The 55,496-nt window shown below is 67.4% G+C and carries 58 protein-coding genes (2 of these 58 running past the window's edge); 35 read left to right on the forward strand and 23 right to left on the reverse strand.

The window, feature by feature from the left end; translation table 11 throughout:
* The 9 genes from A5759_RS06820 to A5759_RS06860 all read left to right on the forward strand — a co-directional run.
* On the forward strand, positions 1-559 hold the 3' portion of the coding sequence (locus A5759_RS06820) for a virulence factor Mce family protein (protein ID WP_066847593.1). The gene continues 473 nt to the left of window position 1, outside the view; 559 of the gene's 1,032 nt are visible here — the last part of the coding sequence; the start codon falls outside the window, past its left edge; its stop codon occupies positions 557-559.
* On the forward strand, positions 556-1,908 hold the full coding sequence (locus tag A5759_RS06825; protein WP_068195664.1) for an MCE family protein: 1,353 nt from the start codon (positions 556-558) through the stop codon (positions 1,906-1,908). The genes A5759_RS06820 and A5759_RS06825 overlap by 4 nt, the downstream gene beginning before the upstream one ends.
* A complete protein-coding gene (locus A5759_RS06830; protein WP_068195446.1) occupies positions 1,905-3,230 on the forward strand; it encodes a virulence factor Mce family protein in 1,326 nt (441 codons plus the stop codon). Before A5759_RS06825 ends, A5759_RS06830 begins: the two co-directional genes overlap by 4 nt.
* Positions 3,230-4,381 (forward strand): MCE family protein, encoded by a 1,152-nt coding sequence (locus A5759_RS06835; protein ID WP_156616846.1) that lies wholly within the window; start codon positions 3,230-3,232, stop codon positions 4,379-4,381. The genes A5759_RS06830 and A5759_RS06835 overlap by 1 nt, the downstream gene beginning before the upstream one ends.
* 1 nt (position 4,382) lies before the next feature.
* Entirely contained in the window at positions 4,383-5,882 is a 1,500-nt protein-coding gene (locus A5759_RS06840; protein ID WP_068195451.1) for an MCE family protein, read from the forward strand.
* A gap of 143 nt (positions 5,883-6,025) precedes the next feature.
* Positions 6,026-6,748: an Mce protein gene (locus A5759_RS06845; RefSeq protein WP_068195455.1), complete on the forward strand. Its 723-nt coding sequence runs from the start codon at positions 6,026-6,028 to the stop codon at positions 6,746-6,748.
* Complete coding sequence (locus A5759_RS06850; protein ID WP_068195458.1) at positions 6,745-7,527, forward strand: hypothetical protein; 783 nt, start codon at positions 6,745-6,747, stop codon at positions 7,525-7,527. The genes A5759_RS06845 and A5759_RS06850 overlap by 4 nt, the downstream gene beginning before the upstream one ends.
* A gap of 7 nt (positions 7,528-7,534) precedes the next feature.
* Positions 7,535-8,443 carry an alpha/beta fold hydrolase gene (locus A5759_RS06855; RefSeq protein ID WP_068195462.1) on the forward strand — a complete coding sequence of 303 codons (909 nt, stop codon included), beginning with the start codon at positions 7,535-7,537 and terminating at the stop codon, positions 8,441-8,443.
* A 10-nt stretch (positions 8,444-8,453) separates the two neighbouring features.
* On the forward strand, positions 8,454-9,722 hold the full coding sequence (locus A5759_RS06860) for a WS/DGAT domain-containing protein (protein WP_068195464.1): 1,269 nt from the start codon (positions 8,454-8,456) through the stop codon (positions 9,720-9,722).
* Here A5759_RS06860 and A5759_RS06865 read toward each other — a convergent pair.
* Positions 9,719-11,218, reverse strand: coding sequence for an HNH endonuclease signature motif containing protein (locus A5759_RS06865; protein WP_068195468.1), 1,500 nt, complete (start codon positions 11,216-11,218; stop codon positions 9,719-9,721). The genes A5759_RS06860 and A5759_RS06865 overlap by 4 nt on opposite strands.
* A 251-nt stretch (positions 11,219-11,469) precedes the next feature.
* Here A5759_RS06865 and A5759_RS06870 point away from each other — a divergent pair, with 251 nt between their 5' ends.
* Together A5759_RS06870 and A5759_RS06875 are read left to right on the forward strand one after the other, a co-directional pair.
* Entirely contained in the window at positions 11,470-11,991 is a 522-nt protein-coding gene (locus tag A5759_RS06870; protein ID WP_064397629.1) for a DoxX family protein, read from the forward strand.
* A gap of 58 nt (positions 11,992-12,049) precedes the next feature.
* Positions 12,050-13,792 carry a DUF3556 domain-containing protein gene (locus A5759_RS06875; RefSeq protein ID WP_068195472.1) on the forward strand — a complete coding sequence of 581 codons (1,743 nt, stop codon included), beginning with the start codon at positions 12,050-12,052 and terminating at the stop codon, positions 13,790-13,792.
* On the opposite strand, the gene A5759_RS06880 is transcribed toward A5759_RS06875, so the two are convergent.
* Positions 13,789-14,580 (reverse strand): FadR/GntR family transcriptional regulator, encoded by a 792-nt coding sequence (locus tag A5759_RS06880; RefSeq protein WP_064397634.1) that lies wholly within the window; start codon positions 14,578-14,580, stop codon positions 13,789-13,791. The two genes, A5759_RS06875 and A5759_RS06880, sit on opposite strands and share 4 nt — an antisense overlap.
* 315 nt (positions 14,581-14,895) lie before the next feature.
* On the opposite strand from A5759_RS06880, the gene A5759_RS06885 reads away from it, so the two are divergent.
* Genes A5759_RS06885 through A5759_RS06895 form a run of 3 tightly spaced genes read left to right on the forward strand, consistent with a single transcriptional unit; the run spans position 14,896 to position 18,028 of the window.
* Positions 14,896-16,053 (forward strand): thiolase family protein, encoded by a 1,158-nt coding sequence (locus A5759_RS06885; RefSeq protein WP_066847446.1) that lies wholly within the window; start codon positions 14,896-14,898, stop codon positions 16,051-16,053.
* Positions 16,050-16,847, forward strand: a complete 798-nt coding sequence (locus tag A5759_RS06890; RefSeq protein ID WP_068195474.1) for a crotonase/enoyl-CoA hydratase family protein — start codon at positions 16,050-16,052, stop codon at positions 16,845-16,847. The genes A5759_RS06885 and A5759_RS06890 overlap by 4 nt, the downstream gene beginning before the upstream one ends.
* 38 nt (positions 16,848-16,885) lie before the next feature.
* Positions 16,886-18,028, forward strand: coding sequence for an acyl-CoA dehydrogenase family protein (locus A5759_RS06895; RefSeq protein ID WP_064397639.1), 1,143 nt, complete (start codon positions 16,886-16,888; stop codon positions 18,026-18,028).
* Positions 18,029-18,154: 126 nt separating this feature from the next.
* On the opposite strand, the gene A5759_RS06900 is transcribed toward A5759_RS06895, so the two are convergent.
* Positions 18,155-18,916, reverse strand: coding sequence for a fasciclin domain-containing protein (locus tag A5759_RS06900; RefSeq protein WP_066847453.1), 762 nt, complete (start codon positions 18,914-18,916; stop codon positions 18,155-18,157).
* Positions 18,917-19,088: 172 nt separating this feature from the next.
* Here A5759_RS06900 and A5759_RS06905 point away from each other — a divergent pair, with 172 nt between their 5' ends.
* The 3 genes from A5759_RS06905 to A5759_RS06915 are packed head-to-tail and all read left to right on the forward strand — an operon-like array spanning position 19,089 to position 21,527.
* Positions 19,089-19,613, forward strand: coding sequence for a gamma carbonic anhydrase family protein (locus A5759_RS06905; protein ID WP_066847455.1), 525 nt, complete (start codon positions 19,089-19,091; stop codon positions 19,611-19,613).
* A gap of 46 nt (positions 19,614-19,659) precedes the next feature.
* Positions 19,660-20,808, forward strand: a complete 1,149-nt coding sequence (locus A5759_RS06910; protein WP_068195478.1) for an NAD(P)H-binding protein — start codon at positions 19,660-19,662, stop codon at positions 20,806-20,808.
* Positions 20,809-20,834: 26 nt separating this feature from the next.
* Positions 20,835-21,527: a lysostaphin resistance A-like protein gene (locus A5759_RS06915; RefSeq protein ID WP_369816173.1), complete on the forward strand. Its 693-nt coding sequence runs from the start codon at positions 20,835-20,837 to the stop codon at positions 21,525-21,527.
* 1 nt (position 21,528) lies between these two features.
* Here A5759_RS06915 and tet(V) read toward each other — a convergent pair whose 3' ends face one another.
* Positions 21,529-22,776, reverse strand: coding sequence for a tetracycline efflux MFS transporter Tet(V) (gene tet(V) / locus A5759_RS06920; protein ID WP_197505980.1), 1,248 nt, complete (start codon positions 22,774-22,776; stop codon positions 21,529-21,531).
* 156 nt (positions 22,777-22,932) lie between these two features.
* On the reverse strand, positions 22,933-23,751 hold the full coding sequence (locus tag A5759_RS06925) for an enoyl-CoA hydratase (RefSeq protein WP_068195485.1): 819 nt from the start codon (positions 23,749-23,751) through the stop codon (positions 22,933-22,935).
* 88 nt (positions 23,752-23,839) lie between these two features.
* Here A5759_RS06925 and A5759_RS06930 point away from each other — a divergent pair, with 88 nt between their 5' ends.
* The 3 genes from A5759_RS06930 to A5759_RS06940 are packed head-to-tail and all read left to right on the forward strand — an operon-like array spanning position 23,840 to position 26,701.
* Complete coding sequence (locus tag A5759_RS06930) at positions 23,840-24,931, forward strand: CaiB/BaiF CoA-transferase family protein (protein ID WP_068195488.1); 1,092 nt, start codon at positions 23,840-23,842, stop codon at positions 24,929-24,931.
* A 19-nt stretch (positions 24,932-24,950) separates the two neighbouring features.
* Positions 24,951-25,703, forward strand: a complete 753-nt coding sequence (locus A5759_RS06935) for a 3-hydroxyacyl-CoA dehydrogenase (RefSeq protein ID WP_064397653.1) — start codon at positions 24,951-24,953, stop codon at positions 25,701-25,703.
* Positions 25,703-26,701, forward strand: a complete 999-nt coding sequence (locus tag A5759_RS06940) for a nitronate monooxygenase family protein (RefSeq protein WP_068195492.1) — start codon at positions 25,703-25,705, stop codon at positions 26,699-26,701. Before A5759_RS06935 ends, A5759_RS06940 begins: the two co-directional genes overlap by 1 nt.
* Positions 26,702-26,815: 114 nt before the next feature.
* Here A5759_RS06940 and A5759_RS26460 read toward each other — a convergent pair whose 3' ends face one another.
* Together A5759_RS26460 and A5759_RS06945 are read right to left on the reverse strand one after the other, a co-directional pair.
* Entirely contained in the window at positions 26,816-26,947 is a 132-nt protein-coding gene (locus A5759_RS26460; RefSeq protein WP_090346444.1) for a hypothetical protein, read from the reverse strand.
* Positions 26,948-27,065: 118 nt separating this feature from the next.
* On the reverse strand, positions 27,066-27,608 hold the full coding sequence (locus tag A5759_RS06945) for a DoxX family protein (protein WP_066847472.1): 543 nt from the start codon (positions 27,606-27,608) through the stop codon (positions 27,066-27,068).
* A 152-nt stretch (positions 27,609-27,760) separates the two neighbouring features.
* On the opposite strand from A5759_RS06945, the gene A5759_RS06950 reads away from it, so the two are divergent.
* Genes A5759_RS06950 through A5759_RS06960 form a run of 3 tightly spaced genes read left to right on the forward strand, consistent with a single transcriptional unit; the run spans position 27,761 to position 31,339 of the window.
* On the forward strand, positions 27,761-30,043 hold the full coding sequence (locus tag A5759_RS06950) for an MMPL family transporter (RefSeq protein WP_068195495.1): 2,283 nt from the start codon (positions 27,761-27,763) through the stop codon (positions 30,041-30,043).
* A complete protein-coding gene (locus A5759_RS06955; RefSeq protein ID WP_068195498.1) occupies positions 30,040-30,720 on the forward strand; it encodes a TetR/AcrR family transcriptional regulator in 681 nt (226 codons plus the stop codon). Before A5759_RS06950 ends, A5759_RS06955 begins: the two co-directional genes overlap by 4 nt.
* Positions 30,701-31,339 carry a bifunctional 2-polyprenyl-6-hydroxyphenol methylase/3-demethylubiquinol 3-O-methyltransferase UbiG gene (locus A5759_RS06960; RefSeq protein ID WP_068195500.1) on the forward strand — a complete coding sequence of 213 codons (639 nt, stop codon included), beginning with the start codon at positions 30,701-30,703 and terminating at the stop codon, positions 31,337-31,339. The genes A5759_RS06955 and A5759_RS06960 overlap by 20 nt, the downstream gene beginning before the upstream one ends.
* 26 nt (positions 31,340-31,365) lie before the next feature.
* On the opposite strand, the gene A5759_RS06965 is transcribed toward A5759_RS06960, so the two are convergent.
* Complete coding sequence (locus tag A5759_RS06965) at positions 31,366-32,079, reverse strand: NAD-dependent deacylase (protein ID WP_068195503.1); 714 nt, start codon at positions 32,077-32,079, stop codon at positions 31,366-31,368.
* 36 nt (positions 32,080-32,115) lie between these two features.
* Here A5759_RS06965 and A5759_RS06970 point away from each other — a divergent pair, with 36 nt between their 5' ends.
* Positions 32,116-32,481, forward strand: a complete 366-nt coding sequence (locus A5759_RS06970) for a GntR family transcriptional regulator (RefSeq protein WP_066847485.1) — start codon at positions 32,116-32,118, stop codon at positions 32,479-32,481.
* Between the two features lie 10 nt (positions 32,482-32,491).
* Here A5759_RS06970 and A5759_RS06975 read toward each other — a convergent pair whose 3' ends face one another.
* From A5759_RS06975 to A5759_RS06985, 3 genes are all read right to left on the reverse strand, one after another.
* Positions 32,492-33,268 (reverse strand): class I SAM-dependent methyltransferase, encoded by a 777-nt coding sequence (locus tag A5759_RS06975; RefSeq protein WP_082961790.1) that lies wholly within the window; start codon positions 33,266-33,268, stop codon positions 32,492-32,494.
* A gap of 89 nt (positions 33,269-33,357) precedes the next feature.
* A complete protein-coding gene (locus A5759_RS06980) occupies positions 33,358-33,879 on the reverse strand; it encodes a DUF1697 domain-containing protein (RefSeq protein WP_068195509.1) in 522 nt (173 codons plus the stop codon).
* Entirely contained in the window at positions 33,879-34,715 is an 837-nt protein-coding gene (locus A5759_RS06985) for a class I SAM-dependent methyltransferase (RefSeq protein ID WP_068195511.1), read from the reverse strand. The genes A5759_RS06980 and A5759_RS06985 overlap by 1 nt, the downstream gene beginning before the upstream one ends.
* A 30-nt stretch (positions 34,716-34,745) precedes the next feature.
* Between A5759_RS06985 and A5759_RS06990 the strand changes: the two genes are divergently transcribed.
* Positions 34,746-35,189 (forward strand): PPOX class F420-dependent oxidoreductase, encoded by a 444-nt coding sequence (locus A5759_RS06990; RefSeq protein WP_068195514.1) that lies wholly within the window; start codon positions 34,746-34,748, stop codon positions 35,187-35,189.
* A 42-nt stretch (positions 35,190-35,231) separates the two neighbouring features.
* Positions 35,232-35,399, forward strand: coding sequence for a DUF5302 domain-containing protein (locus A5759_RS25895; protein WP_094289178.1), 168 nt, complete (start codon positions 35,232-35,234; stop codon positions 35,397-35,399).
* On the opposite strand, the gene A5759_RS06995 is transcribed toward A5759_RS25895, so the two are convergent.
* From A5759_RS06995 to A5759_RS07005, 3 genes are all read right to left on the reverse strand, one after another.
* Positions 35,396-36,565 carry an MFS transporter gene (locus A5759_RS06995; protein WP_369816171.1) on the reverse strand — a complete coding sequence of 390 codons (1,170 nt, stop codon included), beginning with the start codon at positions 36,563-36,565 and terminating at the stop codon, positions 35,396-35,398. The genes A5759_RS25895 and A5759_RS06995 overlap by 4 nt on opposite strands.
* 111 nt (positions 36,566-36,676) lie before the next feature.
* Positions 36,677-38,308, reverse strand: coding sequence for a cation acetate symporter (locus A5759_RS07000; RefSeq protein ID WP_068195520.1), 1,632 nt, complete (start codon positions 38,306-38,308; stop codon positions 36,677-36,679).
* Entirely contained in the window at positions 38,305-38,655 is a 351-nt protein-coding gene (locus A5759_RS07005; protein ID WP_068195522.1) for a DUF485 domain-containing protein, read from the reverse strand. Before A5759_RS07005 ends, A5759_RS07000 begins: the two co-directional genes overlap by 4 nt.
* Before the next feature lie 111 nt (positions 38,656-38,766).
* On the opposite strand from A5759_RS07005, the gene A5759_RS07010 reads away from it, so the two are divergent.
* Positions 38,767-39,345 (forward strand): HhH-GPD-type base excision DNA repair protein, encoded by a 579-nt coding sequence (locus tag A5759_RS07010; RefSeq protein WP_068195525.1) that lies wholly within the window; start codon positions 38,767-38,769, stop codon positions 39,343-39,345.
* On the opposite strand, the gene A5759_RS07015 is transcribed toward A5759_RS07010, so the two are convergent.
* Both A5759_RS07015 and A5759_RS07020 read right to left on the reverse strand, forming a co-directional pair.
* Positions 39,342-39,722, reverse strand: coding sequence for a recombinase family protein (locus tag A5759_RS07015; RefSeq protein ID WP_064397985.1), 381 nt, complete (start codon positions 39,720-39,722; stop codon positions 39,342-39,344). The two genes, A5759_RS07010 and A5759_RS07015, sit on opposite strands and share 4 nt — an antisense overlap.
* 92 nt (positions 39,723-39,814) lie before the next feature.
* The gene (locus tag A5759_RS07020) at positions 39,815-40,474 is read right to left on the reverse strand and encodes a nitroreductase family protein (protein WP_068195528.1); all 660 of its coding nucleotides are present in this window, start codon (positions 40,472-40,474) and stop codon (positions 39,815-39,817) included.
* 47 nt (positions 40,475-40,521) lie between these two features.
* On the opposite strand from A5759_RS07020, the gene A5759_RS07025 reads away from it, so the two are divergent.
* On the forward strand, positions 40,522-40,668 hold the full coding sequence (locus tag A5759_RS07025; protein WP_066808023.1) for a DUF1059 domain-containing protein: 147 nt from the start codon (positions 40,522-40,524) through the stop codon (positions 40,666-40,668).
* Positions 40,669-40,847: 179 nt separating this feature from the next.
* Here A5759_RS07025 and A5759_RS07030 read toward each other — a convergent pair whose 3' ends face one another.
* Both A5759_RS07030 and A5759_RS07035 read right to left on the reverse strand, forming a co-directional pair.
* Positions 40,848-41,858: a hypothetical protein gene (locus A5759_RS07030; protein ID WP_068195531.1), complete on the reverse strand. Its 1,011-nt coding sequence runs from the start codon at positions 41,856-41,858 to the stop codon at positions 40,848-40,850.
* A 66-nt stretch (positions 41,859-41,924) separates the two neighbouring features.
* The gene (locus tag A5759_RS07035) at positions 41,925-42,497 is read right to left on the reverse strand and encodes a hypothetical protein (RefSeq protein WP_068195533.1); all 573 of its coding nucleotides are present in this window, start codon (positions 42,495-42,497) and stop codon (positions 41,925-41,927) included.
* 178 nt (positions 42,498-42,675) lie between these two features.
* Here A5759_RS07035 and A5759_RS07040 point away from each other — a divergent pair, with 178 nt between their 5' ends.
* On the forward strand, positions 42,676-43,836 hold the full coding sequence (locus A5759_RS07040; protein WP_068195535.1) for a mannosyltransferase: 1,161 nt from the start codon (positions 42,676-42,678) through the stop codon (positions 43,834-43,836).
* Here A5759_RS07040 and A5759_RS07045 read toward each other — a convergent pair.
* A complete protein-coding gene (locus A5759_RS07045) occupies positions 43,814-44,098 on the reverse strand; it encodes a 4a-hydroxytetrahydrobiopterin dehydratase (protein ID WP_068195538.1) in 285 nt (94 codons plus the stop codon). The two genes, A5759_RS07040 and A5759_RS07045, sit on opposite strands and share 23 nt — an antisense overlap.
* 27 nt (positions 44,099-44,125) lie before the next feature.
* On the opposite strand from A5759_RS07045, the gene A5759_RS07050 reads away from it, so the two are divergent.
* A complete protein-coding gene (locus A5759_RS07050) occupies positions 44,126-44,518 on the forward strand; it encodes a (deoxy)nucleoside triphosphate pyrophosphohydrolase (protein WP_068195541.1) in 393 nt (130 codons plus the stop codon).
* On the opposite strand, the gene A5759_RS07055 is transcribed toward A5759_RS07050, so the two are convergent.
* Complete coding sequence (locus tag A5759_RS07055; protein WP_068195547.1) at positions 44,512-44,775, reverse strand: hypothetical protein; 264 nt, start codon at positions 44,773-44,775, stop codon at positions 44,512-44,514. The genes A5759_RS07050 and A5759_RS07055 overlap by 7 nt on opposite strands.
* Before the next feature lie 73 nt (positions 44,776-44,848).
* Positions 44,849-45,019: a hypothetical protein gene (locus A5759_RS25900; RefSeq protein WP_094292898.1), complete on the reverse strand. Its 171-nt coding sequence runs from the start codon at positions 45,017-45,019 to the stop codon at positions 44,849-44,851.
* A gap of 55 nt (positions 45,020-45,074) precedes the next feature.
* Here A5759_RS25900 and typA point away from each other — a divergent pair, with 55 nt between their 5' ends.
* Complete coding sequence (typA, locus tag A5759_RS07060; protein WP_156616840.1) at positions 45,075-46,964, forward strand: translational GTPase TypA; 1,890 nt, start codon at positions 45,075-45,077, stop codon at positions 46,962-46,964.
* A 50-nt stretch (positions 46,965-47,014) separates the two neighbouring features.
* Complete coding sequence (locus tag A5759_RS07065) at positions 47,015-48,877, forward strand: ABC transporter family substrate-binding protein (RefSeq protein WP_197505981.1); 1,863 nt, start codon at positions 47,015-47,017, stop codon at positions 48,875-48,877.
* A 4-nt stretch (positions 48,878-48,881) separates the two neighbouring features.
* Here A5759_RS07065 and A5759_RS07070 read toward each other — a convergent pair whose 3' ends face one another.
* The gene (locus tag A5759_RS07070; RefSeq protein ID WP_068195557.1) at positions 48,882-50,114 is read right to left on the reverse strand and encodes a chloride channel protein; all 1,233 of its coding nucleotides are present in this window, start codon (positions 50,112-50,114) and stop codon (positions 48,882-48,884) included.
* A gap of 39 nt (positions 50,115-50,153) precedes the next feature.
* Between A5759_RS07070 and mshB the strand changes: the two genes are divergently transcribed.
* Together mshB and A5759_RS07080 are read left to right on the forward strand one after the other, a co-directional pair.
* The gene (mshB, locus tag A5759_RS07075) at positions 50,154-51,044 is read left to right on the forward strand and encodes an N-acetyl-1-D-myo-inositol-2-amino-2-deoxy-alpha-D-glucopyranoside deacetylase (protein ID WP_068195559.1); all 891 of its coding nucleotides are present in this window, start codon (positions 50,154-50,156) and stop codon (positions 51,042-51,044) included.
* A gap of 116 nt (positions 51,045-51,160) precedes the next feature.
* A complete protein-coding gene (locus A5759_RS07080; RefSeq protein ID WP_369816172.1) occupies positions 51,161-51,592 on the forward strand; it encodes a hypothetical protein in 432 nt (143 codons plus the stop codon).
* 2 nt (positions 51,593-51,594) lie between these two features.
* On the opposite strand, the gene A5759_RS07085 is transcribed toward A5759_RS07080, so the two are convergent.
* On the reverse strand, positions 51,595-52,788 hold the full coding sequence (locus tag A5759_RS07085; protein WP_156616841.1) for a hypothetical protein: 1,194 nt from the start codon (positions 52,786-52,788) through the stop codon (positions 51,595-51,597).
* 214 nt (positions 52,789-53,002) lie between these two features.
* Here A5759_RS07085 and A5759_RS07090 point away from each other — a divergent pair, with 214 nt between their 5' ends.
* Positions 53,003-55,496 carry the 5' portion of a bifunctional FO biosynthesis protein CofGH gene (locus tag A5759_RS07090; protein ID WP_068195572.1) on the forward strand. Its footprint extends 86 nt past the window's final position, so only the first 2,494 of its 2,580 coding nucleotides appear in the window; it begins with the start codon at positions 53,003-53,005; the stop codon falls past the right edge of the window.

Consider the following 55,496-nt stretch of genomic DNA (forward strand, 5'->3'; position numbering starts at 1 on the left):
CAACGCGCTGTCGAGTCAGCTGATCCACGCGCTACAGGGGCAGGGCGCGACCATCAACTCGTTCCTGTCCCAGACCGCAGCGCTGACAACGACTTTGGCGGACCGGGACCGGCTGATCGGGGACGTCATCGTCAACCTCAACGTGGTGCTGGGGTCGCTCGGCGACCAGAACGACCAGTTCGCGAAGGCCGTCGACGCGCTCAGCGAACTGGTCGGGACGCTCGCGGAACGCAGAGCGGACATCAGCAACGGGCTGGCGTACACCAACGAAGCGGCCGGAACCGTCGCGGACCTGTTGGACCAGGCCCGGCCACCGTTGCGCAAGGCGGTCCAGGAAACGGACCGTGCTGCGGGGATCGTGGTGGCTGACCACGAGTACTTCGACAACCTGCTGAACACCCTGCCGGATGCCCATCAAGCGCTGGCGCGGCAAGGGCTTTACGGCGATTTCTTCAACTTCTATCTCTGCGACATCGTGCTCAAACTCAATGGCAAGGGCGGCCAGCCGGTGTACGTGAAAGTCGCCGGGCAGTCCACCGGGAGGTGTGCGCCGCGATGAGGTCCTTCTCGGAACGGAATCAGACCGTCATCGGAGCTATCGGGCTCGCGTTGACGATCGGCATCGTGCTCGGGGCGCTGAACTACGACCGGCTGCCGTTCTTGCAGGGCAGCGAGTACTCGGCCTACTTCGCCGAGGTGGGCGGGCTGCAAGCCGGTAAGGCCGTGCGTGTTTCGGGATTCGAGGTCGGCCGGGTCAAATCGATCGAGCTCGACGGACCGCGCGCCCTGGTGACGTTCACCGTCGACAGCGACATCCGGCTGGGTGATCGCACCGAGGCGGCGATCAAGACCGAGGGGCTGCTGGGCACGAAGATCCTCGAGGTCACCTCCCGCGGCGACGGCCGGCAGGAGGGCACGATCCCGCTCGACCGCACGAGGTCGCCCTATGAGCTGCCAGATGCGCTGGGCGAGTTGGCCACGGCGATCAGCGGTTTGAACACCGACCAGTTGTCCGAATCGCTGCGGGTGTTGTCGGCCACGTTCTCCGACACTCCACCGGAGTTGAAGATCGCGATCGAGGGCGTGGCGCGGTTCTCCGACACGCTGAACGAACGTGACGCGCAGTTGCGGGGCCTGCTCGGCAACGCCGACAAGGCCACCAAGGTGCTGGCCGAGCGCAGCAACCAGATCGTGAGTCTGGTGACCGATACCAACGCGCTGCTGGCTGAGCTGCAAAACCAAAGCGCCGCACTCGATGAGATATCGGGCAACATCTCGGCGCTCAGTGGGCAGCTGCAGGGGTTCATCGGCGAGAACCGCGAAACCCTTCGGCCCGCTTTGGACAAGCTCAACGGCGTGCTGACGATCATCGACAATCGCAAGGAACGCGTGCAGAAGTCGCTCTCGTTGCTGACCGACTATGTGATGTCGCTGGGTGAATCGGTGTCGGGCGGTCCGTTCTTCAAGAACTACGTCGCTAACCTGTTGCCCGGCCAGTTCCTTCAGCCGTTCATCGATGCCGCGTTCTCCGACCTCGGCCTGGATCCCAATGTGAAGCTGCCGTCCGAGCTGTCCGACCCGCAGGTCGGTCAGCCGGGGACACCGGCGCTGCCGGTGCCCTTCCCGCGGACAGGTCAAGGCGGTGAACCGCGGCTGACGGTCCCCGACGCCATCACCGGCAATCCCGGCGATCAGGCGTGTGGGCCGCCCGGGCTGCCGTTGCCGGGGCCCGGCTGCTATCCATACCGCGAGCCGCTGCCGGCACCGCCCCCAGGCGGACCGCCGCCGGGACCGCCCGCCGAGGCGCCGCCGGCCATGCGCTCGACCGCGGACCCGACACCATCTCCGGTCGCGGTGCCCGCTCCCGGTGGGCAGGCCCACCTTTCATCGCCGGAGGCCGGACGATGACGCGGGGTGCGCGCAACATGTTGGCCGTTGCGCTGGTCGTGATACTCGCCGCCGGCGCAGTCGTGTTGCTGCGCAACACCGGAGCGATCAACCGCACACACGTCGTCGCCTACTTCGACAACGCCAACGGCATCTACCCCGGCGACGACGTCAACATCGTCGGCGTCCCCGTCGGCAAGATCGAATCCATCGAACCGCAGCCCGACCGGGTCAAGATCTCGTTCTGGTACGACAGCAAGCACAAGGTGCCTGCCGATGCCAAGGCCGCGATCCTGTCGCCGACATTGGTGACAGCGCGCGCCATCCAACTGACCCCGCCCTACACCGGCGGACCGGTGATGGGCGACGACACTGTGATCCCGCAGTCGCGCACCGCCGTTCCGGTGGAGTGGGACGAGGTCCGGCAACAGTTGCAGAAGCTCGCCGAGACGCTGCAGCCCACCGAGCCCGGCGATGTCAGCCCGTTGGGATCGGTCATCAACACCACCGCCGACAACCTGCGCGGTGAAGGCGCCAACATCCGCGACACCGTCGTCAAGCTGTCGCAGGCCGTGACCGCGCTTGGCGATCACAGCACCGACATCTTCTCCACGGTCAAGAACCTGGCGACCCTGGTCTCGGCACTGCAGGACAGCACCGACGTGATGCGTCAGCTCAACCAGAACCTCGCGTCCGTGACCGGACTGCTGGCCAACGATCCCGGCGAGGTCGCCGACGCGCTGCGCGACCTCAACAACGTCGTCGGGGAAGTGCAGACCTTCGTCGCCGACAACCGTGAAGCGCTGGGCACCACGTCGGACAAGCTGGCGGGGGTGACCCAGGCGCTGACCGACAGCCTCGGCGAGCTCAAGCAGTTCCTGCACGTGGCCCCCAACACGCTTCAGAACTACGTCAACATCTGGCAGCCCGCCCAGGGGGCGGTGAGCAGCTTGCCGATGCTCAACAACTTCGCCAACCCGATTTCGTTCCTGTGCGGCGGAATTCAGGCCGCATCCCGGCTGAATGCCGAGCAGTCGGCGAAGCTGTGCGTGCAGTACATGGCGCCGATCCTGAAGAACCGCCAGTACAACTTCCTGCCCATCATGCAGAACGTCTTCTCCGGTGCCACGACGCGGCCCAATGAGCTGACCTACAGCGAGGACTGGCTGCGGCCGGATTACATTCCGCCGCAACCTGTCCCACCCGCAGCATCGCCGCCTCCGTCGGCGCAGGCGGCACCACCCGCACCGGCCGGCCCGCCGCTGGCGGCCGAGGCGCCGGTCTCGACGAACCCGGCCGACGGTCTGCACGGCATGATGGTGCCCCAGGGGGTCGGCCCATGATGCGGCGCAAGATTTTTCGTCCAGTAGCGGTGGTGGCCGTGTCGGCGGCGCTGCTGTCGGGCTGTTCCGACTGGCAGGGGCTGAACTCGCTTCCGTTGCCGGGCGTCGAGGGCACCGGCCCGGGTGCGTTCACGATTCAGGCGCAGATGCCCGACGTGGACAACATCGAGCCGAATTCCCGTGTCCGGGTTGCCGATGTGAATGTCGGCACCGTGCGCAGGATCGAGCGTCAGGGCTGGCATGCGCTGGTGACGATGGAACTCAACGGTGACGTCGAACTGCCCGCCAATGCGACGGCCAAGCTGGGGCTGACAAGCCTGTTGGGGTCGTTGCACATCGAGTTGGCCCCGCCGACCGACGCGCCCCCGACGGGCAAGCTGAAAGAGGGCTCGCTGATTCCGCTCGAGTCGTCGAGTGCCTACCCGAGCACCGAACAGGCGCTGGCCGCAGTGGCGCTGCTGCTCAACGGCGGTGGGATTGGCAATATCTACGACATCACCGAAGCGCTCAGTGTCGCGTTCACCGGCCGCGAGAACGACTTACGCAGCCTCATTGAGCAGCTCGACATCGCGATCGGGCACCTCGATGACCAGAAGCAGGACATCATCGAGGCCACCGAGAGCCTGAACAATCTGATGGGTCAGATCGCCGAGCAGAAGCCGGTGGTGGACAAGGCCTTACGAACCATTCCCGATGCCCTGGCCGTGCTCAGGGATCAGCGGCAGAACCTGGCTGAGGTGCTGACCCAGCTGGGTAGGTTCAGCGCGTTGGCCGCCGACTCGATCAACCAGACCAAAGACGCTCTGGTACAAGAGCTCAAGGACCTGGGCGTGGTGCTGGAGGAGTTGGCCGATGCCGGTCCCGCGTTGACCCGCGCGCTGAGCTTCCTGCCGACTTTCCCGTTCCCGAAGGAGACATTGCTCAATTGGATGCGCGGCGACTACGCGAACCTGACGTTGGTCGTCGACCTGACATTGAGCAGAATCGACTCGAGCTTCTTCACCGGAACGCGGTTCGAGTGCAACCTGACCTGGCTGGAGCTGCAGTGGGGCCGCACCATCGGCCAGTTCCCGAGCCCGTGCAACCACCATGTGCCGCCACCGGGCGGCAACCCGTTGGTCGCTCCGTATCGCTGGGATCAGGGGCCGTAGCATGCGAATGACCCGTCAGATCCTCATTCAGATGGCCATCTTCTCGGCCATCGCGATCATTGCGTTGAGCGTCATGATCTTTGGGTACATGCGGTTGCCGACCCTCCTCGGCGTGGGGCAGTACCGTGTCACGCTCGAATTGCCGGAGACCGGCGGGCTGTATCCGCGGGGCAACGTCACCTACCGCGGTGTGCAGGTCGGTGAGGTGAAAAGCGTCGATCTCACCGACAGGGGAGTCGAGGCGGTGCTGTCGCTGGACTCCGACGTCAGCATCCCCGCCGACCTCGAAGCCGAGGTGCACAGCGTGTCCGCCGTCGGCGAGCAGTACGTCCAGCTGCTCCCCCGTAGCGGCGATGGTCCGGAGTTGAGGGACGGCGATGTGATCCCGTTGGACCGCACCAGGGTTCCGACGGATATCAATACGGTGCTCGACGATACGGCCCGGGGACTGCAGGCGATTCCGCAAGAGAACTTGAGGACCGTCGTCGACGAGGCCTATACCGCGGTGGGCGGGCTCGGCCCCGAACTGCGCCGGCTGGTCCAGGGGAGCGCCACGCTGGCCATTGATGCCCGCAAGAACCTCGACCCGCTGCTCACACTGATCGACGAGTCCAAGCCGATACTTGACACCCAGACCGAGACTTCCGGCTCCATTCAGGCGTGGGCGGCGAACCTGGCGAGCATCAGCGGTCAACTGCAGAGCCAGGATCCGGCGGTGTCGGGGATCCTGGCCAAGGGGCCGGGGGCCGCCGACGAGGTGCGCGCCCTGTTCGAACGACTGCAGCCGACCCTGCCGATCGTGTTGGCCAACCTGGTCAGCATCGGAGAGGTGGCACTCGCTTACCAGCCGAGCCTCGAGCAGCTGCTGGTGTTGTTGCCGCAGGGCACCGCGGTCACACAGGCGGTGGGCGTGCACAAGCGCAATACCAAGCAGGACTACATGGGCGACTCGCTCATCTTCAACCTCAATGCGATCCTGCCCGCGCTGCCCGCGCCGCTGCCGCTGCCGCCGCAGAACCTGCCGCCGCCGTGTACGACGGGGTTCCTGCCCGCGCAGCAGCAGCGCGTGCCGGTCTTCGAGGACTACCCCGACCGGCCGGTCGGCGACCTGTATTGCCGGACGCCGCAGGATGCGCCGTTCAATGTCCGTGGCGCGCGCAACCTGCCGTGTATCACGGTGCCGGGCAAGCGGGCTCCGACGTGGCAGATGTGCGAGAGCAACGAGCAGTACGTGCCGCTCAACGACGGCTACAACTGGAAGGGTGATCCGAACGCGACCCTCTCGGGGCAGCCGATCCCGCATGTGCCCCCGGATGTGCCCGTCGCCATCACGCCGCCTCCGCCGGGTACGCCGCCGCTGCCCGTCGCGGCCGCCGAATATGACCCCGCTTCCGGCGAATACGTGGGACCGGACGGCAAGGTGTACACCCAGTCAAACCTGGCAAACGGTGCGGCCGGCGAGCGGCCGTGGCAGTCGATGCTCGTCCCGCCGGGGAGCTGACGCTGAACTTTGCAGCATCGATACCGGCGCGGACGTGGTGCCGTTTCGCGGGCAGGTTCCGACGCTATGGTGTCGGACACGTAAGTTGTAGCCGACCTGTCTACCCGACCCCGACCTGGCCCGTGGGCCGCAGAGGAACTTAGATGGCAGACGAGACCACACCCGGCAAGGACGCCGCGGCCGAAGGTCCCGAGTCCACGACACCTGCCGAGACGGCACCGGCTGCTTCGGTGACACCCGCTGCTTCGACAACACCGACTGCGTCGACAACAGAGGCCGCCGAGACGACAGAGGCTGCCGGAGGCGTCGAGGCTGCCGGAGGCGCCGAGGATTACGACGCCGCCGAGGATGAAGCGGAGCCCGCCCCGCCCAAGGCGCCGATGTCGCACGTCCGGTTGGCGACGATCGTCGGCCTGGTGGTCGTGGTAGCCCTCGCGGCGCTGACGGGCTGGCTCGGATACCGGGCGTACGAGTCGCGGCAGGCCGAGGATCTGCGCAACCTCTTCCTGCAGGTCGGGCGGCAGGGCGCGCTGAACCTCACGACGATCAGTCACGAGCACGCCGAGCAGGATGTGCAACGCGTCCTGGACTCGTCGACCGGAACGTTCTACGACGATTTCCAGGCCCGCGCGCAACCGTTCGTCGAGGTCGTCAAGCAGGCGCAGTCGAAGTCGGAGGGCGAGATCGCCGAGGCGGGGATCGAGTCGTTGAGCGACAACGAGGCCAAGGTGCTGGTCGCGGTGACCGTCAACACGACCAATGCCGGGGCGCCCGAGCAGGCGCCGCGGTCCTGGCGGATGAGGATCTCGGTGCAGAAGACCGGCGAGGATGAGGCCAAGATCTCGAATGTGGAGTTCGTACCGTGAGCAATAGACATCGACTTCCGCGGCGCAAGCGAGACAACGACGCCACCGACGAGGCCGCCGAGAAGGGCACGACGCCGGCATCCGAGGCGGTCGAGCTGACGGAATCGACGGCCGAGACGACGGCCGCGCCTGCGGAGAAGACCGAGGCAGTGGAGAAGACCACGGCCGCGGAGGACACCCCGGCGGCCGAAACGACCGAGTCAGCGGAGACGACCGAGCCCGCCACGAGCGAGCCGGCCACGACCGAGCCGACCACGACCGAGCCCGCCACGACCGAGCCCGCCGGCAAGGGAGGCATCAACTGGGCCCGCGTCTTCGCCTTCGGCGTGCTGCCCGCCCTCGCGCTGCTGCTGGCAGGCGGAGCCGGTTATCTGAAGTGGGTCGACAACTCCGTGCGCAACGCGGACGCGGCGCGCGCCGAATCGGTCCAGGCCGCCAAAGACAGCACGGTGGCGATGCTGTCGTACAAGCCGGACACCGTCGAACAGCAGCTCAACGATGCACGCTCCCTGTTGACAGGCGAGTTCGAGGAGTCCTACACCGGGCTCATCAACGACGTGGTGATCCCCGGCGCACAGCAGAAGCAGATCTCCGCAGTGGCTTCCGTTCCGGCGGCCGCATCCGTGTCGGCCGACTCCGAGGAGGCCGTGGTCCTGGTGTTCGTCAACCAGACCGTGGTCATGGGGCAGGACGCGCCGACGGATACCGCCTCCAGTGTGCGGGTGACGTTGGAGAAGATCGACGGCGACTGGCTCATCTCGAAGTTCGAGCCGGTGTAGGGGCGTAGTGGCCGATCCCGAACTCATCGATGTCGATGCGCCGGGCGTACGGCTGCGCGCCCTCAGCTGGGGCACCGTCGGTGCGCCGATTGCACTGTGCCTGCACGGTTTTCCCGACACCGCGCACGGATGGCGCAACATCGCACCGCTACTCGTCGACGCGGGATGGCGGGTGGTGGCGCCGTTCATGCGAGGCTACGCACCGTCGTCGACCGCATCCGACGGCAGCTACCACGTCGGCGCGTTGATGGACGATGCGCTGCGGGTGCTCGACGCGGCCGGACCGACCGGCCGCGACGTGCTGATCGGGCATGACTGGGGAGCGATCGCCGGTGCCGGGCTCGCCGCGATGCCCGACAGCCCGTTCTCGAAGGCCGTCATCATGTCGGTGCCGTTTGCCGCGGCGTTCCGACCCCTTGGCAAGACGCCGGATGCGGGCCGGCTCGCCGCACAGTTGCCCCGCCAGTTACTCCGCAGCTGGTACATCATGTACTTCCAATTACCCGGCCTTCCCGAGCGATCCGCGTCGTGGGTGGTGCCCCGGTTGTGGCGCCAGTGGTCGCCGGGTTACGACGCCACCGAGGACGTCGCCCACGTTCTCGACGCGATCGGTGCGCCCGAGAACTGGCGTGCCGCGCTCGGGTACTACCGGGCCACCGTGCGCAACAGCAAGCCGCCCGCGCAGTACGCCGAACTGCACCGGCATTGGCTCTCGGCGCCGCAGCTTCCGACTCTGTACCTGCATGGCACCGACGATGGTTGTGCCTCAGCGGATTACACCCGGTGGGTCCGGCGGGTTCTGCCGGAAGCTAGCGAGGTCGCCACCGTCGAGCGGGCCGGTCACTTCCTGCAGCTGGAACAGCCGGATGCCGTCGCGGGGCACATCGTCGACTTCATCGGCTCGACGCGCGCTTAGCCTGGGGGACATGGGGCGACGACTGGCTGCGGTGGATGCGCAGACGTATTGGATGTCGGCGAAGATTCCCAGCGATCAGTTTCTGCTCTACGGTTTCGCGGGGGACGTTGCCGATGTCGAGTCGGCCCTAGCGCGAATCCGTGACCGGGCGCGGGGCTGTACTGAGCTACGCCTACGGGTGCGTGACGGCAATCCGCTGACATATCCGCGGTGGGTGCCCGCGGACGTCTCGCCGAACCAGTTCGTGATGCATGCCGCGGGGGCCAGTTGGGCGGGCTGTCTGGCGATCGTGGCGGGGTTGTTGAGCTCGGACCAACTCGATCCGCGGATCATGGCATGGCGAATCCACGTCTTCCCGGCTGTCGAGGATGTTCCGGGAGCGGGACTCGGAACGGTAGCGGCGGTGCAGGTGGCGCACGCGCTCGGGGACGGTGTGCGGTCATCGGAGTTGGCTGCGTGGCTGTTCGGGAGACGAGAGATCGTGCCGAATGTTGCGGCGCCAGAGCGGTTTCTAGGGTCGAGGCTGCCGTGGCGCGGTTGTGCTGCCGCGCGGGCTCACCGTGGGTTGGTGCGAGATACGTCGGCGGGATTGGTTCCGCCGCAGGCGGATTCGCGTCCAGCGTTGCGGAGCAATGCGCGACCGGAAGGCTTGCGCAGCATCCGGACCGTGGTGATGCGGCGTTCACAGATGCCAGGGCCCACGGTGACGACTGGCGCATTGGCCGCGGTGTCCGAGGCGTTGGCCGCGCACTTGCGGGAGTTCGGTGATGACACAGCGCTGCTGGGCGCCGAGGTGCCGATGGCGAAGACGGGCGAGCGGCGCGCCCACAATCACTTCGGCAATGTGAGTGTGGACCTGTATCCGGATCTGCCATTCCATGAACGTGCTGCGCGCATTGCCGAGGACCTGGAGCAACGCCGGCGCAGGGCCGCCCATCCGGCGATGGTTGCGTCTGGTAGGGCGTCCGCTGCGGTGCCGGCACCGTTACTGCGTTATGGCATAGAAAAACTCGACATGACACTGCGCTCCCCGACGGTCACCGGGAACACCGTCGTCTCCAGCGTGAACCGTGGACCTGCCGATTTGCAGTTTGGAAGTTCGCCCGTCGTCCTGACGGCCGGATTTCCGGGGCTGTCTCCGATGATGGGCGTGACGCACGGCGTACACGGCATCGGAGACACCATCGCCGTCAGCGTGCATGCGGCCGAGTCCGCGATCGGCGACATCGACTCTTACGCCGAGAGATTGGAGGCGGCCTTGACCGCCGAACACCCCTAGAAGGGTGGGGGTTTGTTGCGTTCGGCTAGGAGGTGGTCGACGATGGTTTGGTTGTGGCGGCGTTCGTCGGTGATGGCTTGTTGGCGGGCTTGGGTGCGGGTTTGTTTGCGGCGCGGCATTTTCAGGGTGCGCGCCTGGCTGGCGTCGCCGTCGCTGTCGGTGTCGGCTGTGTGGTCGATGACGGCGGGGGCGGTGGGGCGGCACAGTTGGGGAAACAGCATTCGGCTACCGGGGTGGGTGGTGTAGGTCTGGCCCTCGCGGGAGGTCCATTCGACTCTGCCGTCGGGGTATTGCTTGTCGCGCCAGCCTGCGAAGGTTTTCAACAGATGATGTTGGCGGCATAAGCATTTGAGGTTGGCGGCTTGGGTGGGCCCGGCGGGGTAGGCGATGGTGTGGTCGAGATCGCAGTCGGTGGCGGACACGTCACAGCCGGGGAACCGACACGTCATATCGCGGCAGCGCACGAACCACGCCAGCGTGGCTGAGGGCCGGTAGCGCGGTTCGGGCCCGGCCTGCCCGGGATGGATGAGGGGTTGGTGGGTGGCGGTGGCGGCCAGCTTGCCGGCCAGCAGTGGGGCCGGCAGCAGCCCCTTGCCCATCAGGTAGCCCGGGTCGGTGGCGGCCGGCCCGGCGGGTTCGGGTTCTTGGCTGTAGGACACGTGCCCGTCCAACTGCGCGGGGGTGTCATCGCTCAGTGAGTCTTCGCGCGCAATCACATGGATCACGACCGTGCTGGGGGTGGCTGCGGCGGCCTGGCAGTCGCGGCGCCCGCACGCGCAGGCCAGGCGGTCAGCACCGTGGCCGATGGCGCCCAGGGCATCAGAGCGGCGTTGTTCGGCGGTGCGCGGGTCGTGGGCGCAGACCGCGGCGGCCATGGCGTCTAGGCGGGCATCGAGGGCGTCGGCGTCGGTGGCCACCAGTGTGCCTTCGATGGTGGCGGTGCCTGATCCGTCGGCGGGGTTGTGGATGTCGATGTGGCGTCCGCGCGCGGCGTATTCGGTGCGCCGCACGGCGGCGGGGTCGTAGCGGTCCACGCAGGTGTCGATGGCGGTGTGCAGCTTCTCGGTGGACAGGGTGGCCCATCCGCTGAGTTGGGTGGCCAGCTCGGTGTCGAGTTTGCTCAGCGCGCCCGCATCGCGCACCAGGCGGCTGCGGTGGGCCACTGCGGCCACGGTGCGGTAGGTGAGGGCCCCGGTGGCAAACACCCCAGCGACCTGGGGTAGGCGCCGGCGTAGGTCGTCGGCGAGCAGTAGTTGGTGAGAGGCCACTCCCAGGGAGACGCCTTGGGCGGCGGCGACCTCGGCGGCGGCGATGGTCCAGTTGTCGATGCACCACTGTTCGCGGTCGACGGCCCCGGCTTCGGCGATCAAACGTTCCAGTACGTCGGCGGCCGCGGCCAGTCGGCGCGCGCAGGCGGCGTTTTCCACCCGCGCCCACGCCCCGATCGCACCCGCACCCCGGGCGTCTTCGGCGGCGGCCACCAACTCTTCGAACATGTGATCGAATCTATCGATCCAGACGTCGCGCAACCAGCGGCTACGCGCATCTGGGGATGAACCCCGACTTGGGGATAACCCGCGTGCGGGCGGATGCCGAGAGTTGGGGATACCTGGTTCACGCGACGGGGGCCAACAAGGTCGGCTGGAACGCGGAGGGCTGGGCACGCACGCACGGCGTGGGGGTAATGACCACTCGATCATGCGAGGGGGCTGGGCAGCGGCTTAACACATGGCCTAGATTTTGTTGCATGACTGCCTACGACGTCGGAGTGCTGATCCTGCGCGTGGTTCTGGGCCTGACCATGGCCGCCCACGGCTACAACAAGTTCTTCGGACCGGGAGGCCTCAGCGGCACTGCCGGGTGGTTCGACAGCATGGGGATGAAGCCGGGCAAGTTCCACGCCCGAGTCGCCGCGACGACCGAGATGGCGGCCGGCATCGGTCTCGCGCTCGGCCTGCTCACCCCGATACCGGCCGCGGGCTTCGTGGCGCTCATGCTCGTTGCCGCGTGGACCGTGCACCGGGCCAACGGCTTCTTCATCGTCAAGGAAGGTTGGGAGTACAACCTCGTGCTCGCCGCTGCCGCCGTCGGCATCGCGACGATCGGCGCGGGCAAGCTCAGCCTCGACCACCTGCTGTTCAGCTCGACGAGCTTCTATGACCTGCTGCACGGCTGGTGGGGTCTGGTCATCTCGCTGGGTCTCGGCCTGCTCGGCGGCATCGGTCAGCTGGCGATCTTCTACCGGCCGCCCGCCAAGACCGACGCCTGACGACAGCCCGGCGCATACCGCACCTACATAGCTAGAACACGTTCTAGTCTGTGTTCCCATGGGGTTCTTGAAACAGGACGCGCCTGTCGTCGATTACGAGGAGTGGAGTAAGGGCAGCCGCGCCGAGAAGATCGTGCCCATGGCCCGGCACTGGGCCGAGGTGGGATTCGGGACGCCGGTGGTCCTGCACCTGTTCTACGTCGTCAAGATCCTGCTCTACATCCTCGGCGCATGGCTGATCGCGATCAGCACCACGGGGATCGATGGGTTCACCAACGTTGCCTCCTGGTACAACGAGCCGATCGTGTTCGAGAAGGTCGTGCTGTACACGATGCTGTTCGAGGTCGTCGGCCTCGGCTGCGGCTTCGGACCACTCAACAACCGGTTCTTCCCGCCGATGGGATCGATTCTGTACTGGTTGCGGCCGAACACGATTCGGCTGCCTCCGTGGCCGACCCGGATCCCGTTGACCAAAGGCGACACCCGCACACCGTTCGACGCGTTGCTCTACGCCGCCCTGCTGGTGCTGCTCGTCGTGGCGCTTTTCTCCGACGGGACCGGACCGATACCCGAACTGGGGACGACGGTCGGCGTGTTGCCGGTGTGGCAGATCGCTGCCATCCTCGGCGTTCTGGCCGTGCTGGGCCTGCGCGACAAGGTGATCTTCCTGGCTGCCCGCGGCGAGGTGTACGCCTCGCTCGCGGTCTGCTTCCTGTTCGCCGGGCCCGACATCATCATCGCCGCCAAACTGGTCTGCCTGACGATCTGGCTCGGCGCAGCGACGTCGAAGCTCAACAAACACTTCCCGTTCGTCATCTCCACGATGATGAGTAACAACCCGGTGTTCCGGCCCAAGTGGATCAAACGCAAGTTCTTCGAACGCTTTCCGGACGACCTGCGACCCGGGCGCGCATCACGGTGGCTGGCACATTTCAGCACGGCGATCGAAGGCCTCGTCCCGCTGGTGCTGTTCTTCTCCCATGGAGGCTGGCCGACCTACATCGCCGCGTTCGTGATGTTGGTCTTCCACTTCGGCATCCTGTCCTCGATTCCGATGGGCGTGCCGCTGGAGTGGAACGTCTTCATGATGTTCGCGGTCCTGGCGCTCTTCGTGGGACATCCGGGCATCGGCCTCGGCGACCTACAGAGTCCATGGCCGATCGTCTTGTTCGCCGTCGTCGCGAGCACCGTGATTCTGGGAAACCTGTTCCCGCGCAAGGTGTCCTTCCTGCCGGGTATGCGCTACTACGCGGGCAACTGGGACACCGGGCTGTGGTGTGTGAAACCGTCAGCCTCGGCGAAGATCGAGGAGAACGTCGTATCGATCGCGAGCATGCCGCAGGCGCAGATGGAGCGGTACTACGGCAGCCCCGAGACCGCTCAGATGTATCTCTACATGGGATACGCCTTCCGCGCGTTCAACTCTCACGGTCGCGCTATGTTCACCCTCGCCCACCGGGCGATGGCCGGACACAACGAGGACGACTATGTGCTGACCGACGGTGAGCGTATCTGCAGCACCGCGATCGGCTGGAACTTCGGCGACGGCCATATGCACAACGAACAACTCATCGAGGCCCTGCAGAAGCGCTGCAATTTCGAGCCGGGAGAAATCATCGTCGTGCTGATCGACGGGCAGCCGATCCATCGGCAGACCCAGCAGTATCGGTTGGTCGACGCCGCGACAGGGGAATTCGAGCGGGGCTACATCCGCGTCGCCGATATGGTGACACGCCAGCCGTGGGACGACACGGTGCCGGTCCACGTCACGTGGCAGAAGGACAGCGCCGACGCTCCCTAGCCCATGACGTCGCGGACCTGGACATCCTCGAGTCCCTGCAAGAGCAGTTCCCGCGCGGTGTCGAGGTGCTTGCGCCAATGCGCTTCAGCGGCCGCGCCGTCGCCGGACCTCAACAGCTGCATCAACTTCCGGTACGAACGCATCAACTTGTCGAAGTCGGCACGGGAGACCGGCCGACGTTCCTTGAACAGGAATGCGTTGTGGCGCACCGTGATCTCGTGCAGCATGCCGGCGATGATGGACAGGGTCGCGTTGCCCGACAACTCGACGACGCGCCTGTGGAAGTCGCCCGTCGTCTCGGCCAGGGTGTCGTTCTGCCAGCCGGAGGGCACGTGCTCTTCGAGCAGGCCGTCGAGCTCGTCGAACGCCTCGGCCGAACCGGACTCGGCCAGAAGCCGCACCGCCATCGGTTCGATTCCGGCGCGCGCCGTCATCAGGTCGGCGATCGTCGCGCCGGACAACTCGAGCAGCAAGCCGGCGGGGCGGGCGACGATCTCGGGGCCGGGCACGCGAACGCGGGCGCCGGTGCGCGACCCGCGCCGCACCTCGACGAGGCGTTCGGACTCCAGGACCCGGACGGCCTCCCGCAAGGTCGGCCGGCTCACCCCGAAGTGGGCCATCAGCTCCGCTTCGTTGGGGAGGAAGTCGCCGTCCTTGAGTTGGCCGTCGACCACCATGCGGCGCAGCGTTCCGGCGACGAGTTCGGCGGTCTTCGGTGACCGCACCGTCGTTCCGGCGCCGACGCCGTCCGGGCCGATCATCGGCGCCAGCGGTGTACTTCGAGCCACTCCCACTCCCACGTTGCGGCTGACCGAGCGGCCAGCTGTACAACTCAGTAAACCATGTGTAGTGGATACTTCGAGCAATGCGACTTGCGGCGGCGCCGTCACGGTCGCGGCCGGGACGGATGTGAACCTTATCCCGAATGGCCAGGCAGGCCGAACCTTCGCGACGTCCGCGCACTCGCAGAATCGCCCCGTCGGCCATCTGCCCCCACCATGCCCACCAACCAGTAGGTTGACCTAGTAAACCTTGTTCGTTTACGTTCGGGGGTGGACCCCTGCGTGTGTGGGTCAATCATCGAACTTCGAAGGAGAAGCGTCATGGCTGAAGCCGTCATCGTCGAGGCAGTACGGTCGCCCGTCGGCAAGCGCAACGGCGGGCTGTCGGGGGTCCACCCCGGTGACCTGTCGGCCCAGGTGCTCAACGGCCTCGTCGAGCGCGCCGGCGTGGATCCCGCCCTGGTCGACGACGTGATCTGGGGCTGTGTCATGCAGGCAGGCGAGCAGGCGCTCGACATCGCCCGCACTGCCGTGCTGGCGGCCGGCTGGCCCGAGACCGTGCCCGGTGTGACCGTCGACCGCCAGTGCGGTTCGAGCCAGCAGTCGGTGCACTTCGCCGCCGCGGGCGTGGTCGCCGGTCACTACGACGTCGTCGTCGCCGGTGGCGTCGAGGTGATGTCGCGTGTTCCGATGGGCTCGTCGCTGGCCAACGGCGGTCATCCCTACCCCGAGGCGTTCCGCAACCGCTACAGCCAGACCCCGAACCAGGGCATCGGCGCCGAGATGATCGCCGAGCAGTGGGGCTTCGACCGCACCACGCTCGACCAGTTCTCCCTGGACTCGCACGAGAAGGCTGCCGCTGCCCAGGATTCCGGTGCGTTCGACGACCAGATCGTCGGCATCAAGGCCAAGGACGAGGACGGCAATGAGAGCGTCGTACTCAAGGACGAGGGCATCCGCCGCGGCACACCGATCGAGAAGATGGCTCAGTTGAAGCCGGCGTTCAAGGAGGACGGCGTCATCCACGCCGGTAACTCCAGCCAGATCTCAGACGGTTCGGCGGCGCTGCTGTTCATGAGTGCGGAGAAAGCGAAGTCGTTGGGCCTCAAGCCGATCGCCAAGGTGCACACCGCGGTGCTGGCCGGATCCGATCCGGTCATCATGCTGACCGCGCCGATCCCCGCCACTCAGAAGGCGCTGAAGAAGTCGGGCCTGCAGCTGTCGGACATCGGTGTGTTCGAGGTCAACGAGGCGTTCGCGCCCGTGCCGATGGCGTGGTTGAAGGACATCGGCGCCGACGAGAAGAAGCTCAACCCCAACGGTGGTGCGATCGCGCTCGGCCACCCGCTGGGCGGCTCCGGTGCGCGCATCATGACCACGATGCTCTACCACATGCGGGACAACGGTATTCAGTACGGTCTGCAGACCATGTGCGAGGGTGGCGGGCAGGCCAACGCCACCATCCTCGAGCTGCTGTGACGGAAGCTGTGACGGCACCCGCGGCGCTGACCGAGCGCCGCGGGAACGTCATGCTCATCACGATCAATCGGCCCGAGGCGCGCAACGCCATCAACAGCGCGGTCAGCACAGCGGTCGGCGATGCGCTGCAGCAGGCGCAGGACGACCCCGAGGTGCGCGCGGTGGTGATCACCGGGGCCGGGGAATCCTTCTGTGCCGGAGCCGATCTCAAGGCCATCTCACGGCGGGAGAACCTGTTCCACCCGGAACACGCCGAGTGGGGCTTCGCCGGTTACGTGCGGCACTACATCGACAAGCCGACCATCGCCGCGGTCAACGGCACCGCGCTGGGCGGAGGCACCGAACTCGCGCTCGCGAGCGATCTGGTGATCGCCGAAGAGCGCGCCAAATTCGGTCTGCCCGAAGTCAAGCGGGGCCTCATCGCCGCCGCGGGCGGGGTGTTCCGCATCGTCGACCACCTGCCGCGCAAGGTCGCGATGGAGCTGCTGTTCACGGGTGAGCCGATGTCGTCGGCCGATGCCCTGAAGTGGGGTCTGATCAACCGGGTGGTCTCCGACGGCACCGCGGTCGAGGCCGCATTCGAGCTCGCCGAACGCATCACCAGCAATGCGCCGCTTGCGGTTTGGGCGAGCAAGCGGGTCGCGATGGGTGTCGACGACGGCGTCATCACCGGTGACGAGGGCGGATGGTCGAGGACCATGCGTGAGATCTCGACGGTGCTCCGCTCAGAGGACGCCAAAGAAGGACCGCTGGCATTCGCCGAGAAGCGCCAGCCTGTTTGGAAGGCCAAGTAAGCACGCTGACGAGCGCTTGCGCGAGGAAGAGAAAGCATATGAAGAGAACGATTTACGACGCCGAACACGAGGCGTTCCGCGAGACCGTCAGGGAGTACATCGAGCGCGAGCTCGTACCCAACCAGGAGAAGTGGGAGACCGAGCGCATCGTCGACCGGTCGGCGTACACCGCGGCAGGCAAGTACGGCCTCATCGGGTTCAACATGCCCGAGGAATACGGCGGCGGCGGCTCAGATGACTTCCGGTTCAACGCGATCATCGATGAGGAGACCGCCAGGTCCGGCGTGCATGGACCGGCGCTGAGCCTGCACAACGACGTCGTGGGCCCGTATTTCAAGGAGCTGGCCAACGACGAGCAGAAGAAGCGCTGGTTGCCGGGCATCACCAGCGGTGAGCTGATTATCGCGATCGCGATGACCGAGCCGGGCGCCGGTAGCGATCTGGCCGGCATCCGCACCTCGGCGGTGCGCGACGGTGACGATTGGATCATCAACGGCTCCAAGACATTCATCTCGTCGGGCATCAATTGCGACCTGTGTGTGGTCGTCGCGCGCACCGATCCCGAGGCCGGCCACAAGGGCTTCTCGTTGTTCGTGGTGGAGCGCGACATGGAGGGCTTCACCAGGGGCCGCAAGCTCGACAAGATGGGCCTGCACAGCCAGGACACCTCCGAGCTGCACTTCGAGAACGTGCGGGTGCCCAACGCCAACCTGCTTGGCAAGGAGGGTCGCGGCTTCTACCACCTGATGACCAACCTGCCCTCAGAGCGGTTGGGCATCGCGATCTCGGCCATCGCCGGAGCCCGCGGGGTCTTCGACGAGACGCTGCAATACGCCAAGGACCGCAAGGCATTCGGCCAGCCGATCGGCAGCTTCCAGCACAATCGCTTCCTACTCGCCGAGATGGAGACCGAGCTGGAGGTCACCGAAAACTACATCGACCGCTGCCTACAGGGTGTGGTCGACGGTGAGCTGACCGCGGTCGAGGCGGCCAAGGCCAAGTGGTGGGCCACCGAGGTGGCAAAGAAGGTCGTCGACCAGTGCGTACAGCTGCACGGCGGATACGGCTACATGATGGAGTACCGCGTCGCGCGCGCTTACGTCGACGGGCGGATCCAGACGATCTTCGGTGGCACCACCGAGATCATGAAGGAGATCATCGGCCGCGACTTGGGTGTCTAGCCGGCCCGCCGGCGTGGCGTCTAGTCCGGCTCGCCGGCGTGGCGTCTAGCCGGCTCTAGCGCCGCCCCCAACGCCAAAGCCCCCGAAACAACGGAGTTTCGGGGGCTTTCGCGCGTGCGGGCGAGATCAGCCGATCGGAGCGTCGCCTGCTGGCATCGGCTCCACCGGCGGGGCCGGCTCGGTGGTCTCGGTCGTCGTCGTGGTGGTCGTCGTCTCGCTGGTCGACGTCGCGGACGGCGTCACGGCCGCCGGCGCGTTGGCCGGATCGAGCACCGCGTCGATCAAGTAGATCCGGGCGTTCGCCGCCTGAATGCCACCGCAGACCACCTTGGCGGTTTCGTTGATCGTCACGTCGGCGTTCTCACCGGTCACCTTGATCTCGGCACCCTGCTGGGTGGGCCGCTGACCCTTGACGTCCTTGGGTCCGAGCAACCCGAGGAACACGTGGTAGTAGTCGAAGTCCGTCAGCGCGGCGGGGTCGGCCTTCAACGCGTCCAACTGCGCGGGCGGAAGCGCGGCGAACGCCTCGTTCGTCGGCACGAAGACCACGTACGGGCCGTTCTCCAGCACGGGCACCACGTTCACGGCGGGATTGAACCCACCCGAGATCGCGGAGTAGAAGGTGCTGGCCTCCGGGATGGCTTGCAGCGCCTGGCCCACGGGCAGGTTGTTCAGCGCCTTCCAGTCGGGCACCGCCTCCTTGAAGGCGTCACAGCCCTTCCCCTCGGGATTCGGGATCTCGACCACCGCAGTCGTGGTCGGCTCGGCCGGTTGCTCGGGTGCGGGCGCGGGCGGATCGGCGTATGCGGTCACGGCCAGCGGCACCGAAAAGGCGATCGCGGCGATCCCGGCAGTGGCACCAAGGGCTTTGCTGGTGCGAGTCTTCACTTACGGCTCCTCAGCTAGACAGGTCGAAAGGCATGTTAGAGGCAGTGCTGCGTGCCTGCCAAAGTCGCCACCTCGCCAAACACCTGCTGTGGCCCATCTGACCTGGGCTTTGTCAATCTGCCCACATAGTGCCCCGAACGGCGGTGAAAGGCCGATGCATACGATGAGCCGCATGCCTGAGCCGCTGATCGTTCCCATCCGTGGTCGCACGCCGTCGCTGCATGCCGAGGCGTGGGCGGCGCCCAACGCGAGCCTGATTGGTGACGTGACGCTCGCGGCGCGGGCCAGCGTCTGGTACGGCGCCACGTTGCGGGCCGAGGCTGAGCCCATCGAGGTCGGCTTCGGGACCAACATCCAGGACGGGGTGACGGTCCACGTCGACCCGGAGTTCCCGGTCTGCATCGGCGAAGAGGTCAGCGTGGGCCACAACGCCGTACTGCACGGCTGTGTCATCGAGGACGGGGCGCTCATCGGCATGGGGGCAGTCATCCTCAACGGCGCGACGGTGGGACAGGGCGCCTTGATTGCCGCGGGTGCGGTCGTGCCGCAGGGTTTCGTGGTGCCGCCGCGGACTCTGGTCGCCGGGGTCCCGGGCAAGGTGCGAAGGGACCTCAGTGACGCAGAGGTCAATCACAACCGATACAACGCGCAGGTGTACCAGCACTTGATCGATCTGCACCGAGACGCGAAGGCCTAGATTCTCCCGGGATTCTCCCGGCTCCGATCCGGGTACAGGCCCTACCGTGAAACGTGTTCGCACTCTGGTGACCGGCGCGACCGGTTACGTCGGCTCCCGGCTCGTCAACGAACTGCTCGCCGAGGGCCACGAGGTGGTCGCGGCCAGCCGAAATCCCGACCGGCTGGCCGAGTTCGGGTGGCAGGACCGCGTCGACGCCGTCGCGTTGGACGCCCACGACGAAGCCTCGGCGCGGTCGGCGTTCGCCGACGCCGGCCCGATCGACGTCGTCTACTACCTCGTCCACGGCATCGGGCAGCCCGATTTCCGCGAGGCCGACAACCGCGCGGCGGCCAACGTGGCGAGGGCGGCCAAGGACGCCGGTGTTCGTCGCATCGTGTACCTCGGCGGGTTCGTGCCCGACGGTGACGAGCTGTCCGAACACCTCGCGAGCCGCGCCGAAGTCGCCGAGGCGTTGCACGTCGACGGCGGACCGGACGTGGTGTGGCTCGGTGCGGCCATCATCATCGGCGCGGGGTCGACGTCGTTCGAGATGCTGCGCTACGTGGGTGATCGGTTCCTGGTCATCCCGATGCCGTCGTGGTCGGTGAACCCGATCGACCCGATCTCGATCTGCGATGTGCTGCACTACCTCGTCGCCGCCGCCGACAGCGAGCGTGTGCCCGCCGGCGCGTACGACATCACCGGCCCGGAAACCACGTCGTATGCCGACCTGCTGCGCACGTATGCGCGAATCGCCGGAAAGTGGCGCGCCGAGCTGCCGGTCAACGGCGTCGACACCGGTCTCGTCTCGTGGGTGACGGGGGTGGTGCTGCCGGTGCCGGGCGGACTTGCCGCCGACCTGGTGCAGTCGTTGGATCATCCGATGATGGCTTCTGACACCCGGCTGCGCGAGTTCGTGCCGGACCCGCCTGCCGGGCTGATCGGCGTCGAGGAGGCGATCACGCGGGCGCTGGCGAGCCGTCGGCGTCGACCCGTCGACGAGCTCACCGACCCACACCACCTCGCCGACACCGACCCCGGCTGGGCGGGTGGGGACACACTTCGTCTGCAACAGGTGGCCGGTGCGGTCACACCGTCGGTCGTCCGGCCCGCGCTCGGGCTCATCGGCGGGGTGCCCGGACCCGTCGCCGGGGCGGTGCGCACGGGGGTGGACACGCTGCTGCATTTCGTGCCTAAGGTCGATCTGACGTGACGGAGGAGACGCAGACGCGCCCCGGCCTGCTTCGGGAGATCCGCGAGATCGTCAGCGCGTGCCCCGTTCCGCATCACGAACCACCCAGCGTCATACGGCGCAGGCGCATCGTCGTCGCGGTCGTGCTCGTCATCGGCGCCGCCCTGCTCGGTTACTCGCTGACCCGCCCGCCGGGTGACTCGTCGTTCTACTGGCTGACGTTGGCCCTGGCCGGGGTGTGGGCGCTGGGCGCGTTCCTGTCCGGCCCGCTGCACATGGGATGCATCCGCTTCCGCAGCCGCAATCAACGACCCGTGATCACCGGCACCGCAGTGGGTTTGGCGCTGGGAGCGGTGTTCGTCATCGGCGGCCTGATTGCGCGCGAGATCCCCGGTATAAGCGAATACATCACTCGCGTACTGGAATACGCCAACTACGGACCCTTGGTCCTGGTGACGTTCATCACCGTGATCAACGGGCTGGCCGAGGAGATGTTCTTCCGCGGCGCGCTCTACACGGCGTTGGGCACGATGAAGCCGATACTGATCTCGACGATCTTCTACGTCATCGCCACCGCGGCCACCACCGGCAACCCGATGCTCGGCTTCGCCGCGATCATCCTGGGCACGATCTGCGCGTTCGAGCGCCGGATGACCGGCGGTATACTCGCACCGATGCTGACCCACTTCTTCTGGGGTCTAGTCATGGTGCTCGCGCTGCCGCCGATCTTCGGCGTCTGAATCAGCGCAGCGGGTGGGCCAGCTCGTCGCGACGCATCCCGGCCGCCCACACCGCGACCGCGGCGACCAGCACGGGAACGGTACCCGCGACGAGGAAAATCGTCTGTGTCGAAACGACTTTCGACAGCGGTCCGACGATCGCGAACGACACCGGCATGAATGCCAGCGATACGAAGAAGTCCAGGCTCGACACGCGGCCCAGCATCGCCGTCGGCACTCGTCGCTGCAGCAGGGTGCCCCAGATGACCATTCCGGTGCCGTCGGTGAACCCGATGACGAAGGTCGCGACCGCCATCACCGTGAACGACGAGGTGAAGCCGAACACGATCAGCGGGATGGCGCCGAGACCCCACATCGCCATCATCACCGACAGATACCGGCGCGGCATACGGCTCGACGACACGGTGAGTGCCCCGAGCGCGCTGCCGAGCCCGAAGAACGCCAGGATGAATCCGTACATCCGCGCGCCGTCGGCGAAGCGGTCCTTGGCGATGAACGGCAGCAGCACTTCGATCGGTCCCAAAACGACCAGCACGAAGATGCTCGCGAACAACAGCGTCCACAACAGCCACGGTGTGCCGAGCACGAACACGAAGCCGTCGCGAAGATCGCGCAGCACATGTGTGTGCTCCTGTGGCGCAGGTGGTTTCAGTGCCGGCCGGGTCGCGATGAGCAACACCAGGCCGACGGCGAACAGGGCGGCCACCGCCACCGCGCCCAGTGCGGGGATCGTCGCGCCGACGATCACGCCGGCGGCGGCCGGGCCGATCGCGCGCTGGAACACCGGGCGCACCACACCTTCGACGCCGTTGGCCGCGAGCAGCTGCTCGGGCGGCAGGATGCGCGGAAGGATCGCACTGTAGGCGGGGAAGAAGAAGGCCGCTGCCGTGCCGAGGGCCGCCGCACCCACCGCCAGGTGCCAGATCTGCAGTGCGCCAAGCATTCCCAGCACCGCGACGGCGGTCGAGGCGAGTACGTTGACTGTCTCGACCGCGATGATGATCGCGCGTTGAGGGAATCGGTCCGCGGCGATCCCGCCGACCAACACGAACGCGACGAGCGCGCCGCCGAAACAGGTCGTCACGATCGACAGCGATACAGGGTCGTTGTTCAGTTCGATGACCTGCATGGCCAGTACCACTGCGAACATGCCGTCGGCGAAGATCGACAAGGTCACCGCGGCGATCAGCAGGCGGTACTCGCGATTGCGGAACGGTGCGAGTACGCGCCAACCACCGGTGTTGCGCACCGGCTGTTGGATCTCGAATTGCGTACTCACCTGTCGATGGTTGCCGACGCGTAGGCGCCGAGTCCACCGATTTTCTTCGTGCGAGCGACCGCTTTTGTACGCACGAACGCCGCGTGTCGCGGTGCAGACACGGTCGGTCGCGGCAGTAGGGGAAGGTTAGAAGTCGGAGAAGTTGGCCTTGCGGCGCTGCTGGAACGCCGTGATGCCCTCGATGAAGTCCGGCGAGGTCAGCAGGGTCAACTGACCTTCGCGCTCCCGTCCGAGCGCGGGCTCGAACTCGGTGAGCGTTGCCGCGTTGATCGCGTGCTTGGTCTTGCGCAGCGCCACCGCCGGTCCGGACTTCAACGAGGTGAGCACCTTGTCGACCTGGGCGTCGAACTCGTCGGCCGGATAGACGGCGGCTGCCAGACCCCACTCGAATGCCTCACGCGCCGAGACCTTTTCGGCAAGCAGCGCCATCCGCGCGGCACGGGTGCGTCCCACCGCCGCGGCCACCAGAGCCGAGGCCCCGCCGTCGGGCATAAGTCCGATCTTGGTGAACGCCAGCATGAAATACGCGTTGTCCGAAGCCAATACGACGTCGGAGGCCAGTGCCAGCGAGACGCCGACGCCTGCGGCCGCACCGTGCACCGCCGCGACCACAGGTTGGGGCAGGTTGACGATCGCGCGGACCGCGTCGTTGGCGGCGTCCAGCACCGAGGCCGGGCCGTCGACCTCCTTCTGCGCCTGGTCGTCGTCGCCGATGCCGGCGCCCGAGCAGAAGCCACGGCCCGCACCGCCGAGCCGCACCACCTTGACCCGCTGATCGGTGGCCGCCGTCTGGAGGGTTTCGGCGATACCGGCCAGCATCGCCCGGTTCAGCGAGTTGAGGCTGTCGGGCCGATTCAGCGTCACCGAAAGCACACCGTCGGCGAGGTCGACCCTCAGAGCGTCGAAACCGGTGTATGTGGGTGCGCCCGAATCGAGGGTTGTCATGCACTGCACCCTAGAACCGGCCGACTTGGTTATACAAGTAAGCTATGTCGGCGATCCGGAAGCGATTGTCCAACGAAGGGCGGTAAGCATGGCGGGACCTCTGCACGGGCTGCGGGTGATCGAACTCGCGAGCATCGGACCCGGCCCGCACGCGGCGATGATCCTTGGTGACCTGGGCGCTGACGTCGTCCGGATCGAACGGCCGGGCAAGCTCGGGGGAGTGCCCACCAGCAAGCGCGAGGCCACGCTGCGCAACCGTCGCTCGGTGGCCGCCGACCTCAAGAGCGACGAGGGTCGCGAACTGGTTTTGCGGCTCGTCGCGAAGGCCGACGTGCTGATCGAGGGCCTGCGCCCCGGTGTCACCGAACGGCTCGGTCTCGGCCCGGAGGACTGCGCGAAGGTCAACGAACGGCTGATCTACGGGCGCATGACCGGCTGGGGTCAGACCGGCCCGCGCCGCCTACAGGCCGGCCACGACATCAACTACATCTCGCTCAACGGTGTGCTGCACTCGATCGGGCGCGCGGGCGAACGGCCGGTGCCGCCGCTGAACCTCACCGGCGACTTCGGTGGCGGCTCGATGTTCCTGCTCGTCGGCATCCTGTCCGCGCTGTTCGAACGGCAGAACTCGGGCAAGGGTCAGGTGGTCGACGCCGCGATGATCGACGGGTCGAGCGTGCTGTCGCAGATGATCTGGGGCTTCCTGCAGGACGGGCTGTGGACCGATCAGCGCGGAGTCAACATCCTCGACGGCGGTGCGCCCTACTACGACACCTACACCTGCGCCGACGGCCGCTACATCGCGGTCGGGTGCATCGAACCGCAGTTCTACGCCGCGTTCCTCAAGGGACTGGGCCTGGAGGACGCGGACCTTCCCGACCAGAACGACGCGGGCCGCTGGCCGGAGCTGCGCGCGAAGCTGACCGAGGTCATCGCCAGCAAGGACCGTGATCACTGGGCCGAGGTCTTCGCAGGCAGCGACGCCTGCGTGACGCCCGTGCTGTCGTTCAGCGAGGTCGAGTCCGAACCGCATATCACCGAGCGCAACACCTTCTATCGCGACGGTGAGCACCTGCAACCGATGCCCGCGCCGCGGTTCTCCCGCAGCGCGCCGTCGGCACCCACGCCGCCCGGCCAACCCGGAGCCGACACTGAAGCCGTCTTACGAGACTGGGCATAGAGAAAGGAACACCCTCAAAGTGGAGATCAAGGACGCCGTAGCCGTCGTCACCGGTGGCGCATCGGGCCTCGGCCTGGCCACCACCAAGCGCCTGCTCGACAGGGGCGCATCGGTGGTCGTCATCGACCTCAAGGGCGAAGAGGCGGTCAAGGAACTCGGTGATCGTGCCCAGTTCGTCGAGACCAACGTGACCGATCCCGACGCCGTCAGCGCGGCGCTGGACGCGGCCGAGAAGATGGGCCCGCTGCGCATCAACGTCAACTGCGCGGGCATCGGCAACGCGATCAAGACGCTGAGCAAGGACGGGCCGTTCCCGCTCGACGGCTTCAAGAAGGTCATCGAGGTCAACCTGATCGGCACGTTCAACGTGCTGCGGTTGGCGGCGGAGCGGATCGCCAAGACCGAGCCCATCAACGGTGAGCGCGGCGTCATCATCAACACCGCGTCCGTCGCGGCGTTCGAGGGCCAGATCGGTCAGGCCGCCTACTCCGCGTCCAAGGGCGGCGTGGTCGGGATGACGCTGCCGATCGCGCGTGACCTGTCGCGCGAGTTCATTCGCGTCGTCACGATCGCACCGGGTCTGTTCAAGACCCCGCTGCTGGGTTCGTTGCCGGAGGAGGCGCAGCAGTCCCTCGGCAAGCAGGTGCCGCATCCGGCGCGCCTCGGCGATCCCGACGAGTACGGCGCGCTGGCCGTGCACATCGTCGAGAACCCGATGCTCAATGGTGAAGTGATCCGCTTGGACGGCGCGATCCGGATGGCTCCGCGCTGATGACGATCAGGACGAAGTTCACCGAGACGTTCGGAATCAAGCATCCCATCGTGCAGGGTGGGATGCAGTGGGTCGGCCGCGCGGAACTCGTTGCGGCCGTCGCGAATGCGGGTGCGCTCGGTTTCATCACTGCGCTGACCCAGCCGACGCCTGCCGATCTGGCCAAGGAGATCGCCAAGTGCCGCGAGCTGACCGACAAGCCGTTCGGGGTCAACCTGACGATCCTGCCGACGATCAACCCGCCGCCGTATGACGAGTACCGGCAGGTGATCGTCGACTCCGGCATCAAGATTGTCGAGACCGCGGGTTCGAACCCGGCGCCGCATCTGCCGATGTTTCACGAGAACGGGATCAAGGTGCTGCACAAGTGCACCTCGGTGCGGCATGCGGTCAAGGCGCAGAGCCTCGGCGTCGACGGCATCAGCATCGACGGATTCGAGTGTGCGGGCCATCCCGGCGAGGACGACATCCCGGGGCTGGTGCTGATCCCGGCGGCGTCGGCCAAGATCGACATCCCGATGATCGCCTCCGGCGGATTCGCCGATGCCCGTGGCCTGGTGGCCGCGCTCGCACTGGGCGCCGACGGCATCAACATGGGATCGCGGTTCATGTGCACCGTCGAATCGGCGATCCACCAGAACGTCAAGGAAGCGATCGTCGCGGGCACCGAGCTCGACACGGAGCTGATCTTCCGGCCGCTGCGCAACACCGCCCGCGTGGCCAGCAACGCGGTGTCGCGTGAGGTCGTGTCGATCCTCAACCGCGGCGGTCAGTTCGAGGACGTCAAGGACCTGGTCGCCGGTTCGCGCGGGGTGAAGGTCTACGAGGTCGGCGATCTGGACGCAGGCATCTGGAGCGTGGGCACCGCGATGGGGCTGATCAACGACATCCCGACCTGTGGGGATCTGGTCGCGCGCATCGTCGACGAGGCCGAGGAGATCATCAGCGGCCGGCTCAGCGACATGATCGCCGACGACGAAGAAGAGAACGTGGCTTAAGAACGGGGATCGAATTTAGCGGGGCGGGTTCAACAAGGAAGCATCACAGAACCGGCTCTGGCCCTCGAGGCCGAACCGTCGGAGCGAATGCGCGACCCCTCGGCGCGCGTTCGGTCAGACGGCGGTGCGCAGGGTGTGCTCGTCGTCGAGCTGCTCCGAGGTATCGCCTTCTACCAGGACGTCGCCGTGGTAGAGCGCCTCGAAGTCGACCTTGATGACATCGGCACTGGTGTCGTCGATCCACATGTACTCGACAGTAGGGGTCACCCTTAAGGAATCTTTGAGTCACGATTCGGAATACTGTGGCAATTCTTACCGCCAAGTAGGGTCGCGGACTACTCACCAGTAGCGATTTGCTGGCCCGCTAGGCCCCGGCCGTGAAGTGGATGGGGTTGGTGCCCAGCAGCGCCACCCAGGTCAGGATCGCGGCTGCGAATGCCACGACCAGCAGACCCACGGCTACGCGCCGACCCCACGACACGCGGCCCCACACCTTGGCGTCGACCGAGTACGCGCCCGCCCCGAGGAACAACAGTGCAGCGGCGCCGACCCCGATCAGGAACGGCACGTTGAACGGTTCGGACCAGAAAGCCGACTGCGACACGTTGACGGCCCAGGCATCGACCATCGCCGCGATCACCGCGCACGCAGCCAACGGCGTCAGCACACCGAAGATGAGTCCCAGGCCGCCGAGCGTCTCGGCCGCGGTGACCATGAACGCGGCCAACCCCGGCAACCGCCACCCGGCGGACTCCATGAAACCGACCGTGGTGCCGAAGTCGAAGGCCTTGATGAGGCCGGCCTGAAGGATGGCCGCGCCGACACCGATTCTCAGGATGAGCAGGCCGATGTCCATCGCGGTGTCGCGCGTGGTGGTGGCGGTGGTCGCCGCGTCTGTCGTTGTCATGTCGATTACGACTACCAGGAACGTCACAACTCATCGCGAAGAATCGCAGTGAACGCGGCGGGTCCGTGATTCGTGTGTCCGAGAGGGGCGTTGCGCTGGTGACTTACCGTTGTTAAGTTACCGACGTTAGTCCAGAGCCGAGAGGACGCCGAGTGCTGCAGCGAATCGCACATCTGGCCATAGCGGCGCCCCGGCGCATCATCGCGATTGCGGTCCTGGTGATGGTCGCGTGCGGGATCTTCGGCATCCCTGTCGCCAAACACCTCTCCGCGGGCGGTTTCCAGGACCCTACGTCGGAGTCGGCGAAGGCCACCCAGCTCTTGGTCGACAAGTTCGGTCAGGGCGACATGGAGCTGATCCTCAGCGTGCATTCCGACGAGGGCGCGCAGAGCCCGACCGCCCGCGCTGTCGGGGAGGAACTCGCCGCCGAACTGCGGGCCGCACCGTCCGTCGTCGGGGTGACCTCGCTGTGGAGCGCACCGCCGACCGCCGCGCCTTCGCTGATCAGCGAGGACGGGAAGACCGGGTTGATCGTCGCCGGTATCACAGGCGGTGAGAGCGCCGCGCAGAAACATGCCAAGGAACTCTCCGAGCGTCTCGTGCACGACCGCGACGGCGTCACCGTGCGCGCCGGCGGCGAGGCCATGATCTACGTGCAGATCAACGGGCAGAGCGAAAGAGACCTCCTGAAGATGGAGGCGATCGCGATCCCGCTGTGCTTCGTGGCGCTGGTCTGGGTGTTCGGCGGCCTGCTCGCCGCCGCGCTGCCGTTGGCCATCGGTGGTCTCGCGATCCTCGGTTCGATGGCGGTGCTGCGCGGCGTCACCTACCTCACCGATGTGTCGATCTTCGCCTTGAACCTCACGGTCGCACTCGGTTTGGCGCTCGCAATCGACTACACGCTGTTGATCATCAGCCGGTATCGCGACGAGCTCGCCGATGGCGTGGAACCCGACTCGGCGTTGGTGCGCACGATGGTGACCGCCGGGCGCACCGTGTTGTTCTCGGCGATGACGGTCGCGCTGTCCATGGTCGCGATGGTGTTGTTCCCGATGTACTTCCTGAAGTCGTTCGCGTACGCGGGAATTGCGGTGGTGACGTTCGCGGCCGTCGCTGCGGTGGTGGTCGCGCCCGCGGCGATCGTCCTGCTCGGCGACCGGTTGGATTCGCTGGATGTGCGGCGGTTCGGTCGACGGCTGTTCGGCAGGCCGGAGCCGGAGCGCAAACCGATCGAGCAGTCGTTCTGGTACCGCTGCACGAAAGTCGTGATGCGCCGGGCGCTTCCGATCGGGCTCGCGATCGTCACGCTGCTGCTGGTCCTCGGCGCGCCGTTCCTCAACGCCCGCTGGGGGTTCCCGGACGAGCGGGTGCTGCCTCAGTCCGCGTCGGCGCGCCAGGTCGGCGACGAGCTGCGCAACGACTTCGCCGTCGACTCGGCCCGCAACATCACCGTCGTCATACCGGACACCAAGGGAATCACGCCCGCGATGGTGGACCGTTACGCCGCCGATCTTTCGCGGGTTGCCGACGTGTCGTCGGTGTCGGCTCCGGGCGGCACGTTCGTCGACGGTAGTTCGGTCGGGCCGCCGTCGGCCGCGACGGGCGTCAAGGACGGCAGCGCTTTTCTCACGGTCGCCAGTGAAGCGCCGCTGTACAGCGATGCCTCCGAAGCGCAGCTGGACCGGCTGGAGGCCGTGACCACTCCCGCCGATGTTCCGGTGCTGCTGACCGGCACCGCACAACTGAACCGGGACAGTGCCTCGGCGATCACGTCGCGGCTGCCGCTGGTGCTCGGGGTGATCGGGGCCATCACGTTCGTGCTGCTCTTCCTGCTCACCGGGAGCGTGGTGCTGCCGGTGAAGGCGTTGATACTCAACGTCTTATCGCTGACGGCCGCATTCGGTGCGCTGGTGTGGATCTTCCAGGAAGGCCATCTCGGCGCGCTGGGCACCACGCCGACGGGAACCTTGGTGGCCAACATGCCGGTGTTGTTGTTCTGCATCGCGTTCGGGCTGTCGATGGACTACGAGGTCTTTCTGGTCTCGCGTATCCGCGAGTTCTGGCTGCAGTTGGGCAAGGACCCGGCGATGTCCGCGCGTGCCCGCAACGACGAGAGCGTGGCGCTCGGCCTGGCCAGGACCGGCCGCGTGGTGACCGCGGCGGCGCTGCTGATGTCGATCTCGTTCGCCGCGTTGATCGCCGCGGAGGTGTCGTTCATGCGGATGTTCGGCGTGGGGCTGACGCTGGCGGTGCTGGCCGACGCAACGCTGGTGCGGATGGGACTGGTGCCGGCGTTCATGCATCTGCTCGGCCGGTGGAACTGGTGGGCGCCCAAGCCGCTGGCGAGGCTGCACGAACGGATCGGCTTCAAGGAGTCCGTCGAACCGTCGCCCGCCCCGGGTGAGAGTTCGGTCGAACCGGCGGGTACGCGATGAAACGCCGACGCGCTCCGCGGGGGTCCGGCGAGCAGCTGCGCGACGAAATCCTCGACGCCACCACCGATCTGCTGCTCGAGTCAGGCAACGCGAAAGAGGTGTCGATCAGGTCGGTGGCGCAGCGGGTCGGGGTGACCCCGCCGTCGATCTACCTGCACTTCGCCGACAAGGACGCCCTGCTCGATGCGGTGTGCGCACGGTACTTCGAGAAGCTCGACGAGGAGATGCAAAGTGTGGCGGCAGGACAGCCGTCGACCATCGAGGTGCTGCGTGCCCAAGGGTTGGCGTATGTCCGGTTCGCGATGAAAACCCCTGAGCTGTACCGCATTGCGACGATGGGAGACAGCCGGCCGGGCAGCGATGTGGATATCGCGCTGAACAGCTCGGCATTCGTGCATCTGCGCAGCGCGGTCGAGGGACTGATGACGGAGGGGACCTATCCACCTGGGGATGCGACCGCGACGGCGCTGGAATTGATGACCGTCGCGCACGGGGTCGCGGCAATGCTGATCTCCAAGCCGTACCTTCCATGGGGGGATGTCGAGGACTTCGCCGACCGGGTCCTGAAGGCCGTATGTCTTGGCCATATCGCCCGGGGCGCGGTAGACCCCGATGCGCCACCACCGGAAACCGTCGCTCAGTTGAAGGGAATGCTCTATGTCGGACACGGTCGATAACCCGTTCTTCGCTCGGTTGTGGACGGTGATGTCCACCCACGAGACCGACGCCATCCGGCAGCTCAGGCGCGAGAACCTCGCCGGCTTGTCGGGACGGGTGCTGGAGGTCGGTGCGGGCACCGGAACGAACTTCGAGTTCTACCCCGACACGGTCAGCGAGGTGGTGGCCGTTGAGCCCGAACGCCGTCTCGCCGAGCAGGCTCAGCGGGCCGCGGTGGGGGCCCGCGTACCCGTCACCGTCAGTGCCGACACGGTGGAGCACTTCGCCGCCGCGGGCAGCGAGCCGTTCGACGCGGTCGTCTGCTCGCTGGTGCTGTGTTCGATCGACGACTCGGATACGGTTCTGCGCCAGCTGCTTTCGTTGCTGCGGCCGGGTGGTGAGCTGCGCTATCTCGAGCACATCGCCAGTGACGGCGGCCGCGGGCGGCTGCAGCGAATCGCCGACGCGACGGTGTGGCCGCGGCTGTTCGGAAACTGCCACACCCACCGCCACACCGAGCAGAGCATCGTGGGCGCGGGTTTCGAGGTCGAGGGTGCTCGGCGGGAATGGACAATGCCGAGGTGGGTGCCGCTGCCCGTCGCCGAGTTCGCGATCGGGCGGGCGGTCAAGCCTGCGTGATGTGTGTGCGCTTCGGAGCGGTGAGGCTAGTTGAGGAGGGCCGGCAGTCGCTGCAGCAGGTTCGGCAGTGCACTGGCCGCCGTTTCGCGCAGTGACGCCGTCGCGGAACCGGACAGCGGTGTGCGTTCCGGGTTGACCTCGATGACCGGGGTGCCGTTGGCCAGTGCGATCTCGGGTAGGCCCGCCGCGGGATAGACGATCGACGAGGTGCCGACGACGATCACCAGGTCGGCGCCGCTGACCGCCTCAACCGATCGCTGCCATGCGTCCTCGGGCAGCGCCTCGCCGAACCAGACCACGTTGGGCCTGATGAGCCCGCCGCACACACACCGCGGCGGGTCGACGGTCTCCACGGGTTCGGGCATGTCGGGTAGCTCACCGGAATACGTCTCCTGGCAGCGATCGCAGCGGAACTCGAACAGGCTTCCGTGCACGTGGTAAACGTTCTTGCTGCCCGCTCGCTCGTGCAGGTCGTCGACGTTCTGGGTGGCGACGTGCACGTCGGCGTAGTCCTGCCAGGCGGCGACGGCCCGGTGGCCATCGTTGGGCTGCACCGCGCTCATCATGCGGTGGCGCCACAGATACCACGCCCACACCTTCTCCGGGTGTGCCCGCCACCCGTCCGAGCTGGAGATTTCATATGGGTCGACCTTCGCCCACAGTCCGGTTTCGACATCGCGGAACGTCGGCACCCCGCTTTCGGCAGAGATGCCCGCACCGCTGAGGACCGTCACTTGCACATGACCAAACTAGCCGCTGTGGGCGATACTGAGCACGTGGCCGGGTTGGGGGATTGGGTACGCATCGACCAGCGCTCGTCGGGGGCCTTGTTCGACCAGCTCAGAACGCAGATCATCGACGGGGTGCGCGACGGCAGGCTGCCGCCGGGAACGCGGTTGCCGACGGTGCGCGAGCTGGCGGGCCAGCTCGGGCTCGCGGTGAACACCGTGGCGCGGGCTTACCGCGAGTTGGAGGCGGCGGGAATCCTCGAAACCCGCGGCCGCTTCGGCACATTCGTCGCACATGCGGATCCCGTCGACGGAGCGATGGCCACCGCGGCGAACACGTTCGTGTCGGCGGCCAAGACGCTCGGCGTCGGCAGGGACGACGCGCTGCGGTATGTGGAAGCGGCGTTCGGTTGATTTCGGCGAGCTAGCCGAATTCGAGCAGGGTGAAGACCGGTCGCACGGAATCGAACCACGGCAGCCGCTGAGCCCCCCACATCAGCGCGTTGAGCACCTTGCCGCGTCCAGGCGGCAGCGCGATGTCGTGCACCGCGCGGATCCCGGGGATCTCGTTGACGAGGTTGGCGACCTGCGAGGGCGTCATGTGGAACGGCATGGGCGGGACGCGGTAGCTGAACGAGGGCCGCAACAGGCCGCGGCTGATCAACCGGGCGAACCACGCCGGTGGCAGCTCGAACAGCATTCGTCCGCCGGGGAAGCGGGCCGCGCACTCGCCGATCAGGCCGAGTGCCTCCTCCGGCTGCAGATACATCAGCAGACCTTCGGCGGTGATGAACACGCCGTGTTCGGTGTCGACCTGGTCCATCCAGCTGTAGTCGAGCGCCGACTGGGCCAGCATGCGCACCCGATCCGATGCGGGCAGCAGACGTCGGCGCAGTTCGATGACCGGTGGGAGATCCACGGTGAGCCACTGAAATTCGTGTCCCACATCAGCGGCATCGATGCGGTAGAAGCTGGTCTGGAGCCCCTCGGCGAGCGCCACCACCGTGGCGCGAGGATGGTCGCCGAGGTAGCGCCGCGTCTCGCGGTCGAACGCCAGGGCCCGCACCGCCATGTCCTGGCGGCGCGACAGCCCGAATTTGGAGAAGTCGAAGTCGATGGAGTCGGCGAGCTGGATCGCCATCGGGTCGTCGATCAGTCGGTCCGGTCGACGGGCCTCCGTGGCCCGCACGTTCAGCGTCATCAGCGCGGTCTCGGAGACACCGGTCAGTATGGTGGCGTCGGCCTTGGCGGACTCGGCGTTCGATTCGGAACTCACCTGCTCGAATGTACCTAGCGCAGGACTTTGTCCAACGTCCGCAGGTTCCTGGTGGTGGTCGAGGACTTGTACCGCTTTTTGCCCATGGTCTTGCCGATCGTGGTGTCGAGCGTCGCGGCCTTGGGCACCTGCCAGTAGATGACGCCATCGCCCCGCTCGATCTTCTCCTCGGGCGCGGCCGACTCGGCCAGGCCGGCGAGCTCGTCGAGCACCTGTTCGTCGGTCACGAACGTGACGTAGGAGTGGTGGTCGGGGACCTCGCGCTCGAACGGGTAAGCGCGTGAGATCGCCGCGACGGTGTCGATCGGGTAGGCCAGCACCCAGGCGTCGTATCCGAACGTGTCGCGCAGCGCCTTCTCGGCCTTCTTCCGCACCGCGTCGACCTTCGACCCGCTCTCGAACAGCACGTTGCCGCTGGCGAGAATCGTTCGCACCGAACGGAATCCGGCGTCCTCGAAGGCCTTCGCGACGTCAGCCATCTTGAGGTTGACGCCGCCCACGTTGACCCCTCGCAGGAAGGCGGCGTAGCGCGTCATCAGCCGAACTCCAGCAGGGTGTGGCTGGGCCGGCCTCTGCGCAGGAAGCCGAGGCGGTCCCACATCGGCGAGGCCAGCACCTTGTACAGTCCACGCCCCGGAATCATGGGGAGGTCGTGGGCGGCGCGCACACCGGGAATGCGCCCCGCAAGCGCGACCGCCTCGTCGGGCGTCATCGCGAACGGCATCGGTGGGGTGACGTAGCGGTCGGAGAGCTTCAGTTTGCCGCGCACCGTGCGTCGACTGAACCAGGGCGGCACGTTGTCGAACACCATCCGGCCGCCGGGGAAGCGGGCCGCGCAGTCGCGGATCAGGCCGAGTGCGTCGTCGGGGTCCAGATACATCAGCAGGCCCTCGGTGGTGATGAACACCCCGTTCGACGCGTCGATGCGGTCCATCCAGCTGCGGTCCAGCGCTGACTGCGCCAGCGGGACGATACGCTCGTCGTGCGGTAACAGCTTCTCCCGCAAGGCCACGACAGGTGGGAGATCGACTGAGTACCAGGTCAATTCGTCGGTGACGCCCTGCCGCTGCAGGCGCCAGAAACTGGTCTGCAGGCCTTCGGCGAGCGCGACCACCGAGGCTTTCGGATGCGCGGTCAGATACTCGCGGGTGGCGGCGTCGAAGGCGAGAGCCCGGACCGCGTGCGACTGATTGGGTCTGCCGAACTTGCCGTAGTCGTAATCGATGGCGTCGAACAGCGCGACCGCCCACGGGTCGCGGAGCACCCCGTCGGAGCGCTTGGCTTCGCTGGCGCGAAAGTACAGCGTCCACAGCGCGGTCGCGGATACGCCTTCGAGCACGTTGCCGTCGATTCGGGGTGCAGGAGCGGTCACATCTCGATGGTAGAGACGTAGGCTTCGAGCATGGGACGCCACGTGTTCGATGACAAACTGCTCGCGTTGATCGGCGGAAACTCCCTGGGCGTCCTGGCGACCATCAAACGCGACGGTCGTCCGCAGCTGTCAAATGTGTCGTACTACTTCGATTCGCGCGCGTTGACCATCCAGGTGTCGATCACCGAGCCGCGGGCCAAGACCCGTAACCTGCGGCGCGATCCGCGCGCCTCGCTTCACGTCAGCTCGGACGACGGCTGGTCCTACGCGATCGCCGAGGGTGACGCGGCACTCACGCCGCCCGCGGCGTCACCGGACGACGACACCGTGGAGGGTCTGATCGCGTTGTACCGCAACATCGCCGGCGAACATCCCGACTGGGACGACTACCGGCGCGCGATGGTCGACGACCGCCGGGTCTTGATGACGCTGCCGATCAGCCACGTCTACGGCATGCCGCCCGGCAAGCGCTAAAAGCGGGCGACGCCCGCCGGCCCCACGGGCTAGGCTGCCGTCATGGCTGAGACACCGGAAGACGACACGAAGCGCAAGTTCCGGGAGGCGCTGGAGCGCAAGAAGGCCAAGTCTGCAGGTGGAGGCGACCACAAGGACGGCGGCGCCAAACAGCCGCGCACGCACGGGCCGGTCGAGCATCGCAGGGAGTTCCGCCGCAAGAGCGGCTAGCGGGACGCGCGCGCTTCGCGGACCAGGATCGCCGCCAGGCAGATCCCGGTGAGCACGGCCACCGCCACCGCGAAACTCACGCCGGCCGTGCGTAATCCCCATTGCTCGGCGGCCAAGCCCTCGCCCACGACGGGCAGCGAGATGGCCACATAGCCGATGACGAAGTAGGTCGAGTTGACCTCGGCGCGGCGGTCGGCCGGGCTGCGTTCGGAGATGGCGGCCAGGCCACGGCTGAAACTCATCCCCTGGCCCGCGCCCGACACCACGGCAGCCGCGATGAGCCCGATCAACGACGAGAGTTGAAGGGCCGCCGCGAGAATCGCCATCCCGGCGACCAGGATCGCGCAGCCGATGGCGAGCGCCCGCTGCGGCTGCATGGTGTTGGTAGCGATCTGGGTCAGGGCGGACGCGGCGAAGATCGAGCCGGCGATGAGCCCGGCAGCGGCCTGGTTGTCGATGCCGACGATTTCGGTCACGAAGGCCGGCGCGACGGCGGCGAACAGGCCGGTGACGGCGAACCCGGCGAAGCCTGCGATCGCGGCGAGGATGAACACCGAGCGCACCTCGGGCGGTACCGCCAGCCGCTGCAGCGCGATGCGTCCGGACCGCGGTGAGGTCTCGGGCACCAGCAGCACCGCCACTCCCGCCAGTGCCGCCAGCACGATGTGCACGATGAAGCTCAGGTGCAGCGGCATCGGCGCGTACTCGACCAACACGCCGGCCAGCATCGGACCGGCCCCCAGCCCGCCGATGTTGGCGACGGTAGCGACCGCGGCGGCCCGGCTGCGCCAGTGCGGCGGTGCGGCCTCGATGACTGCGGCGGTGGCCGTCCCGGTGAAGACGCCCGCGGACAGTCCGGAGAACACGCGCCCGACAACCAACAGCGGCACCGAGTCCGCGACCAGGAACACCCCGGCACTCATCAGCGCCGCGACGACACCGCCGAGCAGCAGTGGGCGCCTGCCGATCGCATCGGACCAGCGTCCGAACGCCAGCAGCGCGAACAGCACACCGCCCGCATAGGCCGCGTAGACCACGGTGGTGGTCGCCACCGAGAACCGCATCTGCTCGCCGTAGAGCGCGTACATCGGCGTCGGCATCGTGGTGCCGAGCATGATCGCCGCGAATGCGTACGCCAGTAGGGGGAACGCCCAGCGCGTGCTCACGCGGGTCGGAGCCTCAGCCACGAGGAGGTGCAACTTTCCGCGCCGAAATTGCATTCCAGCAGGCGGTCACTCGGACTTTGCCTGCCGGAATGCAATTTCGCGCAGTTGAACTCAGTGGGCGACGGCCTTCTCGGCGCCGACGCCGGTCAGCGAGCGCACCTCGAACTCGGCATTGATGTCCGGATCGCCCCGGTCCGATGAGGTCAGGGTGCCCAGGGCGCCGAGCAGGAAAGCCAACGGGATCGACACGATGCCGGGGTTGGCGAGCGGGAACCATGCGAAGTCGACGCTGGGCAGCATCGCGGTCTTCGATCCCGACACGGCCGGGGAGAACACGATCAGCACGATCGTCGAGATCAGACCGCCGTACATGCTCCACAACGCGCCGCGGGTGTTGAACCGCGGCCAGTACAGCGAGTACAGGATGGTCGGCAGATTGGCCGCCGCGGCCACCGCGAAGGCGAGCGCGACCAGGAACGCGATGTTCTGCTCGGCGGCCAGCACGCCAAGGCCGATCGCGAAGACACCCAGCACCACGACCGTGATCCGCGAGACCCGCACCTGCTCGCTCTCGCTGACCCGGTCGCTCTTGAGCACGCTGGCATAGATGTCGTGCGCGAACGACGTTGCCGCCGTGATGGTCAGGCCGGCGACCACGGCGAGGATCGTCGCGAACGCGACCGCCGAGATGATGCCGAGCAGGATCACCCCGCCGAGTTCGAACGCCAGAAGCGGTGCGGCCGAGTTCTGCCCGCCGGGGGCGGCCAGGATGGTGTCGGGCCCGACGAGCGCCGCGGCGCCGTAACCGAGGGCGAGGGTGAATAGGTAGAACGCGCCGATGAGCGCGATCGCCCAGACCACCGAGCGGCGCGCCTCCTTGGCGGTCGGCACCGTGTAGAAGCGCATCAGCACGTGCGGCAGGCCCGCGGTGCCCAGCACCAGCGCCAGCGCCAACGAGATGAAGTTGATCTGCGATGTCAACGACGCGCCGTACTGCGCGCCGGGGGCCAGGACGTCGCGGGCGGCGACGGCCTCGTTCGACGAGCCCGAGACGGCCGACTGGGCTGCGCCGAGGATCTCGGAGAAGTTCGCACCGAACTTGGCGAGCACCCACACCGTCATCAGCGCCGTGCCGCCGATCAACAGCACGGCCTTGATGATCTGCACCCAGGTGGTGCCCTTCATGCCGCCGATCAGCACGTAGACGATCATCAGCACACCGACGACGGCGATCACGACGGCCTGCCCGAAATCGCTGGTGACGTTGAGCAGCAGCGCGACAAGTCCGCCCGCGCCGGCCATCTGCGCCAGCAGGTAGAACAGGCAGACCGCAAGTGTCGTCGTGGCCGCTGCGAGGCGCACCGGGCGCTGCCTGAGCCGGAAACTCAGCACGTCGGCCATCGTGAATTTCCCTGCGTTACGCAGCAATTCGGCGACCAACAGCAGCGCGACGAGCCAGGCCACCAGGAAGCCGATGGAGTAGAGGAAGCCGTCGTAGCCGTAGACCGCGATCGCACCCGCGATGCCCAGGAAGCTGGCGGCGGACAGATAGTCACCGGAGATCGCGATGCCGTTCTGGGGGCCGGTGAACGACCGCCCGGCCGTGAAGAATTCGGTGGCGGTGGCGTTGCGCTTGCTCGCGCGGATCACGATGTACAGCGTCACCGCGACGAACAGCCCGAAGATGCCGATGTTGGCGGCGGGGTTGCCGACGTTCGGGTCGACGGCCAGCAAGGTGGTCATACCGCACCGCCTTCCAGTTTGGTGCGGATGGCCTCGGCCCGCGGGTCAAGCTCGCGGTTGGCAAAGCGTACGTACAGGCCGGTGATCACGAACGTGGAGATGAACTGACCGACGCCGATCAACAGCCCGACGTTGATGTCGCCCCACACCTTGATCGCCATGAAGTCGTGGGCGAAGGCGCCCAGAATCACGTAGGCGGCATACCAGATGAGGAACACCGCGCTCATCGGAAAGACGAAGCGGCGCAGCCGGCTCCGCAGTTCCTGAAACTCCGGGCTGGCCTGCACGGCCCGAAATTCTTCGCCGCTGACCGCGGTGTCCGAGGATGATCGTTGCGTCTCGGGCACGGGCGACTCCTGATCTAGATGTCGTTGCGTGTGCGCAGCCGGGAGACGCGCGTCACGCTCAGCTGATTGCCAGGCAACTCTAAGCCCAAACCTCGGATCTAGACTGGCGTCGTGGCGAAACTGCAGCTTGTCCAAGATCCCGCGGCCGACGCGCTGCTGGAATCCAACCCGTTCGCATTGCTGACCGGGATGCTGCTCGATCAGCAGTACCCGATGGAGGCGGCGTTCGCAGGTCCGAAGAAGATCGCGGACCGCCTCGGTGGCTTCGATGTCCGCGAGATCGCCGACTACGACCCCGAGAAGTTCGTCGAGTTGTGCTCTAAAACCCCTGCAATCCACCGGTTTCCGGGTTCGATGGCTAAGCGGGTACAGGCGCTGGCGCAGTTGATCGTCGATCGCTACGGCGGTGATGCGGCCGCGCTGTGGACCGAGGGCGACCCGGACGGCGTCGAGGTGCTGCGTCGGCTCAAGGCCCTGCCGGGGTTCGGTGAGCAGAAGGCGAAGATCTTTCTGGCTCTGCTCGGCAAGCAGTACGGCGTGACCCCCGAAGGTTGGCGCAAGGCCGCCGGCGACTACGGCAAGGCGGGCTCGTACCGGTCGGTGGCCGACGTTGTCGACGCCGGTTCGCTGGAGAAGGTGCGGTCGTACAAGAAGCAGGCGAAGGCAGCGGCCAAGGCCGCGAAGGGTTAGACCGCGGCGTCCTCGGAATCCAGGCGGGCCAGCGTCTTGATGACGGATGCGACGACGCGGCCGGTGGAGGTCCCGGTGTCGAGGCCCTCTTTGAGAGTGCGGAGCCGAAGGCCGCGTTCGCAGAGTTCGGCGATGGTGCGGGTGACCTCGGTTCCGGTGCGGCCGAGCCGGTCGAGCGCGACCACGACGATGGTGTCGCCGGAACGGGCGTAGCTCAACATGGAGTGTAGGCCCGCGCCGATGCGGTCGGCGGAGTCGGAAAGCCGGTCGGTGAACACCCGTCGGGGGTCGACACCTGCAGCGTTGAGCGCCGCGAGCTGACCCTCGAGGCCCTGCTCGGCGGTGCTTGCTGTGGCGTAGCCCAGCGTGCAGGTCACGTTCCCAAGGTCGCACGAAACACCTGGCGAGCGGAATCGACTACGCCGTATCGAGTCTGGTTGCCGACCGAACTGTTACCGAACGTCACACGTCATGCGCCGAACGGCTTGCCGTCGAAGCGCTCCCTGGTCGCGATCTCGGCGACGGGTTTGCGGGTCAACTTCGTCAGTTGGCGGACCGGCCTACCGAGCGGCAGTACAGCGGCGACCGCGTAGTTGTCCGGGATGCCCAGCAACTCACGAACCCGCGGCTCTTCGGCGACGGCGGCGGTGGTGAGCACACCGCCGTACCCCTCGTTGCGGGCGGCCAGCAGGATGTTCCAGACGAACGGGTACACCGAGGCGCCCGCGACCAGACCCACCCGGTCGAGGTGCTGATCGAACGCGGCCACGACGCCGAGATCGACGCAGACCACGAGCACCACTTCGGCGGTGCGCAGCGGAGACTGGTTCGGTACGTTGACCGCCGCGATGGTCTGCTCGTCAACACCGCAGGGATGCAACGGATTCCACGGGCTCTCACCGTTGCGCAGCTGCGCGATGTAGCGCTTGGCCCCGGGTATCGCGCATTCGATCAGCGCCTCGCGTGTTGCGGTATCGCGCACCACGACGACCCGAGTGCCCTGGCGGTTGCCGCCGCTCGGCGCGAAGCGGGCGTTGTCGAGAATGCGCTCGAGGACGTCGTCGGGCAGCGGGTCGCCGGTGTACTCGCGCACCGCAGCCGTCGTGCGCATGACGTCGTAGAGATCCATGGCTATATCTTGGGCCTGTCGGTGGCGACCTATGCGAAGGTGGGGATATGAAGACGCACCTGAACTGCCCGTGTGGCGAAGCGATTGTCGGTAAGGACGAGGAGGACCTGGTCGAGAAGGCCCAGGCGCATCTGTCCGAGTCGCATCCCGGCCGCGATTACGACCGGGACGCGATCCTCTTCATGGCCTACTGATCCTTTTTCCACACCGACGCGATGGTCGATCGCGGGCGGGCGAATCAGCCAAAACGTCGGTTTGACGACTACTGATCCCGGCGAGCGACCGCATTTGCACGCGCCGGCGCGGCGTGTCGTGATGCAAACACGGCCGCTCGCGGGGATGTGTGTGTGGGCCGCCGGGGGTTGAGGCAGGGTTACGGAACGACCGTCGAGCCGATCGTCGGCATGAACTGGCACTGCCGTTCGGTGGTCGTGACCTGTCCGAAGATCGTCGACAGGATGCTGCCGGAGCCGGTGTCGGCGATCGCCGTCAGAGTGGTCGGCCCCTCGGGGTTGATATCCGAGCGCGGCTTCAGCGTGGCGCTGCCCGACTTACCGGTGGTCAGGTTGACCCAGGTGACGTTGAGCGGCAGCTTCTGCTCGGCCGCGGGGCCGGGCGTGCCGACGGCGGTGAACACGTAAGCGGTCTGACCCGGACCGGGGCCCGGAGTCGGGATCTTCGCGGGCCCGGCCACCGAAATCGCGGTGGCGAGTACGTTTCCGCCGTCGCCCAGGCAATTGTTGCTGATCGACGGGTACATGAAGTCCTGCGTCGGCGGGGCGTCCGGGCCGAAGCCGGGGCCGGGCGCGGCGGCAGGAGCCGGTGCGGGTGCTGGACCCGGAGCAGGCGCGGCCTCCGGAACCGGCGCCGGAGCGGGAGCCGGAGCGGCCTCGGGTGCGGGCGCCGCGGCAACAGCCACCGGTGCAGCCGCAGGCGCGGGTGCCGGAGCGGGAGCGGCCGCAGGTGCGGGCGGCACCTCGGGTGCGGGCACCGCGTCCGGTACGGGTCCGACAGCGTGAGCCGGATTGATCCCGGCCGGCAGATGCGCCTGCTCGCCCGGCACCGCGCCGGGTGCGGGATTGTGCGCGACGAACTGGTTGACCGCCGACGCGACATTGCGCGACTCGGTGGGCGCGACCGCGTCACCGGCGAACACCGCGGCCGCGGCCATCAGCGTCGACGCGGCATTCGTCGGATCCGCGGCGGCCTGCTGGATCGCCGGGCTGATGCCCTGGACCGCCGTCAGGCCGGGCGCCTGCAGCCCGTCGATCGGCGCCGGGGGCGCGGGTTCGGCGCCGGCCACACCGGTCACGCCGCTGGCGAGCAGCGTGGCCGATGAGCCGATCGCGAGGGCGACGGTGGCGAACATCCTTCGAGCTGACATGGCTCCCTCAGAACGTGGTTGTAGTGGTCGTGTCTGCCAGTGGGTGGTTCGGCGTCGCCCCGCGGATCACGGAAGAGCCGACAGCGGCATCAGCAGCGGCGCCATACCCGCGCTGGGCAGTGCCGGGGCAGCGGCAGGCGCAGCGGCGGCCGGGGCCGCGGCGGCGGGTGCGGCAGCCGCCGGCGTGGCCGCCTGTGCGGCGGCGGGCAGGAGGCCGGTCAACGGCGTTCCCTCAGGCAGCAGGGAGGCCAACCCGGTCGGCAGGTTGGACAGCAGGCTGGCCGGGTTGGCCGGTGCGGCCGCAGGCGTGGCTGCGGGTGCCGCCGGCGCCGCGGGCATACCGGGCAGCGATGACGGCGGCTGCGGAAGGGTGACCGTCGCCGTCGCCGACGGAGGCGTCGCGGCCGGGGCGGCGGGGGCCTGAGCGGTGTTCAGCAGCGATGTGAAGCCCTGCATGAGCTGCGTCGCGGCGGCCGGGTTCGACGCCAACTGCTGGATGAGCGGCAACCCCGGCACGCTGGGCGCGGGTGCCGGCGCCGCGGGCTGGGCGGTGGCGGTGGCGCTCAGCGCCAGCGCGGCCGAGACCGCTCCCGCCGCGGCGATCATGGTGGTCGCGAACAGTTTTCCGGTGCTGCGCATGGTTCTCCCAATCAGTTGTGTCGGCACGTCTTCGCCCGAAGCTACGGAGTTACTGGTGTGACTCAAGTGACACGTGTGGCAGTGACTCAACCGTTACGCAAGCGAGGGGTTTCGGTGACCGGCCGATAGAGTCGGGCGGATAGACACCTCGACAAGCGCCGCCCCGTCGACGTCGCGGATGGCCGAGCGACTGGCCGCTGCGGCGCCCGTGCTGTTGGTGATCAGCATCGCCGCACGACTGGCGTGGACCTATCTGGTGCCCAACGGCGCGAACTTCGTCGACCTGCACGTCTACGTCGGAGGTGCCGGCACGCTGGATCAACCCGGCGCGCTCTACGACTACGTCTATGCCGAGCAGACGCCGGACTTCCCCCTGCCTTTCACCTATCCGCCGTTCGCCGCGGTGGTGTTCTATCCGCTTCACCTGTTGCCGTTCGGCCTCGTCGCGTTGTTGTGGCAACTCGGAATCATCGCCGCCCTTTACGGTGTGGTGCGCATCAGCCAGCGGCTCCTGGGTTCCGGCGATCGGCGGACCGCGATGCTGTGGACGGCGGTCGGCATCTGGCTCGAACCGCTGCGCAGCACCTTCGACTACGGGCAGATCAACGTGGTGCTCGTGCTGGCGGTTCTCTATGCGGTGTACAGCACGCGGTGGTGGTTGTCCGGCCTGCTGGTCGGCGTCGCGGCAGGGTTGAAGCTGACGCCCGCGGTCTCGGGGTTGTACTTCCTCGGTGCGCGGCGATGGGGTGCGGTGATCTTCTCAGCGGTCGTATTCGTTGCGACCGTGGGGATTTCGGCCCTGGTTGTCGGCGACGAGACCCGGCGCTACTTCACCGAACTGCTCGGTGACGCCAATCGTGTCGGCCCGGTCGGCACGTCGTTCAACCAATCGTGGCGCGGTGGGATATCGCGGATCCTCGGGCACGACGCGGGGTACGGGCCGGCGGTCGTGGCGGGCATCGCGGTGACGGCGGTGCTGGCGGTCCTGGCGTGGCGCGCGATCGGCGGCGCGTCGGATCGGTTGGGTGCGATCGTCGTGGTGCAGTTGTTCGGTCTGCTGCTCTCACCGATCTCGTGGACACATCACTGGGTGTGGCTGATCCCGTTGATGATCTGGTTGCTGCACGGGCCGTTGAGCGCCCGTCTCGGCGCGCGGGTGCTGGGGTGGGGCTGGCTCGTGCTCACGCTGGTGGGCGTGCCGTGGCTGTTGAGCTTCGCGCAGCCGTCGATCTGGGTGATCTCGCGGCCGTGGTATTTGGCGTGGGCCGGGCTGATCTACGTCGTGGCCACGCTGGCGACGCTGGCCTGGATCGCCGCTACTGGCCGACGATCCCGTTGATGTCGCGGGCCATCTCGACGTCCTTGTCGGTGATGCCGTCCTCGGAGTGCGTCACCAGCGCGAAAGTTACTGTGCGCCATCGGATGTCGATATCAGGATGGTGGTCCTTGGCTTCGGCGTGCTCGCCGACCCGACGGACGGCGGCGATACCGTCGAGAAAGGCCGGGAACTTGATCGAGCGACGCAGGGCGCCGTCGGCGCGCTCCCAGCCGGGCAGGTCGGGCAGTGCGGCGTCTACTTGTTCGTCCGTTAACACAGCCATGGGTTCGACGGTATACCTTCGGTCGCGATGTCAGAGCAGATCGTGGTGGCCGGTGCGCTGATCGACGCCGGGGTGCTGCTGGTGGCGCAGCGCGAGCGGCCGCCCGAACTGGCCGGGCTGTGGGAGTTGCCCGGCGGCAAGGTGTCGGCAAGCGAGACCGACGAGGCCGCGCTGGCCCGCGAGCTACACGAAGAACTCGGCGTGGAAGTGACCGTCGGCGCGCGTCTGGGCGCCGACGTCGCGCTCGGACCGACGACGTCTCTGCGCGCCTACGTCGTCACCCGGACCGGTGGCACCCTGCATCCCAATGACCACCGGGCGCTGCGCTGGGTCACCGCCGACGAACTCGACGGCCTCGCTTGGGTTCCCGCCGACCGCGCGTGGGTGCCGGAGCTGCGCCTGGCGCTGGGGGGTCAGTAACGCAAGCCGTCGCGGACGACGCGCACCGCCGGTTGGTGATGCACCGCGTAGATGGGGTGCAGCAGCGCCGGATGCCGGCAGTGCACGCAGGATTCGCGCGATGCGGTGGTCGACGACAGCGTCAGGTGGTGACAGGTCGCGCATCGCACCACGAAAGCGGCGCCCATCCAGTTGAGCAGTCCGATGTAGATCGCCGCGACTGCGGCGGCCGCCAGCACTCCGATGAGCACCACGGTGAGGATCTCGAAAATCATCATGGCCCGTCTCCCTCCCTCGGGTAACGAGGTCGACGGTAGTCACCGCACCTGCGCAAACGCTGTGAGCTCCGGACTACTTGATCTTGCGCGCCCGCTTGTGCACCTTCGCCAGGTCCTTGCCGCGCAGACCGTTGAGTTCCGCCTTGCGGACCTGGTGCACCACGACCGGGCAGCGCTTACACCGAGGCTTGCTGCGGCAGCACTTCTTCTTTGGCTTGAGGTCGGCGAGCTTGCTGGGCTTCAAGTGACGGACATCTCTCGTTTTCGTGATCGGCCGACCGCACTGCGACAATCTCGAAGTGGATTTTAGGAACGTCGCCATCGTGGCACACGTCGACCACGGGAAGACGACCCTGGTCGACGCCATGCTGCGTCAGTCGGGCGCGCTCACACACCGTGGTGACGACGCCACCGAACGCATCATGGACTCCGGTGACCTCGAGCGCGAAAAAGGCATCACGATCCTCGCCAAGAACACCGCCGTGCACCGCCACCACGCCGACGGCAACGTGACCGTCATCAACGTCATCGACACCCCGGGACACGCCGATTTCGGCGGCGAGGTCGAACGCGGGCTGTCCATGGTCGACGGTGTGCTGCTGCTGGTCGACGCGTCCGAGGGGCCGCTGCCGCAGACCCGCTTCGTGCTGCGCAAGGCGCTGGCCGCCCATCTGCCGGTGATCCTGGTGGTCAACAAGACCGACCGCCCCGACGCCCGGATCAGCGAGGTCGTCTCCGACAGCCACGACCTGCTGCTCGACGTCGCATCGGACCTCGATGAGGAAGCGCAGAAGGCGGCCGAAGAGGCGCTCGGGCTGCCGACGCTGTACGCGTCGGGCCGGGCGGGCATCGCCAGCACCACCGAGCCCGCCAACGGCGAGAACCCGGACGGCACCAACCTCGACCCGCTGTTCGACGTGCTGATGGAGCACATCCCGCCGCCCACCGGCGACCCCGAAGCCCCGCTGCAGGCGCTGGTCACCAACCTCGACGCCTCGGCGTTCCTGGGCCGCCTGGCGCTGGTCCGCATCTACAACGGCAAGCTGCGCAAGGGCCAGCAGGTCGCCTGGATGCGCGAAGTCGACGGCGTACCGGTCGTCACGAACGCCAAGATCACCGAACTGCTGGCCACCGTCGGCGTCGAACGCAATCCGACCGACGAGGCCATCGCCGGCGACATCGTCGCCGTCGCAGGCATGCCCGAGATCATGATCGGCGACACGCTCGCCGATCCGGACCACGCGCACGCGCTGCCGCGCATCAGCGTCGATGAGCCGGCCATCTCGGTCACCATCGGCACCAACACCTCACCGCTGGCGGGCAAGGTGTCCGGCCACAAGCTCACCGCGCGGATGGTGCGCAACCGCCTGGACCAGGAACTGGTCGGCAACGTGTCGATCAAGGTCGTCGACATCGGCAGGCCCGACGCGTGGGAGGTGCAGGGCCGCGGCGAACTGGCGCTGGCCGTGCTCGTCGAACAGATGCGCCGCGAGGGTTTCGAGCTGACCGTCGGCAAGCCGCAGGTGGTGACCCGCACCATCGACGGCAAGCTGCACGAGCCGTACGAGGCGATGACCATCGACTGTCCCGAGGAGTTCGTCGGCGCCATCACGCAGCTGATGGCCGCACGCAAGGGCCGCATGGAGGACATGACCAACCACGCCGCGGGCTGGGTGCGGATGGACTTCGTCGTGCCGAGCCGCGGGCTCATCGGGTTTCGCACCGACTTTTTGACCATCACCCGCGGCACCGGCATCGCCAACGCGGTCTTCGATGGCTACCGGCCGTGGGCGGGGGAGATCCGCGCCCGGCACAGCGGCTCGCTGGTCTCCGACCGCAGCGGTCAGATCACGCCGTTCGCGATGATCCAGCTCGCCGACCGCGGCCAGTTCTTCGTCGAGCCCGGCCAGGACACCTACGAAGGTCAGGTCGTCGGCATCAACCCGCGCGCCGAGGACCTCGACGTCAACGTGACCCGGGAGAAGAAGCTCACCAACATGCGCAGCTCGACGGCCGACGTCATCGAAACCCTGGCCCGGCCGCTGGAACTGACCCTGGAACAAGCCATGGAGTTCTGCGCCGAGGACGAATGCGTCGAGGTCACCCCCGAGGTCGTCCGCGTGCGCAAGGTGGAGTTGAACGCGAGCCTGCGCGCCAGGGCCAAGGCGCGCGCGAAGGCCCGCGGCTGAAACCGGCGGTCGCCGATCGGGCGGGTGCCTCAAAGTTGCCCGATACCCTGTTGGGCGTGCCCGGCCCCCGACGCGTCATCGCCACGTTGTCCGCGATGGTGACACTGTTGGCCGCCTGCACCGTCAGCCCGCCGCCCGCCCCGCAAAGCACCGACACGCAGCAGCAGCCGCCGCCTCCTCCGTTGAAGGCGACGCAGATCATCATGGCGATCGACTGGATCGGCCCCGGCTTCAATCCGCATCTGCTGTCCGATCAGTCGCCCGTCAACGCGGCGATCAGCTCGCTCGTGCTGCCCAGTTCCTTCCGGCCCATCGCCGATCCGAAGACCCCGACCGGGTCGCGGTGGGAGCTCGACACCACGCTGCTGGACTCGGCAGAGGTGACGAGCCGAGAGCCGTTCACCGTCACCTACAAGATCCGACCCGAGGCGTCGTGGACCGACAACGCGCCCATCGCCGCCGACGACTACTGGTACCTGTGGCAGCAGATGGTCAGCCAGCCCGGGGTCGTCGACCCGGCGGGCTACGACCTGATCACCGGCGTGCAGTCGGTCGAAGGCGGCAAGACCGCGGTCGTGACGTTCTCGCAGCCGTATCCGGCGTGGCGCGAGTTGTTCAACGACATCCTCCCGGCTCACATCGTCAAGGACGTGCCCGGCGGGTTCGCGGCAGGCCTCGCGCGGGCGCTGCCCGTGACGGGCGGTCAGTTCCGCGTCGAGAACATCGACCCCCAGCGCGACGAAATTCTGCTGGCCCGCAACGACCGGTACTGGGGTCCTCCGGCAAAGCCCGATCAGGTGTTGTTCCGCAGGGGTGGCGACGCGGCGGCGCTGGCCGATTCGATTCGCAACGGTGACACGCAGGTCGCCCAGGTGCACGGCGGGTCGGCCGTGTTCGCCCAACTGTCCGCGATTCCCGACGTGCGCACGGCGCGCATCGTCACGCCGCGTGTGATGCGGTTGAGTCTGCGGGCCCAGCAGCCCGCGTTGCGGGAGTCGCAAGTGCGCAAGGCGATCCTGGGGTTGCTCGACGTCGACCTTCTCGCCGCCGTCGGCGCGGGCGACGACAACACGGTGACGTTGGCTCAGGCTCAGGTGCGCTCACCGTCGGATCCGGGTTACACCCCGACCGCGCCGCCCGCGATGGCCAAGGAGGACGCCCTCGGGTTGCTGGCCGACGCGGGGTACGAGGTGGAACCCGTCGTGACCAGTGCGCCGCCCACACCGGGAACCCCCCCACCGGACGGCGACCGTGGGCGCATCGCCAGGAACGGTGAGCCGTTGACGTTGGTGATTGGGGTGGCGGCCAACGACCCGACGTCGGTGGCCGTGGCCAACACCGCGGCCGACCAACTGCGCAACGTCGGCATCGCCGCATCGGTGTCGGCGCTCGACCCCGTGGCGCTCTACGACGATGCGTTGCCCAATAACCGGGTCGATGCGGTGGTCGGCTGGAATCAGGCGGGCGGCGATCTGGCCACGTCGCTTGCGTCGCGCTACGGCTGCCGGGCGCTGGAGGCGACCCCGGTGGCGACGGTCCAACCCGGCCCAAGGGCGACTGCTCCCGCGACCCCGACACCGAGCACGACGCGGCCCACACCCACCGCGACGACGCCGAGTCCACAGCCCGAACCCGAAACCGACGAACTGGTTCAGGCGCCGAGCAACATCACCGGGATGTGCGATCGCAGCATTCAGCCGAAGATCGACGCCGCGCTGGATGGCAGCGAAGACATCGCCGATGTCATCACCGCCGTCGAACCGCGCCTGTGGAACATGGCGACCGTGCTGCCGATCCTGCAGGACACCACGATCGTGGCATCGGGTCCGAGCGTGCAGAACGTCAGCCTGTCCGGTGCCGTGCCGGTCGGCATCGTCGGTGACGCGGGCGAATGGGTGAAGACCAAGCAGTAGTGCCTCACCCGCCGGTGGTGGTCCGCCTGTCGCGCAGCCCGCGCAAGCCGTGTGCGGCGAACGCCGCGATTGCGAACACCACCAGCAGCCAGTAGGGCGGATGCGCGAGCTCCCAGACGAACAGCGCCGCGAACGCCGGTGCGCGCTGGGTGATCGCCAGCACGCCCGCCGCGCACGTCAACGACAAGGCCGAGACGGGGAGGTCCGTTCCCGCCCAGTGGTTCAGCGCGAGGGCGACGAGCGACCCAGCGGCCGCACCCGTCGCCAACGCCGGAGTGATCAGGCCGCCGACCGCGCCGGCGCGCAGGAACACCGCGGTGAGAAGCGGCTTCAGCAGCAGGATCATGGCGGCCGCGCCGAGCGTGAGCCCGTTGTTGAGGCTGACAGTGAGAATGCTTCTGCCGTTACCCGGCAATTCGGGCCACCAGATCGAGCACACGCCGGTCAGCAGGCCGGCCGCGGCGATCGCGGGAATCAGCATCGATGAGCGCATCTGGATCGGTGGCCGGGCGGCGGTCATCACGCGGTCGAAGGCCAAGCCGACCGCGGCGGCCAGCGGCGAGATGGCCACCGCCAGAAACGCGAACAGGGGCGACAGCTCGAAGTCGGGCCAGGTCAACGCGTGCTCGAGATGGGTGACCGGAGCCGCCACCGCCACGGCCAGGCTCGACGTGATCAGCGCCGCGCCGACCGCACGCGGATGCCAGGTTCGGAGCAGGATGCTTGCGGTGAACAGGGCCCCACCCAACGGCACGCTGTACACCGCGCCGAGCCCGGCGCCCGCGGCGCAGGCGAGCAGGATCTCGCGATCGCGCGCAGTCAGGGCGAGCCGTGTCGTCCCGAAATCGCCGAGCGCGGCGGCGATCTGGCGCGGCGCGCTCTCACGCCCCAGCGATGCGCCCGATCCGACGAGCAGCACCTGAAGTGCGGCGTCTATGCACAACGGCACGCGGGGCAGTGGGCGGGGCGACGTGATGGCCGAGGACAACGACGGAATCTCGGTGCGCCGACGCAGCAGCCACCACCCGAAACCGGCAAGCGCCCCGCCGATCATCGGGCCTGCGGCGCGCCGGACCGGGCTGCTCCCGCCGATACCGGTGAGCAGGGTGCCGAACGAGTAGTGGTACGTGAGGTGTTCGACGCCGTGCAGGAGCAGCGTCGTGGCCGCACCCGCGACGCCTGCGAGCAGACCGATGATGATGATCGCGCAACCGAACTCCACGGTGCGCCGGGACACCTCGTGAATGTATGCCAGCCGGCAGGCAAGCTGGTGCGAATGGAACGCGATGACCCCAGCGGTGGGCGGCTGTTGTTCGTGCACGCCCATCCCGACGACGAGACGCTGACCACCGGCGCCACGATCGCCCACTACGTCGGCCGCGGTGCGCAGGTGCGCGTCGTGACATGCACGCTCGGCGAAGAGGGCGAGGTCATCGGCGAGCGGTGGGCCCACCTGGCCGTGGACGAGGCCGATCAGCTCGGCGGCTACCGCATCGGCGAGCTGACCGCGGCGCTCAACGCGCTGGGTCTCGACGAACCGGAGTTCCTCGGCGGGGCCGGGCGCTGGCGCGACTCGGGGATGGCGGGCACACCGCGGCGGCACCACCAGAGGTTCATCGACGCCGATCCCGCCGAGTCCGTGGGTGCGCTGGTCGAAATCATCCGCGAGCTGCGCCCGCACGTCGTCGTCACCTACGACCCGCAAGGGGGTTACGGCCATCCCGACCACGTCCACACCCACGAGGTGACGATGGCCGCCGTGGCCGCCGCCGAAGGGTCGGGGTTTCCTGGCGAGCCGTGGGCCGTGCCGAAGGTCTACTGGGCGGTGACGTCCAGGAACGCGATCGCCGAGGGGCTCGCCAGGATCGACGATGCACCCGCCGAGTGGGCCCGAGTGACCGTGGACGAGGTGCCGTTCGGCTATCCCGACGACGAGATCGACGCGGTGATCGACGATCCCGGACAGTTGAGCGCCAAGGTGGCGGCGATGCGCGCGCACGCGACGCAGATCACCGTCGCCCCGGACGATCGCTCGTTCGCGCTGTCCAACAACATCGCGCTACCGGTCGGCGGGGTCGAGCACTACGTCCTGGCCGCGGGTACGGCCGGTGAACGCGACAGCCGAGGCTGGGAAACCGATCTGCTCGCCGGACTGGACCTTCAATAGCGGCGGCGATAGGGAGTAAGCTCGCCCGCAGTCGGCGGCGCGACGAAGGGACGGCACATGGATCCAGATCTCGATCCCAACCTGCAGCATTGGCAGGACCGGTTCGACAGCCTGCAGTGGGTGATCGGTTCCCTCACCGGCATGCTGGACAGCATCCCGACCTGACCTCGCTCACCATCACCGCCGGGCCTCGAAGCGTGGCGGTCCTGACGCTGCTGGCCATCGACGGTGTGCTGTGCGCCATCGCTTCGGCCTTCTTCCTTCCGCTCCGCCTGGGATCCGTCCCTTTTCCGATCAGCGCGTTGCTCGCCGGCCTGGTCAACGCCGCGCTGGTGTGGGCCGCGACGCACTGGACCACGTCGCCGCGGGTTGCGGCCCTTCCGTTGTGGACCTGGCTGTTGACGGTGGGGCTGATGACGCTGGGTGGACCGGGAGACGACCTGATCTTCGGCGGCGCCGGCGTGCTGGAGTTCGCGGCGCTGCTGCTCATCGTGCTCGGCACGCTGCCGCCTGCGGCGGTGCTGCGGGCCTACGTGAAGCGGACCTGACGTTACGTCGGACCGGCCGCGGACCCGTTGGTGTCGGCGGAGTTTTGATTCGCGTCGGCCTGCGGGTCCTGGTCGCCGGCCGCATCATTTGACGACGGCGCCTGCGTCGACGGCGACTGGGGTGAGGTGTTCTCGAGGTTGTCTTTCGGAACCGAGGCAAGTGATCCGTCGGTCTCCTGCGTATTCGTCGTGCCGGTCGGTGTGGCGATCGCTGACGCGCGAATCTCTCCTTGTGCCCGAACGGTGGTCGTGGTGTCCGCCGGGGTGGTGGTCGTCAACTCCTCGTCACCGTCGAGTTCACGTTCGGCACCGCCGATGAGTCCGTCGGCGGTCGACTCGGTCTCGAGCTTTTCGGTCGCCGGCACCTGTTCGATCTGCTCCCCGTCGAGATTGGAGAGTTCGCCGACGACTTCGCCGCCGAATTCGCTGGCGCCTTGTTGGACGATGCCTTGACGCTGCGTGAGCGTCTCGTCGCCATCCTTCACACCGTCGTCCAGCACGTCTTCTTGGTCCAACTTGGCTTCGACGGGCGGGGTCGATTCGTCCAGCGACGAAATCTGCAACCCGGCCTCGGCCGCTTCCGCAGCGAACGGACCGATGGGCGGAATCGGCGGGAGTGGCGGGAGCCAGAAAGCCAATTGGTCGTTGGCCAGGAAGATGAACGAGTTGATGGTGTCGACGGCGACGTTGACCAACCCATCCCAGAAGCTGATGTTGCCGCCGAGCCAGTCGGCGATGTTGAACGTGATGCTGCGCACGATGCGTTCGCCGAAGTTGTAGAAGATCTCGATCTGCGGTGCGAGCCACCCGACGTAGGGGATCCAACCGACGGCGTATGCGGCCACGTCGAAGCCCCATTCCACCCACGGTTCGACCGCGTTGTAGACGTTCTTGATCGCGCTGTCGATCGAATTGCCGCCGACGACGTTCGGGAAGTCAGGCCCGGGGAACGAAGCGCTTGCGCTCGGTGGCACGACGATGCGTTCGAGCCACCAGATCAGCAATTCGGGCAGCTCGAGAGCGGGGACTGAGGGGCCCGTTCGCACCACCGGTGGCGTAGTTTGCGCAGACGCGACCAGCCGGACGGTGGGAGCTGGTGAGGGCGGCGGGGCGGGGCGTACAGGGGCGATCACGACGGCGCTCACCGCCAGGATGATCACGGCCATTACGAACATCGAGTGTGCAGAGCGCTTCACTTCGTCCTCCCAAACCCCGACACCCAGCAAACTACGCCGATATTTGCTCATACGTAAGAAGAACGACGGTGGATGTTTTGCTGGCGCCCATCGACCCGACGGCGGCGTGCCGCCGACGCCACCCTGCGGACTACTGTTGCCGATATGTCAGGCGCCGATGTTTCAGGAAGTGAGACGCGCGGATGATCCTCAACGAGCGCGGGGTTATACGGGAGTGGCTCTGAACCCTCACCGCGGCGCCGATCTGCCCGACCCGGTGATCTCACCGAAGCCCGATCAGCCCAGTCCTGCGGCGCTGCGGCGGGTACTGCGACGCGCACGCGACGGGGTGGCGCTCAACGTGGACGAAGCCGCGATCGCGATGACCGCCCGCGGCGAGCAGTTGGGCGAGTTGTGTGCCAGCGCATCACGGGTGCGCGACGCCGGACTCGAGGCAGCAGGGCGGCGCGGGCCCTCGGGACAGCTACCGGTCAGCTACTCGCGCAAAGTATTCATTCCCGTCACGCATCTGTGCCGCGACACCTGCCACTACTGCACGTTCGTCACCGTTCCCGGCCGGCTGCGTGCGCAGGGCAAGGGCATGTACATGGAGCCCGACGAGATTCTCGACGTCGCGCGGCGCGGGGCCGAATTGGGTTGCAAGGAAGCGTTGTTCACGCTCGGTGACCGCCCCGAAGCGCGGTGGGACGAGGCCCGCCAGTGGCTCGACGAGCGGGGCTACGACTCCACGCTGGACTACGTGCGCGCGATGGCGATCCGCGTCCTCGAAGAGACCGGACTGCTGCCACACCTGAATCCCGGCGTGATGAGTTGGTCGGAACTGTCCCGGCTCAAGCCGGTCGCACCGTCGATGGGCATGATGCTCGAAACCACCTCGCGGCGGCTGTACGAGACGCGCGGCGCGGCTCATTACGGCAGCCCGGACAAGGACCCCGAGGTTCGGCTGCGGACCCTGGACGACGCGGGTCGGCTGTCGATCCCGTTCACCACGGGCCTGCTCGTCGGGATAGGTGAGACGCTTGTCGAGCGGGCCGAGACCATTCACGCGATCCGCCGGTCGCACAAGGAGTTCGGGCACGTTCAGGAAGTGATCGTGCAGAACTTCCGGGCCAAGGACCACACCGCGATGGCCTCATCGCCGGACGCGGAGTTCGAGGACTTCCTGGCCACCATCGCGGTCACCCGGCTGGTGCTGGGTCCCAAGATGCGGGTTCAGGCGCCGCCGAACCTCGTGTCGCGCAACGAGTGTCTGGCCCTCGTCGGGGCCGGGGTCGACGACTGGGGCGGTGTCTCGCCGTTGACCCCCGACCACGTCAACCCCGAACGCCCGTGGCCTGCACTCGACGAGCTGGCCGCGGTGACCGCCGACGCCGGCTACGACCTGGTGCAGCGGCTGACCGCGCAACCGCAGTACGTGCAGGCGGGTGCGGCGTGGATCGACCCGCGGGTGCGGGGCCACGTCGACGCGCTTGCCGACCCCGACACCGGTTTCGCGCTGGACGTCAACCCGGTCGGGCGGCCGTGGCAAGAGCCCGATGAGGCGTCGGAGTCGTTGGGCCGCACCGACCTTCACTCCGCGATCGACGACGCCGGGCGGCTCACCGAGACCCGCAGCGACCTCGACAGCGCGTTCGGCGACTGGGAGTCGATCCGTGAGAAGATCTCCGAACTCGCGGCCAGGGCACCCGAACGCATCGACACCGATGTACTGGCGGCGTTGCGCGCCGCCGAACGCGATCCGGCCGGGCTGTCGGACGACGCGTACCTGGCGCTGGCCTGTGCCGACGGTCCGGCATTGGATGCGGTTGGCGCGCTTGCCGATTCGCTGCGCCGCGACGCCGTCGGGGAGGACGTCACGTTCGTCGTCAACCGCAACATCAACTTCACCAACATCTGCTACACCGGCTGCCGGTTCTGTGCCTTCGCCCAGCGTAAAGGAGACGCCGATGCGTACTCGCTGTCGGTGGACGAGGTCGCCGACCGGGCGTGGGAGGCGCACGTCGCGGGCGCGACCGAGGTGTGCATGCAGGGCGGTATCGACCCCGAACTGCCCGTCACCGGCTACGCCGATCTGGTGCGCGCGGTGAAGAAGCGGGTGCCGTCGATGCATGTACATGCGTTCTCGCCGATGGAGATCGCCAACGGTGTCACCCGCAGCGGCCTGTCGATTCGCGAATGGCTGACGTCGTTGCGCGAGGCGGGGTTGGGCAGCATCCCGGGCACCGCGGCAGAGATTCTCGACGACGAAGTGCGATGGGTGCTGACGAAAGGCAAGCTGCCGACGTCGATGTGGATCGAGGTCGTGACGACCGCCCACGAGGTCGGTCTGCGGTCCAGCTCGACGATGATGTACGGCCACGTCGACCAGCCGCGACACTGGGTCGGCCACCTACGGGTGTTGCGCGAAATCCAGGACCGCACCGGCGGGTTCACGGAGTTCGTGCCGCTGCCGTTCGTGCACCAGAGCTCGCCGCTGTATCTGGCCGGCGGCGCGCGCCCGGGCCCGACACACCGCGACAACCGCGCCGTGCACGCGCTCGCGCGCATCATGCTGCACGGCCGGATCTCCAACATTCAGACCAGCTGGGTCAAACTCGGCGTCGAGCGCACCCAGGTGATGCTCACCGGCGGGGCCAACGACCTCGGCGGCACCTTGATGGAGGAGACGATCTCGAGGATGGCCGGTTCGGAGTTCGGCTCCTACAAGA

It is taken from the genome of Mycobacterium sp. 852014-52144_SCH5372336 (genome assembly GCF_001665615.1).
Lineage (GTDB): Bacteria > Actinomycetota > Actinomycetes > Mycobacteriales > Mycobacteriaceae > Mycobacterium > Mycobacterium neumannii_A.

What these genes read in the sequence shown, in the direction of transcription:
- A5759_RS06865 (WP_068195468.1), bottom strand. Translation starts at nt 11,218, where the DNA reads ATGTTCGAAGAGTTGGTGGCCGCCGCCGAAGACGCCCGGGGTGCGGGT.
- A5759_RS06860 (WP_068195464.1), top strand. Translation starts at nt 8,454, where the DNA reads ATGGGGCGACGACTGGCTGCGGTGGATGCGCAGACGTATTGGATGTCG.
- A5759_RS06960 (WP_068195500.1), top strand. Translation starts at nt 30,701, where the DNA reads ATGTCGGACACGGTCGATAACCCGTTCTTCGCTCGGTTGTGGACGGTG.
- A5759_RS06930 (WP_068195488.1), top strand. Translation starts at nt 23,840, where the DNA reads ATGGCGGGACCTCTGCACGGGCTGCGGGTGATCGAACTCGCGAGCATC.
- A5759_RS06925 (WP_068195485.1), bottom strand. Translation starts at nt 23,751, where the DNA reads ATGACAACCCTCGATTCGGGCGCACCCACATACACCGGTTTCGACGCT.
- A5759_RS06870 (WP_064397629.1), top strand. Translation starts at nt 11,470, where the DNA reads ATGACTGCCTACGACGTCGGAGTGCTGATCCTGCGCGTGGTTCTGGGC.
- A5759_RS07030 (WP_068195531.1), bottom strand. Translation starts at nt 41,858, where the DNA reads ATGTCAGCTCGAAGGATGTTCGCCACCGTCGCCCTCGCGATCGGCTCA.
- A5759_RS06845 (WP_068195455.1), top strand. Translation starts at nt 6,026, where the DNA reads ATGGCAGACGAGACCACACCCGGCAAGGACGCCGCGGCCGAAGGTCCC.
- A5759_RS07045 (WP_068195538.1), bottom strand. Translation starts at nt 44,098, where the DNA reads ATGGCTGTGTTAACGGACGAACAAGTAGACGCCGCACTGCCCGACCTG.
- A5759_RS07025 (WP_066808023.1), top strand. Translation starts at nt 40,522, where the DNA reads ATGAAGACGCACCTGAACTGCCCGTGTGGCGAAGCGATTGTCGGTAAG.
- A5759_RS07020 (WP_068195528.1), bottom strand. Translation starts at nt 40,474, where the DNA reads ATGGATCTCTACGACGTCATGCGCACGACGGCTGCGGTGCGCGAGTAC.
- A5759_RS07050 (WP_068195541.1), top strand. Translation starts at nt 44,126, where the DNA reads ATGTCAGAGCAGATCGTGGTGGCCGGTGCGCTGATCGACGCCGGGGTG.
- A5759_RS06955 (WP_068195498.1), top strand. Translation starts at nt 30,040, where the DNA reads ATGAAACGCCGACGCGCTCCGCGGGGGTCCGGCGAGCAGCTGCGCGAC.
- A5759_RS06835 (WP_156616846.1), top strand. Translation starts at nt 3,230, where the DNA reads ATGCGGCGCAAGATTTTTCGTCCAGTAGCGGTGGTGGCCGTGTCGGCG.
- A5759_RS06905 (WP_066847455.1), top strand. Translation starts at nt 19,089, where the DNA reads ATGCCTGAGCCGCTGATCGTTCCCATCCGTGGTCGCACGCCGTCGCTG.
- A5759_RS06830 (WP_068195446.1), top strand. Translation starts at nt 1,905, where the DNA reads ATGACGCGGGGTGCGCGCAACATGTTGGCCGTTGCGCTGGTCGTGATA.
- A5759_RS06875 (WP_068195472.1), top strand. Translation starts at nt 12,050, where the DNA reads ATGGGGTTCTTGAAACAGGACGCGCCTGTCGTCGATTACGAGGAGTGG.
- A5759_RS06980 (WP_068195509.1), bottom strand. Translation starts at nt 33,879, where the DNA reads ATGACGCGCTACGCCGCCTTCCTGCGAGGGGTCAACGTGGGCGGCGTC.
- A5759_RS06895 (WP_064397639.1), top strand. Translation starts at nt 16,886, where the DNA reads ATGAAGAGAACGATTTACGACGCCGAACACGAGGCGTTCCGCGAGACC.
- A5759_RS07040 (WP_068195535.1), top strand. Translation starts at nt 42,676, where the DNA reads ATGGCCGAGCGACTGGCCGCTGCGGCGCCCGTGCTGTTGGTGATCAGC.
- A5759_RS06825 (WP_068195664.1), top strand. Translation starts at nt 556, where the DNA reads ATGAGGTCCTTCTCGGAACGGAATCAGACCGTCATCGGAGCTATCGGG.
- A5759_RS06840 (WP_068195451.1), top strand. Translation starts at nt 4,383, where the DNA reads ATGCGAATGACCCGTCAGATCCTCATTCAGATGGCCATCTTCTCGGCC.
- A5759_RS06975 (WP_082961790.1), bottom strand. Translation starts at nt 33,268, where the DNA reads ATGACGCTGAACGTGCGGGCCACGGAGGCCCGTCGACCGGACCGACTG.
- A5759_RS06885 (WP_066847446.1), top strand. Translation starts at nt 14,896, where the DNA reads ATGGCTGAAGCCGTCATCGTCGAGGCAGTACGGTCGCCCGTCGGCAAG.
- A5759_RS25895 (WP_094289178.1), top strand. Translation starts at nt 35,232, where the DNA reads ATGGCTGAGACACCGGAAGACGACACGAAGCGCAAGTTCCGGGAGGCG.
- A5759_RS06940 (WP_068195492.1), top strand. Translation starts at nt 25,703, where the DNA reads ATGACGATCAGGACGAAGTTCACCGAGACGTTCGGAATCAAGCATCCC.
- A5759_RS06945 (WP_066847472.1), bottom strand. Translation starts at nt 27,608, where the DNA reads ATGACAACGACAGACGCGGCGACCACCGCCACCACCACGCGCGACACC.
- A5759_RS26460 (WP_090346444.1), bottom strand. Translation starts at nt 26,947, where the DNA reads ATGTGGATCGACGACACCAGTGCCGATGTCATCAAGGTCGACTTCGAG.
- A5759_RS07000 (WP_068195520.1), bottom strand. Translation starts at nt 38,308, where the DNA reads ATGACCACCTTGCTGGCCGTCGACCCGAACGTCGGCAACCCCGCCGCC.
- mshB (WP_068195559.1), top strand. Translation starts at nt 50,154, where the DNA reads ATGGAACGCGATGACCCCAGCGGTGGGCGGCTGTTGTTCGTGCACGCC.
- A5759_RS07035 (WP_068195533.1), bottom strand. Translation starts at nt 42,497, where the DNA reads ATGCGCAGCACCGGAAAACTGTTCGCGACCACCATGATCGCCGCGGCG.
- A5759_RS06990 (WP_068195514.1), top strand. Translation starts at nt 34,746, where the DNA reads ATGGGACGCCACGTGTTCGATGACAAACTGCTCGCGTTGATCGGCGGA.
- A5759_RS07055 (WP_068195547.1), bottom strand. Translation starts at nt 44,775, where the DNA reads ATGATGATTTTCGAGATCCTCACCGTGGTGCTCATCGGAGTGCTGGCG.